The following is a 57671-nucleotide window of genomic DNA, read 5'->3' as shown; positions in this document are numbered from 1 at the left end:
CGATCCACTATTCTCGATAGTTACAGTTGTTCTCAACAATAAAGAAGGCCTGATCCGCACTGCGCAAAGCATCGAGAGACAGAACAGCTCCTTGTACGAGTGGGTAGTTATCGACGGTGGATCGACCGATGGAACTCTCGAAGTATTGGAAGCATATTCCAAAATCACAAGCGTTAAAGTTTCCGAGCCAGACAAAGGCATTTATGACGCTATGAACAAAGGTTTAAACTTATGTACTGGTAGCTTCGTAGTGTTTTTAAATGCTGACGACCAACTTGTTTCAGACGCGCTCCAATCAATCTTTGAAATGGTTCCAGACATTTCAGATCTCGACGTTGCGATGCTATTTTGCGAAGTAAATCTTCTCTTACCAGATGGGAAAGTACGTCACCGCTCTGTCCTCGATCCCGAAAGACACCTGTGGCATCGCATGCCCACGTCTCATCAAGCGATTTTTTTTGAGCGACAGACCCATTTGAGATTTCAATATTCGGCAAGATTTCCAGTCAGTGCGGACTATGCCACGGTAGCTGAAATTTACGCTGCTTCAGTAAAGGAAAGGGCTGCCCTCTCATTGCCCATTGTGGTTTCGGAAACGCCCATAGGTGGTAACTCTTTCTCAAGCTCAAACTGGCGGAAGTTACTGACTGACCATTGGCGGATACAGACAGAAATCTTGCAGGTGGGCCTCTCTTGGAGGCTTCTAAGCATAGCGCGAAAGCTAGCAATAACTGGTTATTTGCGAGCATTATCCTATGTTCGCTAATGGCTACAAATCACAACAAAACAAACTTGACGGGAATAAGAACACTGCCGGTCTTCTAGCAACATGGACGGCGGCAACAGGTTGTATTTTCTCCAATTTTACCATAGGTGAAATTGCGGGCTTTGATGTTAATGCGGCATTTATAGCTCTGCTTGGCATACTTATTATTTCGCTATGGAGAGGTTTGGCTGTATCCAGAGCATCGATCTATCTCTTTACGTTAATTTTTGTCTTTGCTTGTATAAAGAGCATCGGGACAAACAACACACCTGAAACAACTAAGTCACTTCTACAAATTCTTCTAATGAGCGTTGTGCTAATAGTAAGTGCTCCCTGGAAGAGACGTCTATTCGTTCACGAGCGCTTTGCGCAAATATTTATTGCTGGCATGACAGCGCATGCACTCCTTCTGATTGTTCAGTTCATAGCGATGAATCACTTTGGAACCTTCGCATGGCAGAATCCATTTGGCGAGTTCTCACCAGTCGGACCACAAGGAGAACTCTTCTCCCAAATCGGTGCGTACATGCCAGATCCAAGCGCAACGATTAAGCGACCGAACGGCTTTTATTCAGAACCATCAGTTGCAGCGATGTACAGTTTGTTTGCGCTTGCAATCTGCCTTTCCAGTCAAAAAACTGCTCCACTTTGGAAAGTCAGTGCAGTCGTTATACTATCGCTGAGCATAATCTGTACCTTCTCACTCTCGGGCTGGCTGTCACTTTCTTTTGTAACACTTACAGTCACCATGGTTTCGATCAGACGCCATAAAGTACTTTTTGTAATCGGGCTTGCAGCGCTCATTGTTATCATAGGTTTTCTTCTACTCCAAGCTAGCACCACCTATCTTTTCTCACGACTGCAAAACTTTGGTGCAAATGATCCTGCAATCTATATTCGCCTCTACGGCCCCATCCAGTTAGTGGCTGATGTGGTCTCAGAAAGCATTATTGGCCTTCCCGTTAACGATCCTACCGAGCTAATTGGTCGATATTACCTAGTTGACTGGCAAGGCCGAAATTTTACTACCATAGATAATTTTTATATTTGGATCTTGGTGTATTTTGGAATCCCAGGTGCAGCCCTTATCTTAGCATCCATTGTGAAGGTTGGACGTCTTCTTAGAAAAGAAGGCCTACCCGTAATACCTTTGGTCGTCGTAATGCTTTTTGCGTTTGCTACTGGGGGCGGATACAGTTCCGCGTTCGTTCTGCCGCTTGTCATTGCACTTGGATGGTGCGCGCCGTTTCAGTTGAATGAAAAGAAGAGTATCAATCGAACCTAAATGGGGGATCCGACCTTGCCGAGAAACGCAATTGTAATTGGTGGGACAAAGGGACTTGGACTAGCGATCGCTGAGAAGTTAGCTGTTGACGGAAACTATAAAAGAGTTGTGGCCTGCGGAAGATCGAAGATTGATCCGTCTTTTTCCAAAAGAGCCTCGCTGCACGAAGTGGAATTAAGGCACGTCGATGTTACTGATCGAACATGGATTCATGACTTTGATGTCTCAGGATTCGACACAGTCATATATTGTGCTGGATTTGGGAAGCTCAAGCCCTTTAGCGAAGTACCGGAAGACGAGCTTTACAATCTTGCTCAAGTGAATGCTCTCAGCCTTACGCAACTCATTAGAAAGTGTAGTTTGCACTTAGCTGGGCCCAATGATTTTAAATTCGTCGCCATAACAAGCATCTCGTCATTAGTAGTTTCACCGCTATTTGCAGCTTATGCTGCGGCAAAAGCATTTGCTCACAGCTACATAGAAAGCGTCAATGTCGAATTAGAAATGAGCGGGAGTAAAAATTTAATCTTAGAGGTTATCCCTGGCTACATTGAAGCCACCTCGTTCTATGGGGGGCCAACGAAGATTGAGGCGCTTGGAGACTATGCCATTCAGATTATTTCCGCGATGAAGCGTGGGGATCGTCGTATCATTTTGGATTACGAAAAAACCTACCGGGGTGTTTTAGATCGTTATGCTAAAGACCCGAAATCGTTTGGGCAGGAAAGCTACAACTACAAGATGGAGCGCATGAAATCATGACCGTTATAGGGTATCTGAGCGGAACATTTGACCTTTTTCATGTTGGTCATCTCAATATAATTAAGCAGGCACGGACAAATTGCGATCATTTGGTTGTCGGTGTCCATGAAAGCGGAGCGTGGAAAGGTAAGCCAACCTTCATTCCCTTTGATGAGCGGATTGAGATTGTACGATCAGTGAAATTTGTAGATCGTGCTGTAAAGTCAACTCCCCACGACACTGAAATATGGCACGAAATCAGGTATAACAAACTGTTTGTCGGAAGCGACTACTTCGGCTCTGAGCGCTTCAAGAGGTATGAAGAGTTTTTTATGGATAAGGGTGTTAGCGTTGTATATTTTCCTTACACACAAACAACGAGCAGTTCTCAGATCCGTGCATTGGTCAATGGGACGATCGAGCACGGATTTGACTGATCAAGTGGCCAGTGAGAAAAATGTACAGCAGATGCAGATAAAAATGCTTAAATTATAGCCTTGGTTATAATCGCAGAAGACAGCAGTGGGCGGAACAACCGTTCGCAAGGGAAGATAGTGCATTGACAATCGGCTTATGATGTTGCTTTTTTCATCAACCTGCCAGACAAGCGTCTTGGAACAGAAGTAAAGCTAGATGCGTTGTTTATCTTTATTTGCAATCCGCTCCAGGCTGAGAGAAAAAATGAGTACACAATTTGTCGAAACTGATAACGGTAGGTACTCCTTCGAAAAGGTGGCTCTCTACCATGGGCGAGGGAAAATTGACCGTGAGATTTCGTTCGAGAATTTGTGCCTGGCTAAGCGCGTCCTCGACCGGCATGAATTAAAGTTCGGACTGATCTTTGGAACGCTTTTGGGAGTTGTTCGCGAGGGAAACTTCATTGAGTGGGACGAAGACGTTGATATATATATGATGTATGAGGATCGAAAAAGACTATTTAATGCACTGTGGGATTTGCGCAGCGCTGGTCTAGAACTCGTGCGCTATGAGAATGGACTCTGCTCACTGATGCGCCGCAATGACTACATAGACATTTACTTATTTAAGCGCGTTGGATTTTTTCGAAAATGTGGCCCGGATTCTATCAAAGAAAAATATCTAAAATTCAAGCACACGGTTAATTTCAACGGCGTAAGTTTTTTTGTGCCTGACGACGCGGAGACTTTGCTTTGCGAACTGTATGGACTCGATTGGCGGACTCCGAAGCGAAACTCACCAGCTAAAGCGCACGGCCCTATCCGTTCAGCCGTGCACTTTTTGAAGCGAAATTTTCCGATTTTAGCAATCCCTCTAATATACATAAAGAAGATCTTGAAATTGTGAGTAATTGCTATGCCCCCTGCGACAGACTTGCTAATGCGGAATTTGTATTTGAGAAATCCATCCAGCGGCTTGGAAATATTCTCCCCCGTGAACCCTCAATTCGATTAGGGTGGGTGGTTTGACATTGCGTGGACGTCACCTTAGTGTGTTTTCTCTTAATCTGGTTGCGCGGTCACTTGGGTTTGCGCGTGATGGCCTTGCGGCTTTGACATTAGGGACACCACAGTTACTCGATACATTTTTTGGATTAGTGCGCTTATTTACAAGTCATTGGTCGTCACTGGCAGACTTTGCATGCTTAAATTGGGTTTTTGCAAATCGTAACGGCGAGAGAGAGATTGCACGCATTGGCGACGTCGCGATCATTATTTCTTTATTTGGGATCATTGCCTCCATTGCTGCAGGTCCACTCGTATCTTTCGTCGTGGGGCCTGATGGCAATAGAATACTCCCTGGTTTTCTATATGTATTTTGGAGCTTAACTGTTGTTTTCGCAGGGTTCATGGTTGCCTATTCTTCGATCTTCCTGAGAGAGGCGAATTCGCTTGCAGTGGTGATTGTGAACGTAGTTTTTTGCTTCTATTTGCTACTTATTTTTCTAATAAGTGTAGATGACTATCATAAGCTATTTATTCCTTTAATGTTTTTGCCTCCAGTCACCGTTGCAGCAGGTTCACTGCTTTTAATTGGCCTTTACGGCCGTCGCTTGTGTTTGGATTGGGAACCGTCAGCGCGCAGGATTCGCAGTTTTTTTGCGATTCTCATGCAGGCTTTGGCGCAGCAGGTGGCTCCCCTCCTTGCGCACGCGGCGGCACTGTCAATTCCAGGCTTAGCCGCCTTGATTTACCTGTTTGAGCGCTTTGTTTTGTTCGTACCTCTGTTACTGCTTTCCATTACGTTGTCACATTTTTTATATGATTTCTCGGAAGCAAAGAAAAGTGGCGATTTGTCAATAGCCCAGGGCGTGGTCCGGAGGCAGCTACGCTTTAACTTGATTTTCGGAACCAGTGGTGGGCTTGTGTCGCTATTTTTGATATGGATCGGGATATTTTTCTTGCCAGATAGCTTCATTTCCTCTGATAGCGGACTAACTCGATTTTATTGTTATTTTGTTTCTGGCTTGATGGCCTTTACGGCAGTCCTTTGGTCAATTGAGATGATCGCACTAAGAGCTTTATCGATACTTGATAGACAATTTATAACAGTTTTCGGGTCCGTGTTTGTTGCGCTGGTATTTTTGATGGTAAGCTGGGTTTTTGACTTCTACGCAATTTCAGCACTTATTTCAGTTCCAATTCTATGGTGCGGACCGTTAGTGATGCGAACATTTCTGTTTTCAGGGCTACTACTTTTTAACTTCAGGATTGAGCGCTCGATTTAACGTAGAAGATTATTGAATTCTCCGAAGGGCTCTGTTGCACAAATCCTGTCAGGGATTCATCTCGTGAATCCAGCGTGATAGCTGGAGGCCATGAGCAGACCGAACACACCGACCTACAAGACGCTGAACTGGCCCGCGTATAACAAGGCGCTCAAGCGTCGCGGATCGTTGGCGATCTGGTTCGATCCTGAGATGGTTTGGGCGGCGAAGCCCACCGGCAAGCGCGGGCGACAGCCCGTCTACAGCGACGCCGCCGTCCAGACCTGCCTGACGATAAAGGTGCTGTTCGGCTTGGCGCTGCGGCAAACGACCGGGTTCATGGAGAGCCTGCTTTGCCTTATCGGTCTGGACTGGGATGTGCCCGACTTCAGCACCCTGAGCCGTCGCCAGACGACCCTTGCCGTCAACATTCCGCATCGGGGGTCGCAGGGTCCGCTGCATCTTTTGATCGACAGCACCGGGATCAAGGTGGAGGGTGAAGGCGAGTGGAACGCGCGCAAGCATGGCGGTCCCAAGCGCCGCGTCTGGCGCAAGATTCACATCGGGATCGATGAGCAAACGTTGGAGATCAGGGCGGTTGAGGTCACCAGCAGCGACACAGGCGACGCGCCCATGTTGCCGGAGTTGCTCTGCCAGATCCCTCCCGATCAGCAGATCGCAAGCGTCACAGCCGACGGGGCCTACGACACGCGCAAGTGCCACGACGCCATCGCCGAACGCGGGGCCCATGCCGTGATCACGCCCCGCAAGAACGCCAAGCCGTGGAAGGCGATCACGGCAGGCGCGGTCGCGCGCAACGAAGCACTGCGGGCATCGAAATACCTGGGCCGTGCGCTCTGGCGACGATGGAGCGGATATCACCGCCGAAGCCGCGCAGAAACGAAAATGCACTGCGTCAAACTCCTGGGTCAACGCCTCATGGCGCGGGACTTCGACCGCCAGGTCGCGGAGTTCCAGATTCGTGTTGCCGTGCTGAACGACTACACCGCGCTCGGCATCCCCGTCACGAAAGTCGCAGGATAGCTCTGTCCGGGGACAGGGAAAGTCCGGACGCCAGCCAATTTGTGCAACAGAGCCTCTCCGAAGAACCGTAAGCGCTGTGCCGACCCCACCTTCCTGCTGAATCCGTAAGCTGCGATGCGCCCTCGTGTGGAGATTTGCACGGGAGGTGTCAGTGGGAGTCCATCGGGAGCGCAGTATGGAGGCCGTCGGCTTTGTGGAGCTGCTGGCAGCACCGGCAGCCAAGCGGCGGTGGTCTGACGAGGCGAAGGGCCGGATGGTGGCGGAGACGCTGGTGCCTGGTGTCACGGTGAATGAGGTGGCGGGTCGGCATGGGGTGAAGGCCAACCACCTGTCTTCGTGGCGGACGCTTGCGCGGCAGGGCAAGCTGGTCGTGCCAGAGGTAACGGGAGCCGAGTTCGCCGCGCCGGTGGCGACGGCGCAGGCAGTGGACACGCCTGTTTCAACTGCGTCGATTGATCTGTTGATCGGCCCTGTGACGATACGGCTGGATGTTGCCACACCTGCGGCACGGCTCGCGGAACTGATCATGGCATTGCGGGCTTTCCCGTGATCTTCCCGTCGAACCGGGTGCGGATCATGGTGGCGACGAAGCCCATCGACTTCCGCAAGGGCCACGACAGCCTGGCCGCGATGGTGAAGAATGAGCTGCGCAAGGACCCGTTCACCGGGACAGTCTTCGTGTTCCGCGCGAAGAAGGCGGACCGGTTGAAGCTCTTGTATTGGGACGGCACCGGTCTGGTGATGGCCTACAAGCGGCTGGAAGAACACAGCTTCACCTGGCCCGCCGTTAAGGACGGGGTCATGATGCTGAACCATGCGCAGTTCGAGGCGCTGTTTGCGGGGCTCGATTGGCGGCGCGTTCGGGCCGTCGCGGCGAAGGCTCCCAAAGCCGTGGAATGACCGGTTCTGCCCTGCGGCAGGATGACTCATCGTGCTCTTTCCGGAGGCATAGCCCATGGTGGTTTGGTAAACATCAGCCATGCCAGAGACCGCTGATCTGCTTGAAGAAATTGCTGCGCTGAAGGCGATGCTGATTGCCGCGGACGCACGTGACAAGCGCAAGGACGAGCGCATCGCACGGCTAGAAAAGCTGGTCGCGGCCTTCAAGCAGGCGGTCTTCGGCCGTAAATCGGAAAAGGGCGATCCGGACCAGTTCGAACTGGCGCTGGAAGATCTGGAAACGGCCATGGCCGTGATCCATGCCGAAGAGGATGCCGCGGATCGGGCCGCCAAGCGCCCCGCCAAACCGCGTGCCGCCAATCGTGGATTGCTGCCAAAGCACCTGCCGCGCATCGAGGAGATCATCGAGCCGGACAGCCTGACCTGCGCTTGCGGTGGCTGCCTGCATTGCATCGGCGAGGATGTGTCGGAACGGCTCGACATCGTGCCCGCCCAGTTCCGTGTCATCGTCACCCGCCGACCCAAATATGCCTGCCGGTCCTGCACCGATGGCGTGGTTCAGGCGGCTGCCCCCGCGCGGCTGATCCCGGGCGGCATGCCGACCGAAGCCACGGTCGCCCATGTGCTGGTCAGCAAGTATGCCGACCACCTGCCGCTTTACCGGCAGGCCCAGATCTACAGCCGCCAAGGCGTCGATCTCGACCGCTCCACCCTTGCCGATTGGGTGGGTCGCGCCGCCTTCGAACTCCGCCCCGTCCATGACGCGCTGATGGCGGACCTGAAGCGGTCAACCAAGCTCTTCATGGACGAGACCCGCGCCCCGGTTCTCGATCCGGGGGCCAGAAAGACCAAGACCGGATACTTCTGGGCCTTGGCCCGCGATGACAGGCCGTGGGGCGGCACGTCACCACCGGGCGTGGTCTTCACCTTTGCCCCAGGTCGGGGCGGGCAACATGCTGAGCGGATATTGAAGGGTTTTGGGGGTATTCTCCAAGTCGACGGCTATGCCGGATACAACCGCTTGATCGCAGCGGACCGGATCGGTCCGGGCATTCAGCTCGCATATTGCTGGGCGCACGCACGCCGCAAGTTGATCGAGATCACCCGCAGCGGACCCGCGCCGATTGCCGAGGACGGCGTGGCTCTCATCCGCGAGCTTTATGCCATAGAGGCCGAGATCCGCGGCACTGCCCCCGCGACCCGGCTGGCCATCCGGCAGGACCGCTCCGCCCCGATCCTCGCCCGCCTCGACGACTGGCTGGCCTACCACCGCGCCCGCGCCTCCGCAAAGTCGCCCTTGGGCGAAGCACTTGCCTACATCGCCAAATACCGCGACGGCCTTGGCCGCTTCCTGACTGATGGCCGCGTCGAGATCGACAACAACACCGTCGAACGCACCATTCGCCCCATCGCCCTGAACCGAAAGAACGCCCTCTTTGCTGGCCACGACGCCGGGGCTGAGAACTGGGCCGTCATCGCCTCGCTCATCGAAACCTGCAAGATGAACGCGATCGACCCACACGTCTGGCTCGCAAACACGCTTACCGCCATCGTCAAAGGCCACAAACAAAGCCAGATCGGCGACCTGCTCCCATGGAATTACGCCGTCATGGTGTGATCGGCACAGCGCTTACGAAGAACCAGACATCGGCTGAGTTACGATCTAGGCTTAGGACTTGGGTAACTGAGCTGCTGCCGGTTTCGTGTACACCCGGGTTAAGCTAGCATAGCGCGGGCCTCGAACTCCATGGGGCTCAGGTAGCCCAGTTTCGATTGCTGTCTGCGCGGGTTGTAGAACCGTTCGATGTAGTCGAAGACGTCGGCGCGTGCCTCGTCTCGGGTGCAGTAGACCTTCCGTGCGGTCCGTTCGGTCGTAAGCAGTCGCTGTGGACCACGGACTGCTTTTCTTGACGGCGTGAAGTTCCACGGCAGCAGATCGTCGAGGCGGCTTTGCGGATGGCCGTTGGCGAAGGCGGTCAGGGTGGCCTTGAGATAGGCGATGGGCTCGATCCATTGATCTTGCAGGTTTCGATCAGCGAGGCGATGCGGCCCCAGGCGACGACACCTTCATCGTGACCGGCGAAGAAGGCGTTTTTGCGATTAAGGGCGATGGGGCGGATCAGGTTTTCCACCCTGTTGGAGTCGATCTCGACACGTCCGTCTGTCAGGAAGGTTTGCAACCCTTCCCAGTGGTTATGGATGTATGTGAGCTTTTCACCCAGCCGGGATTTCGGCGATATCTTGCGGCGTTGCGCCTACATCCAATCACCGAAGTCGGCCACCAGTGGCAAAGTGCGGGCCTGTCGGGCCGAGAGGCGCTGACCGGGCGCGATGCCGCGGATGTCGGCCTCGACGGCATAGAACTCGGCGATGCGACGCAGCCCTTCTGCCGCGATCTCGGAACCGTCGCGGTCGAAGACTTCCTTGAGTTTGCGCCGGGCATGCGCCCAGCAATGCGCCACCCGAACGGGCGCGCCACCCTTGCGGGAAGGCTTGGTCAGTCGGTTATAGCCAGTATAGCCATCCACCTGCAGGATGCCATCGAAGCCGGTGAGGAAGGTTTCGGCATTCTCGCCCGCGCGGCCGGGGGCGTAGAAGTAGACCACGCCGGGCGGATCCTCGCCGCCCCATGACCGGTCATCGCGCGCCAACGCCCAGAGGTATCCGGTCTTTGTCCTCCCGCGCCCCGGGTCCAGCACCGGGGCTGTCGTTTCGTCCATGAACAGCTTACCTGATCGCTTCAGGTGGTCAGCGAGCCGGTCTACCACCGGCTTCAAATGGAACGCGGCCTTGCCGACCCAGTCGGCCAGCACGGCGCGGTGCAGATCAAGACCCGCCCGCGACAGGATCTGGCTCTGGTGATACAAAGGCAGATGGTCCGCATACTTGCTGACCAGCACATGGTTGAGCGTCGCATCGGTCGGCAGGCCGCCATGATCAGGTGAGAGAGCGCTGGCGCTTGGGTCACCCCGTCGGTGCAGATCCGGCAGGAATACTTCGGACGGACGGTCACGACCACGCGCAACTGGGCGGGAACGATGTCCAGCCGCTCGCTGCGGTCTTCGCCGATCTTGCGCATGACACCACAACCTCAAGGACAAATCAGGCTGGCAGGTTCGATGATCTCTTCGATCCGCGGCAGCGCGGCCGGCAGATTGCCGACCGCCAGCTAGCCAGAAAAGATTGCTCATCGCCACCCCGTAATTTCGGGACCTTGAATCACTCAACCACGGAAGCTTCAAGCAGATCAATGGGTCCTGACCCTTCTGTATCTGCGTTCTGCTAAACTGGCCCCGTCACCGGCCCCGGCCAGGGCCGATGGCGGGGTGGTGCGCGACGTCTGACCCTTGTGGCGAGACCACGATTTCTAGCCTGTCGAGCGGTCCTGAAACGTGCGGCCGCCTGCCAGGAAAGTCAGCGTTTCACCTTTTCACTTCATCCCTCCCAGACGTTGTGCTCAGAATGCTCCAGATACCTTGCTAGGACGTTTACCGACTTCCACCCCCCTGCTCGCATGATCGCAATCGCGTCATGCCCCATCACCAGCAGGTCCTGCGCTGCACCTACCCGCATCGAATGACCACTGAAGGCATCAACAGTGGCCGGCTCATGTCCAGCATCTCGTGCAGCTTCCTTGATCAGTCGTTTGACGAAGGTCGCTTCCAGCGAACGATCGATCGCCTTGCCTTGATAAATGGCGCAGAAGAGCGGACCGATATCGGGACCACGCCATTCCAACCAGCGGGCGACTTCGTCGGCGGTCCGGCGTGAGGTGAAAGAAATGCGACCCATCCCAAAGGGGTCAGCCTTACTCCTGCGGATCGTAACTCGCAGGGTGCTATCGGCGCGAAATTGCACATCTGCCGTTTGCAACGCTACGAGTTCGGAACGACGGGTTAGCAGATCGTAGCCGAGCGACAACATGGCACGGTTTCGCCAGCCCCAAGGCGTGTCTGGCTGCACCGCTAGAAACTGTGCGAGGTATTCCGATGTCAAACCTTTGGCTTGTTTCGGTCGGCACAGCGTTCTGCGCTTGATCCGCCGGATCGTGATGTTTACCGCCTCGTCCAAGGTCGGATCTGGAAGGCGCAGAAGACGATGGACTTTTCGGATGGCATAGAGTCTGCGTCGCACAGTAGCGGGCGAGGAGGAAAGGCCATTGCCTTCCAGATAGTTGCAAAGATCATCGGTCGAGATCGGAAAAGCGGAAACCCCTGTCCCATTGCACCACGTTTCAAAATGCTGGACGTCGGCAAAGTAGGCGCGCAATGTGGATGGTGCAAACGCCCCTTCGAGCCTTTCGAAATGCGTGCGCCAACTCGAGGTGATATCATGTTTCATACGCACTAAATTGATCTAATTGGTATCATAATGCAAGATGTCATCGCAGCTCTTCAGCTTCGCGCTGCTCGAGCAGTACTCGGATATTCTGTAGCCCACGTTGCGGAAATGACGTCCATAGGTACCGCCACTCTCAAACGTTACGAAGCAACCGAGGGCGTTCCGAAGGCAAGAAAAGGCCACCTCCTTACACTCAAAAGCTTCTATGAGCGGTCAGGCATCGAGTTCATAGGCTCCCCTGAGGATGGACCTGGCATTAGAGTTCGCGCTCCGGACTAGGCCACGACTTTCAGTTTCTTCTTTCCTGCAAGTGGTCGGAGTTCACCAAAGAAAGTTTCAGGGAGTGCTAGCATCGCTTTCAGGAGGCTAGCCAAAACGCGCAAAGCCGTTCAGAGCTTCACCGCAGGCGCTTGTGTTTTACAAGCGACCGCCTTTGAGCTATATATTGTGCTGTTTGGCGACTTGGTATCAGGATTTTGATATGTCCGGCAATCTATCTTACCCAACTCCTGCCGCCTTTGGGCTTGCGTCCTTTCGTGATCTCCTGCCGAAGCGTGCCGCTCTCCCTGGTGAGCCGGCCGCGTTGTTCGCTCCATTTCGGGAACAACTTCTTGCGTCGCTCGAGCCCGCCTCGCCCTACGAATGCGTGCTTGCAGACGGTATTGTCGAGCTGGAGTGGGAGCTTCAACAGCACCGCAGGATGCGCGACGAGGCCATCAGGAAATCATTGGTCGGCCTTATTCGAGATGCATGGAGAAAGGTGCTGGGCCAACGTCACGAAGCTGTCCTGGACGCGGAATGGGAGGAATGGATCGAGGCCGGCAAGAAAGAAGCAGATTTTGTGCAAAGGCCGATCGATCGGGAACAAGCCGATTTCGAGGCCTTGCAAATGTCGCAGCGCGCAGTTGCAGATGATGTCGAAGTTGCCGCTGCGGCACACGCTGAATGCACTGCGGCGGGGATTTCTTTGATCAGCCTGCTTTCTGACGCGCACACGGGCCACAAGCCTGAATATCGGTTCCACGAGGATAAACTCGTCGACCTTGAGAACCGTCGCAGGCGGTTGATGACCGATTACCGCGGCCTTCAGGACAATCGCGCCATGAGCGCACGCGTGGTGTCGAAGTGACGACGCTGAGGCAGATCGAAGCCAATCGCCGGAACGCTCGAAAGAGCACCGGACCTCGAACGGGCGACGGTGTGATTAACTCTTCCCGCAACGCGCTGCGCCACGGCCTTACGAAGCCACCAAATGCGACCGATGTCGCGATGTGGCTGTCCGTCATTCTTGGTGAATCCGAGTTACCAAGTCCCTCCGAGATCGACAACGATCCGCGCCTTCGACTTGCACTTCGATTGGCCGTCGCTGAAGCGCGCATGGCCCAACGGCGCGAAGTCCTGAACATGCAGGAAGCAGATGCCCAAGCTGCGCGCCTTGCCGATGCAGCGGATACTCGCGAAGTCTGGGGAAGGGTGGCAGATCCATCTGCATCACTCTCCGAAGTGGCGGCCGCGCTCGATGCCTTCTTAGGGGCGGCACAAGATAATGGCCTGTCGAAGCGCTATGTTAAGGAAGCCGAGGGATCCCTGCGCCTTGCCCGAAAGGCATGGATTTTCGCAGAGCGGGAGCGATTGGTAGGCTCGGCGATAAGGCAGACAGAACGGCAGAGAAGCAGTACGAAGGAACTCAGGACGAATAGGGAAGCCTAGGAAGGCAGCAAAAGACCATTTTTACGAAACGAACCCATTTGCAACCATAAGTTGCACTCAGTACCGCAAACCCCCGATAACGCCGCTCGCTACGCCAAACCCTTGGCCTGCTCCGTGAGGCGCAGCGTTCTCCGCTTGATTCATTTTCATGCGCCTATGGTGATGTTGACCGCTTCGTCCGATGTCGGATCCGGCAAGCGCAACAGACGATGAACGCTGCGGATGGCACGAACGGTGACGGGCTGGTGACGCCCCCGCATACAAAGTTTAAGATATGAGCGCATGCACAGCGAAAGCGGACTGATGGACCAAGCCGGCACGGACACCCGTATTCTTCAATTGTCCCGAAACCCCTACTCGTTGGGGATAGCGGCGAAGTACCTTTCCGAGATCGATCTTTTCACCCGTTTCGAATTCGGCCCCACGCTTTCATCGCTGATGCACCAGATCAATGACGGCACGCATCTTATCGTCGAAAGAAACGACCGTATCTGCGGCTATGTCGGCTGGGTGCGAACCACGAAAGACGTGGCCGAGGACTGGTTGCGCAATCAGGGCCCGCTCCGCAAGGTGGCAGACGGGGATGCCATCGTGGTGACGATTTTTCATGCACAGGACAGTGGCGACATCCTGCGAATGATCAAGGCCGCAAAGAAGATGGCCCCGGGTCTGCCGGTCTATTGGAAGCGGTTTTACGAAAACGAGCGCGCGCCGTCGCCGCGGGCCGTCAAGATCAGGCGATCTGCTCCAGACACCCCGTGACAAAGGCGCAGATGGCTTCGAGGTGTTCGGGTCTCGAAAGCGACGGGGGATGCGCTTCGAAGTCGCAATACAGCCGCTTCATGGCAGGCACGGCATCGCGGGCAATGACTTCCTTGGCCGATGTCACCAGATGGCTGTATTGGCCAAGCACCGACAGGATCGGAAAGGGTGCCTGCTGCAAGCTGGCTGCCAGGTTGAACGGGCTGCGGCGTCCGATAGTCGACATAAGCGCCGGATCGAAGCGCATGCGAAATCCGCCATCGATGGGCATCAGGGCGGCTGTCAGCAACTCGTCGAGGTCGTCTTTTGCGACATGCTGCAAATTGCGGGTGGCGGCATAATAGATCCGTGCGCTTTGCGCCGTGCTGAACTGGCGCAAGGCCTCGTCACGGATGAAATCTTCGTGGGGATGGTCCGTGTCCTCGCTTGAGACCATCGGGGTGTCCACCAGAATGAGGCCGAAGATACCTTGTCGGGCGTTCAGCGCGATGTTTGCGGCGATGACACCGCCCCATGAGGTGCCCGCAAGAATGACCGGCCCCCGTGCGAGTTTGATTGCCTCGTTCAAAGCTGTTTGGCTCAGACGCAGGCTGTAGCGGCTGGGGTCGCCCAGAAAGGTGCTGGCACCACGGCCGGGCATGTCGATGGCAATGGTTTCGATCTGGGCCTTTCGCAGCATCCGGCCGAGGAAGGCGAAATCCTGCCCCGTGCCCGCAAATCCGTGCAGGCAGAAGAGCGTTCCCCTTGGCTTCGCGACCGACCATATCCTGACGGCCACATCCAGCACGATTTCGCCGTTCAGTATTTTCAGCCGCTCTATCCGGTCGGGGCGTAGCGAGGACATCAGACGATCCCTTTTCTGGCAAGTGCAGCGACACCCGGTTCGCAGGCGGCCCCGAGGTAGGCCAATTCATCGGGCGGCAGGCTTTCCGGCTTGCACTGTGGCGGGCTGACCAATGGGGCGGCGGCGGCGAGCCAGTGCGGATCGGGCGCTGCACCGATGTGTTCCGCAACGGCGCGAAGCGTGGCGTGAGGACCGGCGCAAAGGCTTTCGTAAGACAGGTGGTGGAAACGGGCGGGCAGGGCCGCGAGACCGCGTTCGGTGTGATGCGCCCAGATCGCGCCGAAAAGATCGAGTGGCAGGTCCAGCGCTTCGAAACCGGCTTTTGTAAAATGCTCGGGCAATTGGCGGGCAAGATCGGGGGGCAAGGCCGAAACGCCGCCGCGCTGTGGCGAAGTATAGGGGTCATAGCCCAGTTCGGCGGTCAGAACCGAACGCAGGGCGATGTGCCGGAAATAGGCGTGCCGGCTCATCGACAGGGCTGTTTCGGTGCCGCTGCGTGTGAGCAGGATAAAGGACGCTTGCGGCAGAAGCGCCCTGATCTGCGCGGTGAAAAGAAGGCTGCCACCGCTGCGCTCGACGACGATGGACCCGCCGAACATCTCGGCCAAGGTCTGGAAGGTGCAGGTCAGATGGTCGCGCACGCAGGTTCCGTTCGTGGCCAGAACGCGGCGCAACAGCACATCGAAGGCGCCGTCGGGATCATCGGTCAGATGCGAGAGTGCGCAATTCACCGGAAAGGGCAAGCCGCTGTCCCTCCGGTGACGCGCGCCCTGACGTTGGAAGGGGTAGCGGAATTCGGACACCGTGATACCGGCCTTCAGTAGCGCGCTGGTGGTCGGCATATGTGTCTGCAAAGCCGCGCAGAATTGCTGCGCCGTCAGGGGCTGTTCGGCATGGCGAACGCCCGACAGCACGAGCGGCACGAGAAATTCCGACAGGCTCAGAACCTGCGGATGTCGTTCAAGCATTTCGCTCAGCAGCGTAGAACCGCAGCGGCCGGAACAGGCGACAACGAAAACCGGCATCTGAGTCATCGGGGCAAGGCTTCCAGCCGCACGCTTGTCAGGCTTTGCGGACGCAGGGCAAGCGCGTAGTCATAGCTGATGTCGGGCGATGTCGAGACGATGCGCCACCGGCGCAAGATTTCGGGCAGGGCGACCAGCATCTCAAGCTCGGCAAGGCGTTTGCCGCCGCAAACGCGCGGGCCGGAAAGGAACGGGCGGAAGGCAATTGGTGTTGGCTGGCCATCGGCGAATTCGTCGCGCGCGGCATGAAATTCGTTTGGATTGACCCAGTAACCCGCGTGACGGTGCAGACCGAGGACAGAAACGATGACCTGTTCACCCTTGGCAAAGCTGCGTCCGTGACCGCAGTAATCGTCTGATAGTTCGCGCACCACAAAGGGGATTGGCGGGAAGCAGCGCATGGTCTCCCACAGGAAACCGCGTGTCAGGGTCCGGTTCTGCAAGGGCGCGTCAGCCTCGCGCCGCAGTGCGTCTTGCAGGTCGGAATTCTGGCCCAAAAGCTGCACGGCCCAAGACAGGGTGGCAACCGTGGTTTCGATCCCCGCGAACAGATTTTGCATCAGATCGGTGATGGCAGGCGACCATTCCGACAGGGATTTACCCGTGACGGCCTGCTGCACGAAATCGCGGGTATGGGGATCGGCCAGAATGAGTTCGTTGAAGCACTGGTCCAGCCATTCGGCCCGTTGCAACAGGACGTCGGATTGCTGCGCGCCATACCACGAGAAGAATTGCAGCATCTTGGCATGGGTGCGGATGTGGGGGAACAGCTGCGCCACCGCATCCGGATCAAGCACGATATTCAAAGCCTTGCAAAACACCGCAAGGGCTGCTCGCATCAATGCAGGCTCAAGGGCCGCGCCATCGTGCGGGGAAACCCCGCTTAGGGCGTCGCGATAGATCGCGTCGATCTTCGGAATTTCTGCGGGTTTGCTGGCCTTGTTGTAGGCCGGTTGCGTGCGGTCGCGAAATTCTGCCCAGCGGTCGCCGTTAAGATTGAACCTGCTTTGGCCAAGTGCCGCGACCAAGGCGAAATTCTTCTGGAACAGCGTCGGGGTCTTGAACACCTCGTCGGCAAGTTCGGGGTCTTCGATCACGTGCAACACGCCGATACGGTCTGGCCGGTCGACCGCGGGCTGAGCCACGCGCTGCAACAGGGTCAGCACCAGACGGTTCAAGCCCTGCTGCGCTTTGACCTCGACAGAGGGATCGGCAAAGGGGGGCGGGCTTCGGTCAGGGCTCGAAGGCATTCCAGAACCCTTCTGCAAATTGCGCCACCCGTGCGGGGTCAGTCAGGTGGGGATAATGGCTATCCCCCGACAGTCCAAGCGTCGCCCCGCTGCACGCAAAGCGCGCTGCACTGTCTTGCATCAGTCCCGCAGGAAGGTAGCGGTCGTCCTTGGCGTGGATCATCGCGACCGGACAGTCCAGACGGCAAGCGCCCTTTTGCGGCTCGTGCGGTCTGGCCTGCCGGATCTGGGCGTAAAGCGCACGAAGGGCGGCGAAGTCGGTGGCGCGAAGTGCCGCGCCAATGTCGCCGGTCACGGCGGTATCGCTGCCAGTGATCCCGGCAAGCAAACAATCGGCCAACACGGCGTCATCGCGGCTTTGCAGGATGCTGTCGATATATCCCGACTTTGACGCGCCCTCGTCCGACGCCATGAAACGCTGATAGGAAAACGGATGCGGGGCCGCGATGAACGTCAGGCTTTTCATATGTTCGCGAAAGTCTGTCCGCGCCAGCCAATACAGGGCCACCCCGCCAAGATCATGCCCGACGAAATGGGCAGGTCCGGTCAAGGCCGCCTTGGCTACCGAGGCGATGTAATTGAGGACTGACGCGAAACCGGTCTTGGCAACGCCGCTGCGCTGCAACCACGGCATCGGCAGGGAATAGACCTCGCGGTCGTCGGGCAGTTCGGTTGCGAAATGGTCCCAATGGGACGGAAGCCCCGGAAATCCGTGTAAACAGATAACCGGGGCTTTCGTTGACCTGGCCTGTGCCAAACCCTGCGCCTTAGAAGCCGACGTTCATACCCACGAAGAACGAGGTGCGGCCATCTTCGACCGACACGGGGGCAATCGACGCCGGGCCGGTGACTTGCACCTGATCCATGCGGGTCACGTCATGGCGGACGCCGGCGCGGAACGACGTGTTTTCGTTGGCGTCATATTGCAGGCCGATCTTGATGCCGGCGGTCATCATGTCGCCTTTGGCGGACTCGGCCAAGTCGAATTGGCGCGGGCTCTCGTCGACATAGGCCTCGAACCCTTTGGAGTGTTCGTATTGGCCGGCAAGCAGGTTGACCTCGACGCCGCCGATGACCGACAGCTTGCCATTGGCCGAAACCGGAGCCGATTGCACATCAAAGCTGACCCGCGGGCCGATGCCCTGAAAGTCGCTGTTGGTGTTGTTTCGGAAGAAGTCGCCACTTTCCAGATCTGCAACATCGAGACCCTTTTCAGCCGAGGCCTTCGCATAAGCCAGCCCAAGGCCAAGCCGTGCCTTTGCCGAACCCAGCGCAATGTCCCGACCGAAGCTAAAGGCGACATCGCTGCGGCTGACGTCGCTTGTCCATGACGCACTGGTCGAGCCACCTCCGCCTGACACGGTGTTGTCAGCGTAGCCGAGTTGCGAGACCGACAAGCTCCAATCCCAGTCTTGGTTGATCGACCGGCTCAGGCCGACGGAACCGACAAAGGCTACATCGTCCTGAAAAGCGTCAAAACCGCTCCCGAGCTTTGCTTCGCCATAGGCGTTTGCATGGTCTCCCGTGCCGACCGCGCCTTCGAATGACAAGACAAGCGGGCTGTCCGTGCTTTGGGCCAAGGCCATTCCAGGAAAAACAGCAGCGCCGATGGCACCTGCTGCCGCTGCGGTGGGGGCGAGAACTCTGTTGAACGACATCGCAGCAACTCCGCTATGAATCTTGTGTAAAAAATCAGTTGGCGAGAGCGCCTGCGCCACCAACGCGCGTTAACGAGTATTAACAAAGATCAACGGGGGCAAGAACGATCGGATTGGCTGCATCAACCTAACCCGCCGATGTTGCAAAACTGCTTTCGGAGACAAAGATGGCGATTGATGAAGCCAGGCTGTCCGATTTTCACAGTTCAGGGCGCTCGCCCTGCCACCACGGACGCAGCCTCGTAAACGGCACCTCGTGCCCTTCTGCCTGATCAGGCGGCCGACCAGATATGGTGCGATACCGCGACAGCTTTCGTGCCGGGGCAGGCGACAGCCGACAAGGCGAAGCGCCGCCTGTTTTGATAAATCAGGCAGGCGAACGTTGCACATCGTCCTTTCGCCCCACAGTATAATAAAAAACACCAAAAGGATGGGTAGAACATGCAGATTGATCGACGCACCTTCGGATTGGGCATCGCCTGTCTTGCGCTTGCGAACTGCTCCTCCTCGGGTTCCGGCGGGGCAGGCGGGGTAACCGCCTCCGGCTTGCCTGCCGACCTGCGGCCCGTTCCGAACCGCGCTTACGAGGCCTGGGTTGCCGCGTTCCGCGACCGCGCAGCGGGGCAGGGCATCGCGCCTGCAACGCTCGCTCTGGCGTTCCGCAGCGCGGGCTACGTGCCGGGCGTCATCACGCGCGACCGCAACCAGACCGAATTCACCCGCACGCTTGAAGACTACCTGTCGATCTCTGTCTCCGAAGAAAGGGTCGCGAAAGGGCGTGCCGCCTTTGCCCGCCATCGCGGAACGCTTGCCGCGTTGGAAGACCGCTACGGCGTCGATGCCGAAATCATCGCCGCGATCTGGGGGGTCGAAAGCTTCTATGGTGAACGCAGGGGCGACGTCCCCGTGATCTCGGCCACCTCGACGCTTGCCTTCGACGGGCGGCGCGGGGCGTTCTTTGAACAGCAACTGATAGCCGCGCTGAAGATAATCCAGAACGGAGACATTCTGCCCGCCCGGATGACCGGAAGCTGGGCCGGCGCGATGGGCCATACCCAGTTCATTCCCACCTCTTACCTGCAATTCGCCGTCGATTTCAGCGGTGACGGTCGACGCGATGTCTGGTCCGAAGACCCGACCGATGCGCTTGCCTCGACGGCCGCCTATCTGCAGCGAAGCGGCTGGATCCGGGGTGTTCGCTGGGGCCGCGAGGTGACCGGATCGGCATCCGGTCCGGCAATCCAGCCGCAACCCGGCGGTCCCCGCTTTGAAACAACCGGCAATTTCCGTGCGATCAAGCGCTACAACAACTCGGACGCCTATGCGATCGGCGTGGGCCATCTGGCAGACCGTATCGGCGGCGCAGGCCCGCTGCAAAGCGCATTTCCGCCCGATGTCCATGGCCTGACCAAGGCCGACCGGATCGCACTACAAGACCGGCTGACCGCGCTCGGGTTTGACACAGAGGGCACGGACGGCGTTCTTGGCGCCAAGACCGAAGCCGCCATCCGCTCTTATCAGTCCAGCCGGGGGCTGCCCGTGACTGGCACGCCCTCGCGGGCGCTGTTGCAAAGCCTGCGATAGAAGCAGGGTCAGACGGGACCGCTGCGCTTGGCGTCGGGCATCTCCCCGCCCGCTCTGGCGAGGAGGAGATCGCGTCAGAACGCGATCTTCAGCGCCAGCGCGCCGGAAGCCCCGAAGCTGTCGTCAGTGAACATACCCTCTCCGCGCAAGGAAATCGATGCCGAGGGAGACATCGCGAAGGTCAGGCCCGAGCCGATGGCAACGCCCGTGTAAGTGGCGCCAAGGCCGGTGCCCGTGGCAAAGGATTGGCCGATGACCGAGCCGCTGACATCGCTGTTCGAAAGGTTGCTGGTGACGAGCGCGAACGACATCGCCGTATCGAGTGTGCCACCGGCCAGTTCAAAGCTTTCGCTGCGTTCCAGCCCGAGCCGGAGCGAGAGTGCCGTGGTGTCGCGGGCACCAACGGTCAGGTCTTGCCCGGTGCCGGTCTCGGTGTAGCGGTCAAAATTTCCGGTTGCGGCATCAACCGACAGTGAGGGGGTCCAGACCACATCGCCCGCACGGAAGTCGCGCCCGGCCCCGAAGTGAAGCGCGGCAAAATCGCCAGCGTAGCTGGCGGTGCCGGTGGCAAGCCCGCCTGCGACGGTGTTGTCAGCAACGATACGGCTGCTGTCGCTGTCGGTCATGCCGCCGATCAGGCGCGCGTCGAACCAGGTGGCGCCTCCGCCTTGCATCGAAATCCCTGCGAAACGGTAGTCGGTTTCCGCGCTTGACGAGCCTTCGACGGTCGAATCGCCATTGCCCAGACCTGCGAAGACGTCAAAGGTCAGGCCGCTTTGGGCGCCCAAGGTAAAGCCACCGACGATCCCGCCGCTGCGGTCGGTGCTGGCGAGCGTCTGGCCGGTGGCGTCGTTCCGCGAAGACGCGCCGAAGACCCCAGCCCAACCCAAGGGTCCTGCCGTTCCTTTGGTCGAAAGGGTGCCGCTGGTGGTGGTTTGCGGGCTGCGCTTGGGCGCTGCCGCAGCGACACCCTTGGTAAGGGCCACAAGCCCCTGACCTTGCTGCGCAAAGCTTGTGGTGTCGAGCGTGGCAAAGGTATCGCCGTTCTGGACCAAGACGCCCGCGCCGAGCCCGGTCACGTCAACGGCTTCGTCTTCCCATCCGTCGAATGTGACCAGTCGCGAGAGGCCACCTTCGGTCTCGATTTGGACAGAGTCGCCATCGCCAAGCAGGATCGCGCCGTCGATTCTGGACTGGCCGCGCAGGATCAGGCTATTGTCCGACGAAGCCGTGGTCGCGGCCGAGACGCTGAGGCCGGTCATGTCGATGGCGACACCCCCGGTGCCGATGATCCAACCGTCGTTATCGATGACGGTTCCGGCGGTCGAATTGTTCACCGAGACGCCGTATTCCCCTTGGATCGTGCCAGAGTTGGCAAGCTGGAGGTCACCGCGTGCCATGATGCCGAAGCTGAAATAGTCGGGGCCCTCGGCCGTGCCGACGATGCGGCCGGAGTTGATGATGCGACCCGAAGTGTTGAAGCCGATGCCGTTGAAGCCACCCGAGATGAGGCCCTCGTTTTCGATATCGACGGTGTTGCCAAGGATGCCGAATGAATCGCCCGACGCTTGGCTGCCTACGATCGAGCCGGAGTTGACGGCCGTGATGCTTCCGGTGCTGTATATTCCGAAAATCCCCGACAGATCGCCCGAGTTGGTGACGTTCGCCCCCTCCGAGCCGAACACAGCGATAGCGTCGCCATGGATCGAACCGCTGTTGATGACATTGAGCGTTCCAGTCAGGCCGAGCACACCGAACGTATCGCTATCGATGCTGCCGCGGTTGTCCACCTTGCCGTCGAGCCAAGTTTGCACTGCCGCAAAGCCGCCTTCGATGGTTCCGGTTGCCGTATTGGTCAGGTCGATCGATCCGTCATCGTTAATCCCGTTCGCCAGATTGCCCGCGTTGACGCAGGTCTGATCGACCGCAAAATCCAGACAATCTTGCGCTTCGGCTGCGGTGATCGTGACCAGAGCTGTGGAGCAGCAGAGAAGGCCGCGCAGAAGTGGGGCGATGGGCATGGTCATCCTTTCAATTCGGTAGAGGGGGCGAAGATGTCGGTTTGGCCGCCAGCTTTCGGGCCGCGCTCGCTGCGACGCGTCTGTCACTCTGTCACCTGCCCCGAAGGTGTCGTCAATCTTTGTTAACGACTGGAGTCGGATTTTCCCTACTCCGCCAGACGGAGTTAAGGACCAAGGCGACCTGGCCAGAATCGTCAAAGCACAGCGCCGTCAGGCGCAGCGGCTTGAGCCGCGTTCAGCACAGCGACTGCCGTGCAGGCAGTCCGCCTTGCGGCACGCAGTGTCTCACGCAATCCGTCTGGCCTGCCCCTTATCGCCAGTTGGCACATTTCCGGCTTGATCAAACGCAGGAACAGCCGCAGGTAACGTAATGATACATGCGGAGCGGGGATGGTATTCCCTGCCGAAATGTCAGAGGCACGATGAAGAAGATCATTTGGCACATCGGGTTTCGCAAGACCGGCTCCACGTCTGTGCAGTATCTCTTGGCGCATCTGCCGGCCGACAGGCTGCCCGACCTGTTCATCTCGTCACGCGACCAGCTGACCCGGCCATGGCGCGAGCGGATCATCAGGGCAACCCGCACCAAGACGCGGCCCGATCTCAAGCAGGTCAGGGCCGAGATTGCCAAGGTTGCCGCCGCCCTGCGTGCCGTGCCGCAAGAGACCATTCTCGTTTCGGACGAGAACCTGTTCGCCTTTTCGCTGTTCGATCGTAACGGAGGTCATTTCTTCGAGCGTGCAGCCGATATCCTGCCCCTGATCGAGCAAGAGTGTTCCGATTTCGAGAATATCTTCGTGGCCTACACGCGACCTTGGGAAAACTGGCTGAAAAGCAGCTACTCGCAAGAGGTGAAGCGGGGCCGCACATCGCGCAGCTTCGAGGCATGGCGCAGGAAACTGCCCGTAACCTGCAACTGGACCGATGGCCTTGACACGATACGGGCGGCGATCCGCTCTCCGCTCGTGCTGCTGCCGCAAGAGGAAGATACCGGCATTGGAGTGGCCTTGGGCACGCGGCTGCTGGAACTTGCCGGCGTGCCACGGTCCTTGGTCGCCGACATCGGCCCTGTCCCGCGGCTGAACGAAAGCCTGTCCGCCGACATGCTGCGCCTGTTCAGGCTGTTCAACCTGTTCGGGCTGAACAAGCTGATCCGCAGTGTCATCCATCCCCGTTTGCGGGCGCGGGAACTGGCCCGCCAGCCTGTGCCCTCCGAACGCCGGCCCCCCGCCAAGACCTAGCCGACACGATCCCCACGATTTCTGGCGCAGTCGCCGCCCCAACAAAGAACGGCAACCCGGTTGCCCCAAAGGTCGCCCATGCAACGGATGAAGTTTTCGCCCTTTTTCGAACAGCTTGATGCGCGGATCAGGGCGCTTGGCGGCGCTTTCAATGCCCATCTGCACATAGACCGCGCGGGCACCTACGACGAGACTGTTCGTCTCCTGGCTGAACGCGGCGTGCGCGATGGCGCGAATTCGACGCTCGCGGGCAAGCACTCGATGATCCCGATGATCCATGCAAGCCCGCTTTATGACCGTGACAGCCTGATTGCGCGCGTGTCGTTTTATCTCGATGCGATGATCGAGGTTGGCACCCGCCGCGCCGACTCGGTCGTTGATGTCACGCTTGATCGCGTCGGCACCGGTGCTTTGGCCACGCTGGGCGAATTGCGCGACAGCTATGCCGGGCGCATCGACTTCCGTCTGGGTGCCTATTCTCCGCTTGGATTTCGCGATGACGAACCCGCCCGCTGGGCATTGTTGGAACAAGCGGCCCAAAGCGCGGATTTCATCGGCATCCTGCCCGAACGTGATGACCGCATCGATTATCCCGATCACATCGGGTTCGAGGAATGCTGTCGCCGCAGCATCGCCCTGGCCGCAGGCTTGGGCAAAGACCTGCATATCCATGTGGATCAGGCCAACCACCCGCGTGAAGACGGCGGCGAAATGGTGGCGCGCCTCGTGGCCGAGATGGGCTTGGGGCAAAGCGCGGGGCAGACTCCCTTTGTCTGGCTCGTGCATCTGATCTCGCCCTCGACCTATGGCGAGGATCGCTTCCGCGCCTTGGCCACGCGCCTTGCCGCACTGGGCATCGGCATCATTTGCTGCCCGTCCGCGGCAATCAGCATGCGCCAGCTTCGCCCCCTTGTCTCGCCAACCTACAATTCGATCGCCCGTGTGCTCGATTTGCTGGACAGCGGCGTGCAGGTGCGGATCGGGTCTGACAACATTTGCGACATCACTTCGCCGATGGGCACACCCGACCTGATGGCCGAGGTTTTTGTCCTCGCCAATGCGCTTCGCATTTACGATGTCGAAATTCTCGCCAAGATCTCTGCCGGTCTGCCACTTGATCCGGCTGACCGGTCACGTCTGCGCCACCATCTTGACGAAGATGCTGCCGCTGTCGCGCAACAACTGCGCCGGTACCAGACCCTGCAACCGCTCGAGGGGTAAGCCATGTCCGACAGTGCTCCCGTCGCAAACCAAGGCTTTGGTCTGGCAGATGCGTTCCCCGACATCCTGACGATGCTGCGTGCCCGTGCCGTGCGTGACCCTGACGCGATTGCCATCGAGGACGTGACGACCGGACCGCGCAGCTATTCTGCCCTGCTTGCGCGGGTCGAAGGTCTGGCAGCCCATCTCAAATCGCGCGACGGTCAGGGGCGGCCGCGTATCGGCATCGTCATGCCCAACGGGGCCGAACTTTCCGAAGTCTTGCTGGCGGCTACGGTTGTTGGCACCGCCTTGCCGTTCAATCCCGCCTACACCGCGCCCGAATGGGAGAGCTATTTCGCCGAAACCGGAATCGGGCTTCTTGTCACTGTATCCGGCTTTGCAGCGTTGGCCCGCAAGACGGCGCAGCGGTCGGGCATCACCGTTCTCGATGTCGACATGCTGCCTGCCGACACGCCGCAGATCGACCTGCAACCGCCGTCCCCTGACGACACCGCCATGGTGCTTTTGACATCGGGGTCGACCGGACGGGCAAAGCGCGTGCCCCTGTCACACCGCAATGTCTGCACCGGCGCGCGCGATGTCAGCCTGTCGCTGAACCTGTCGCCACAAGACCGCTGTCTGAGCATGTGGGAGTTGTTCCACGTGGGCGGTCTGGTCGATCTCTTGTTGGCGCCATTACACTCTGGCGGCACCGTGATCGCCACCACAGGCTTTGACGCCACCCGCTTTTTCGACCTTTTGGCAAAGCGCAAGCCGACATGGTTCCAAGCCGTTCCCACCGCGCTGGGGGAATTGCGCCTGCTGGCCGGGCGCGATGCAACCGTGGTCGAAAGCCATAGCCTGCGGTTTCTGCGCTCTGTCGCGGCCGCACTTTCCCCGGCGCTGATGGCGGAAATCGAGACGCTGTTCCGCGTGCCGGTCCTTCAGACCTTTGGCATGACCGAGGCGTCGCCCCTGATCTGCTCGACCGGTTTTGCGGCGGCGGACCGTATCCCCGGATCGGTCGGGCGGTCCTGTGGCACCGAAATCGGCGTCTTTGACGACGATTGGCAGCACCAACCGCGCGGCTCCGAAGGCGAGCTTGCAATCCGTGGCCCGAACGTCTTTTCAGGATACGAGGCTGACCCGGCCGCAAACGAGGCCGCGTTTCGGGGCGGCTGGTTTCGCACCGGCGACCTCGGGCGCATCGATGCCGAAGGCCGCTTGTTCCTGACCGGACGGATAAAGGAGCTGGTCAACCGTGGCGGTGAAAAAATCAATCTGCGCGAGGTCGATGACGCCCTGCTGGCCCATCCGGCGGTAGACGAAGCGGCGGCCTTTCCCGTGCCGCACCGGACGCTGGGCGAGGATGTCACCGCAGCGGTGGTCTTGCGGCCCGGTGCTACGGCAACGGCGGAAGACCTTCGCCAAGCCCTGTCCGGCCGCTTGGCCGCGTTCAAGATACCCCGCCAGATAATCTTTCTGTCTTCCCTTCCCAGAAATGCGGTCGGCAAGATCGACAGGCGCCAACTTGCCGCAGACGCGCTGACGCAGATCGAGAAATCGGCTGCGGCTGGCGTTGCGGATGCCACAGACGCGGAAGCGCGCATCGCAGCGGTCTGGGCGCGGGAACTCGGCTTACCCCGCGTCGGGCCAGAGGAAGATTTTGTCCGGCTTGGCGGCGACTCGCTCTCGGCCTTGCGCGTTTTGCTTGCTGTCGAAGCCGAAAGCGGACTCGCCTTGCCGAACGACATCCTGTCGCGGATAGGCACGGTGCGCGGCATGGCAAAGCTTCTTTCGACCGAAGGAAAAGCGCGTCCGGCAAGCCATGCCCCGGTCGCTGACAGCGTGACCGTAGAAGAAGCACGTCAGATACAAGCCATCGTGTCGATGGGAAAAATACCGGTCCTGCGCGAAGGTTCGGCGTTCAAGGTGATCAACCGGAATGGGCCGAAGCAACCACTGATCTGGTTTTTCAACCGCCCCGCAACCGAGATGCTGGTTCTGGGCGACCTCTTCCCCTCAGACCGGCCACTTTATGGCGGTTTCTCGGGCGGAAAGATCATCGACATGGACGACGCCTCGATGGCGCGGCTTGCGCGACACTACGTTGCAGAACTTTTGCGCGAATTTCCCAAGGGCGATTTCATTCTTGGCGGTAACTGCAAAGGCGCCCGTCTGGCGTGGGACGTGGCCCGCCAGATCGAACAGAAGGGCCGCACCGTTTCGCGGCTTTGCCTTCTGGAATACTCCAGCGCCGAGCTTCACGCTTTCCCCAAACCCCTGCTGTTGATGTTCGGCAAGCAAAGCCGGCAAAAGGCTTACGAAGCCATTAACTGGGGGGATGCCGGGTGGGAAACGGCATTCATTACCCCGCCGGTCGTCTCGTGGGTCGACGGGGCGCATGGTGGGTTCTTTCGCAGCGATACGACAAAGCGGTTTCTGGCCGTCCTTTGCGATTTCCTTGACGAAACGCCAAGGACCGAAGGCACGCTTCAATCGACCTCAGGTCGGCGTGTGCTGAAAATCCACCGCAACTGGCTGCTCTTCAACCTGTACCGTCTGGTTTACAAGCTTGGCGTACGGGTAAGGCACGGCCGTCCTGTCCGCTACGACCCGTTCACCGGCGAGGCGCAGAGCTAGGGCCTGTTGACGTTTGAGGATTCCCAAATTGTTCTTGGAGTGATCCAAGGTTGCCAAATGGGAGGTAGCCTTGATCCGTATGACATTGACCGACACGCAATGGGCATTAGCCTCGGCTGAACGTCAACAGGCCCTGGTTGAGAGCGGAGCAAGCTTAAAATGAATGGTGCGGCGAGGAAACTCCTCGCCGCACCATATTTTTTCAGTCCGCGTCGACGCGGGTGTTTTCGCCTGCCTGAACCACACCTTCGGTCGAGCTTGCGAAGACGAAGCTGTCACCCAACGGAGCGATGAGCAGGTTGTAGGTGCCGCCCGAAGCATAGGTGGCTGTGCCAGTGCAATCTGCGTTCACCGTGTAGGTGCCCGAATCAGACGCCAGCGCAGCAGTGCCGGCGACGGCGATCACGCTGGTGAAGTTGCCCGCACCGTCATAGATTTCCTTGCCGACTTCGGCCGAGGCCTTGCCCGCTGCATCGGTGCCCTGGGCCCAATAGTTATAGTGGCCCTTGATCGATGCCATCGTGCAATCGCCCGCGAAGGCCTGACCGGAAATGGCGCAAGCAGTGGCGACGACAACGAGGGAAAGCGTGGTATTCTTCACTTTGTTTTCCTTGGAAGTTCATAGATAGAAGGCAATCCGCCTCGCGGATTACTGGTGTTCACCGATTTCGATCATTTCGATCGTCTGGGTCATGTCATGGGCATCGAGGATCGCGTCGAAGGCCAGTTCGGCCGAGTTGTCGATGTCATGCACGGTGTGTTCCGCAGCCCAAGCGGCAGCGTCCAGAACTTCGGCAGCGGCAAGGGCTGCGTCGATGGCGGTGTGGGCAGCTTCGCCGTCGGCTGCGGCTACGGCTTCGGCTGCTGCCAGCGCTGCTTCTGCGGCTGCATGCGCAGCTTCGGTTGCCTTTTGTGCAACTTCCGCTTCGGCGTCAGCGTGGCCAGCTTCTTTGTCCGCATGGGCCAGTTCGGAGGCGGCTGCCATGAGGTGGGGATCGGCTGCATCTGCTGCCAGGCCGGTCGCGTTGATCGCGACGGCGCTTTCGACAAGCTTATGCGCTTCTTCTGCAAAGGCATGGGTCGAGGTCGCCGTGACCATGATCGCTTCGCTCATCTCCTGGATGGATTTCATCGCGAGGACGGCGTCGATCATCTCTTCTTTGCCACCATCGAAATCACCTGCTTCGGCAGCCTCATTCGCTTCTTCGATCATGTTGATCGCTTCGTCGATCAGGTGATTGTAGGCATCGAACTGCACGTCGGTAGCCTCGGCAAACAGATGAGCATGCTCGCTTGCGCCATGGGCATGCTGGATCGCTTCATGGGCGGTTTCGGCAAGTGCAGCGCCTGCCGAAAAAGAAGCGGCAAAGCCGGCGACGACGATGATTTTTGCGTTTTTCAAGATCTTATCCTTTTAAGTGGTTTCGATTGACAAGCTCGCGACCTATTGAATTGGATGCGTCTGCAATCAGTGAAACGATTACCAGAGCCGAATCCATTAAACCCAACACATCCCAACAAATGGCGCCCCGTGTCCTTTAAATCTTCATTAAACAACTGTTTTATAACGGTATTTTTTTTATTTGCGAATGTTGGTGTTGCCTCGGCCGAATTATCTTTAGATGGATACTGGGAGGACAAATCCGGTTACGAAGGTATACAAAAGGCTATAAATCAAACCTATCTCCCATTCGACGGATCGATGACAAAGGGATATTCAGATTCTGCTCTTTGGTTAAAGATTAATATCCCGGGAACCGGGAGTACCTCCGAAATCGCGATAGTCGTCAGACCGGCCTTCCTACGGGGTCTGGAACTTTACGATCCGGTACTCGAGGAGAACGGTCCCGACCCTGCCCCCCTCGTGTCGGGCCGCGACGCACCGATCGTCGACAAGACCTACATCGGGCTGGACAACGGGTTCATCATCAAGCCAAGCCAGCACAGCCGCGACGTGTTCATCCGCGTTAAATCAACAACTTCCCTGACCGTCGATCTTGCAGTGATGCCCTTGGCAAAGGCTAACCGCTACAGCCACTATGTGGCTGGCTTCGTCGCGATCTTCGTGGCTTTCCTTATGAGCTTTTGGCTCTGGTCGGTGGTGACCTGGTCCATCCGACGGGAATCGCTGTTTGGCTTTTTCGCGCTGCGCCAGTTCTACGCCACGCTTCATGTTTTCGTGTATTTCGGTGGCCTTCGTTTTTTCGGATCGGAGGTGTTGGATTCCGGCGGAAAGAACGTGGTCCACACACTGACCATCAGTACCATTATTGTTGCTTCGGGCTATTTCGATATGCGTCTGATCTCGGAATTCAAGCCGTCGCACCGGCTGCGAAAGGTCATTACCGCCCTATTGTGCCTTCCACTGCTGTCCGTAGCCCTGCTGGCGGCGGACCAGACGCTGCTTGCGCTGCAGTTCGCTACGATGCTGGTGCTGGTGGTGATGGCACTGCTCGTTCTGTTCGCCTTTACCACCTCGAACCCCGACAGGCTGCCGCTGGGCGGGATGGCAATGGTCGTGATCCGGGTCGGATATGCTGCGATGGGCATCGTCGTCATAGTGCCGATTCTGATGCTTCAAAACCTGATCCCGGTCAACGTGTCGGCTGTGCAGTTGACTTTCCTGCAGTCGATCATGTCAACTATCGTCCTGTTCTCGCTCCTTTCGATCCGCAACCGTCAACGGGATTTCGAGGCCCGTGATGCGATCATAAAAGGTGAGATCGCCGAGGCTGACTGGCGACGCGAGACCGCGCTGAGGGAAGAGAAGGAAAGCTTCCTGTCGATGCTGACGCACGAACTGCGCAATCCGCTGTCGGTGATCCGTCTGATGACCTCTGGCACTTCGGCCGGTGCCGTCGCGGTGCAAAAGGCGGCGACGGAAATGGCGCGGCTGATCGAGCGTGTCGAACAGAGCGAGAGGATGGACGAAGAGTCTTTGCACGGGGAAAAAGCGCGGATCGATGTTGGTGACGAAATCCGTAAGTTGGCGCAAGAACTCGGTATTCAGGACCAAATCGACATCGACGTGACCGGTGCGGGCACAGCCTTGCTGAACGGGGAAATGTTCCGCTCGATCCTCCGGAACCTGCTTGAAAACGCAGCAAAGTACAGTGCTGTGCCCTCGCGTATTGGAGTCAGTGTCGAACCGGCCGTTGCCGACGGTCCTGTTGACGGGCTGCAGGTCGAGGTGACCAACGAAATCGGCAATTCGGGTGCGCCGGATGTGCAGCTTCTGTTCACCAAATACTACCGCACCAAGGGGGCGCATCGTCACCCCGGTTCGGGATTGGGCCTTTATCTGGTTTCCCGTTGGACGAAAACACTCGGCTGGCAGATCGCCTATCGACCCGATGGCGGGGCGGACCGGCCCCGTGCGGTTTTCAGCCTGTGGGTGCCGCTGTGACGCGAAGCCTCCGGATCATGGTCGTCGAGGATTATGAAGAATTGCGGACCGCCATCTGCGCCGTTCTGCATGCGTGTTTCGCGTGATGGCGGGCACTGATTTCAGATGATGGCGGGCACCCGTTTCGCGCGATGACGGGCAGCTATTTCACGCGATCGCGGGCAGCGATTTCGCGTCATCGCGGGCAGGCCTGGTCGGCAAAGAGAGGATAGAGCTGCGCTCCTTGAAGAGAGGGGGCAGGATGCCGACGGGACGACTGAACATGCGGCGGATACGCGATGTTTTACGATTGAAGTTTGGCCAGGGCCTGAGCGAGCGGCAGGTTGCCGCCTCTCTGGGGCTGAGCAAGACAAGCGTTGGAACTTACCTGCACCGGGCGCGGCAGGCGGGTCTGACCTGGCCTTTGCCACAGGGTCTCGACGATGACGGGCTGGAGCTTTTGCTGTTTCCCGCAGCGCCAACCGTGCCCGCCCCCGAGCGGCCGTTTCCGGATTGGATCAGCATCGACCGAGAGCTGCGCCGTCCCGGGGTGACCCGGATGCTGCTGTGGGAAGAATACCGTGCGGCCCATCCGGCAGGCTTTGGCTACACATGGTTCTGCACCCATTTCGACGCCTGGAAAGGGCGGGTTCGCCCGACGATGCGGCAGACCCATGTTGGCGGCGAGAAGGTCTTCGTCGACTTTGCCGGCGACACGATCGACGTCATAGACCCGGCAAGCGGTGAAGTGCAGCCCATGAAGCTGTTCGTCGCCGCGATGGGCGCATCGAACTACACCTATGCCGAAGCGGTCGCCTCGGAGGGCCTTGAAGACTGGATCGGTGCCCATGTGAGGCTGTTCACCTTCTTGGGTGGCGTGCCCAAGGTGGTCGTGCCCGACAACCTGAAGTCGGCCGTGCTGAAGCCGGACCGCTACGATCCCGGACTGAACCGGACCTATGCCGAGATGGCGGAGCATTATGGCACGGCGATCCTGCCAGCCCGGCCTCGCAAGCCCCGCGACAAGGCAAAAGTCGAGGTTGCGGTGCAGGTGGCGCAACGCTGGATCCTGGCGCGGCTGCGCAACCGGCGCTTCTTCTCTCTGGCGGAGCTGAATGCCGCGATCCGGCAGTTGTTGGATGAGTTGAACATGCGGGTCATGCGCGGCTACGGCGCCAGCCGGGCCGATCTCTTCGCGACGCTCGATCGGCCGCATCTCCAGCCGTTGCCGCAGGCCGCTTATACCTTCGCGCGATGGAAACGCGCCCGAGTGGCGTTGGACTATCATGTCGAGGTGGACAGTTCCTGGTATTCCGTGCCCTTCGGCCTGATCCGGGAAGAGGTGGATGTTCGCATCAGTGGCGACATCGTGGAGATCTTCCATAAAGGTCAGAGGGTTGCCAGCCACCTCCGCTGCCCCGGACGCCGCAGCCATGTGACGCTGCCCGATCATATGCCCTCGGCCCATCGGCGGCACGCCGAATGGACCCCGGCCCGGATGCTGGCGCAGGCCGCCAAGCTGGGACCGTCGGTCACCGCCTTTTGCGAGGCGGTCATGACCGCCAGGCCACATCCCGAGCAGGGCTTTCGAACCTGTCTCGGGGTTCTGGCCCTGGCCAAAAGCTACGACGCCACGCGCCTGGATGCCGCCTGTCGGCGCGGCCTGACCATCCAGACCCGATCTGTCGCCTCGATCAGGTCGATCCTGAAGAACGGGCTCGACCGGGCCTTCCTTGAGGACCGACCCGAAGACCGCCCCCTGCACCACGCCAATATCCGTGGGCAGGGTTATTACCACTGAGAAGGAGAAGACTGATGTTGACCCACCCCACTTCCGAGCGCCTCACCGCGCTCGGCCTGGCCGGAATGGCACGCGCGCTGGATGAGCAGCGCCGTGCCGGCCCCACCTATGAAGCACTCGGCTTCGAGGAGCGTCTCGGCCTTCTGGTCGATCGCGAGGCCGCCGAGCGCGACACCAAACGCCTGACCGCCCGCCTGAAGTTCGCGGCCCTCCGGCAGACCGCCAGCGTCGAGGATCTCGACCTGCGCACACCGCGTGGCCTCGACCGCGCCGTCATGGCGCATCTGATCGACGGGGGGTGGACCCTTCGGCATGAGAACCTGCTGATCACCGGCCAGACCGGCCTCGGCAAAAGTTGGATCGCCTGTGCCCTCGGTCACAAAGCCTGCCGTGACGGACGCAGCGTCGTCTACCACCGCGTCCCGCGCCTCTTCGAGGCCCTCGCCCTGGCCAGAGGAGACGGGCGTCACGCCCGCATGCTCAAAGCCATCGCCAAACTGGACGTGCTGATCCTCGATGACTGGGGTCTGGCCATCCTCGCCCCATCGGAGCGACGCGATCTGCTGGAAATCCTCGAAGATCGCCACGGCCGTGGTTCTACCATCGTCACGAGCCAACTCCCGGTTGAGCACTGGCATGAAGCCATTGGAGATCCCACCCTGGCTGACGCCATCCTGGACCGCCTCGTCCACAACGCTCATCGCCTTCAGCTCTCAGGCGAAAGCATGCGCCGAAAAGTCACGAAACCCCTTGACCTCGGCCATCAGGCCTGACTCCATGAAGCCGTCGATCAGCCTGCCCGCGACCGCGAAATGGCTGCCCGCGATGCCGTGAAACAAGCGCCCGCGATCGCGCGAAATCACTGCCCCAATCGCGCGAAATCCGCATTCTGCAAGCGGACGGACACGAGGTTGTGGGCCTGCCGCTGGCCGAGGACGTCGACGACGAGCCCTTCGGTTTCATCATTGATCTCTACATCCTCGACATCAACCTGCCCGGAGAGGACGGCATCAGCCTTGCCCGCCGCATCCGGCGGTCACAACCCGAAGTCGGGATCGTCGTCGTTTCGGCCCGCGCGGCCATCGCCGACCGTGTGTCCTGCTACGAGATCGGCGCAAACCTCTATCTGGTGAAACCGCTGTCGCTCGACGAATTGCGGGCCGTAGTGTCCGGATTTGGCAGGCGCATCACGTTGGGATCGGCGGGTGCTGGTGCGGACTTTACTTTGTCGCCGCTCCGGATGCTCGTCTCCGGGCCGAAAGGCGAGGCACGATTGACTCAGTCCGAGCTCGTCGTCCTTGCAAGTTTTTCACGTTCGGCACAGCAAAGCTTGGAGCATTGGCAGATTGCATCACTGTTCGGGAGTGGTGGAGACATCAGTAAAGAGAATGTCGAAGTGAAGGTCGGTCGCCTCCGCAAGAAGCTGATTGCTTGTGGTGCGCCCGCGCCCGGCATCCAATCGATGAGGGGAGTAGGTTACCGCCTTTGTGTCCACATCGAAGTGATGTCGATTTAAGCAACTGAAGGGCGTGTCGGATAAGATCAAACTTGTGGAAATGGCCCGCAAGGCCAAGCCGAACGCGGCTCGGCAACAGAGAGCCAAGCTGATCGAACAGCTGCAAGAGCAGTTGAAGATGGCAAAGACCATGCTGAACGACGCTGTCTACGAGCGTACCAAGAGCACTTGGGCGAGGCCGAGGGCAGGCCGGAACGCAAAAATTTTCCTTCAGCGATCAGATCCTTGGCACAGGCATCAGTTCTAGCGCTCTGCCGGTGTTCGCCTCCCCGAACGCTGCGCATCAAAGATTTTTTTGATGCATACTTGCCAAGATGTGCAGCAAAAAATACGCTGCTGCACATAACAGGGAGCGTAGCCAATGCGGATCACGTCCTTTTCCCGGACAGCGCAAGTCGCCTATCAGGATTTGTTGCGCCTGCATCAGGACGAAGCCGCCTCCGATCTGATCGGCAGCGTCGAGGAGCGGCATCGCAACGGGCGGGTCTATCTTTATGACAAGTTCCGCATCGGGACCGAAATGAAGTCACGCTACCTCGGCGAAGGATCTGATGCGCTGCGTGCGCGTCTGGCAAAAGCCGCTTCCCTTAAGGCGGCAGGCGAAGAGAGGCGCGAGACGATGGCACGCCTCGCCCGCATCCTGCGCGCAGAAGGATTGATCGCGACAGACCGCGACACGGGTTCGCTGCTGCTGGCGTTTGCCCGCGCAGGCGTTTTCCGTCTGGGCGGCACATTGGTGGGCACCGCCGCTTACGCGCTTTATCAGGGCGAATTGGGTGTGCGCTTTGAGTCCGAAGAACTTGCCCAGACCGGCGACATCGATTTTGCCAGTTTCGAACGGCTGTCTGTCGCTCTGGGCGATCGGGTCGAACAAGAGCCGGGCGATATCCTGCAAGCGTTTAAATTCGATCCCGTTCCCGCACTTGAAGGGCGGCAGGTCTGGAAATGGCGGCAGAACCGTGGAACGGCGATGGTGGAATTCCTGACTCCCGCCTTCGGAGACGAGACGGTCAAGCCGCTGCCCTCGCTCGGGGTCAGCGCACAGGCACTCCATTACCTGAATTTTCTGATTGCCGAACCGATCCCCGCCTTGGCGCTGTACCGGTCCGGCGTGTTGGTCCATATCCCGCGCCCCGAACGCTTTGCCATCCACAAGCTGATCGTGGCCGATCGCCGCAAGTCCGGCCCCGATCAGGCCAAATCCCGCAAGGACAGGGGGCAGTCGGCCTTCCTCATCCGCGTGCTGGCCGAAGACCGGCCCGATGACCTGCGCGCAGCCTATAGCGACGCTCTGTCGCGCGGCCCGCGCTGGCGCGAGCGGATCGGGTCCAGCTTGAAGCGGATGCCTGACACCGAGGCGGTCTTGAACGGGCTTTAAGGGGATTAGATTTGCGTCATGAGGCATTCCAGCAGGCCCACGACCGCAATGGCCACCGAGCAGGGCAGAATGATCGCCAGTGTATCGAACGTCAGCGCAACATCGGGGATAAGGAATAAGGGCAGCCTACAGCCAAACCGTCCCCGGTGCGTACAACCCAGCCGAAGGTCATGCTTAGCGCGGTCAACTGATAGGTCAGCGGGGTTACGACCCACGCAACTCCCTCACAGCGGGCCAAAGCCAACCCTCGTGCCGGCTCGCCTGCCGGAACCGATTGCTGCGCCTGCTGTTGGGTTCGGTTGACGCAATTGGGGCAGCGGAAGGACGGCTTGGACATGTTCGGTATAAAGTCGAAGGTGGTGGCCAGCATCGAAGCCGCGTTCCCGCGCACAAACTGGTTTCACGGTCCGGATGGCGATGTCTGAGGTGCCCCTAGTTTCCTAGACACCTGCCTCGTTCAGTTTCTGCTGCCTGATTTCGAAGTCAACTGGCGACAGCATGCCATTGTTCGTGTGTTTGCGCCGCCAGACGGCTGCAAGCAGGGCCTGCAGCGGCAGGTCGGTTGTCATGCGGGGCTGGGCGGACCAGCCCACCTCGAGCCATGGTGCCGCCACTGGTCCGAGGCCCATGGCGAGGGGCGCGAGAAGAGGTCGATGACGACAGACAGGTATAGCCAGCCCTCGTGGGTCTCGATGTAGGTGATGTCGGTCACCCGGACCTTGTCGGACGCATCGACCTCGAACTGGCGGCCCAAGGTGTTGGACGCGACCACAGCAGGCTTCCCGCCATATCGTCCCGGGCGGCGCTTGTAGCCGATCTGGGCGGCGATGCCCGCAAGGCCAGCCAGCCGGGCGACCCGGTTCCCGGAGACCTGCTCCCCCTGATCGCGCAGATCGTCAGCCAGCTTGCGATAGCCGTAGACCTTGCCGCTCTCGGACCAGGCCTGCACGCCGACGACCTTCGCCGAAGGCTCGGCAAACAGTCGAAGCCACTTGTAAAGCGAGTGCGAACTCACCCCGAGGCGCTGCGAAACCTCACGAACCGGATACCCACGCACTCGGATCTGCTGCACCGCGTCACGCTTGAACTCGTCGCTGTAATTGCTCGTCCCCATGTCGGCCTCCTAGCCTCAAAGTTAGGCGGCAAAGCGTCTACAAATCCAGGGGCACCTCAGTCTGGCTTGCTGGCGCGATAGAGCGCGGCCCCAGTATCGCCGCGTTCTTCTGCGGCGAAAGCGCCTGCGTCGTGACCAAGGGGCGATGCAGCCGGTCGACCCTCGTTGCCCGCGCAGCCGAGCTTGGAGCAAAGGGCACACTTTCCATCCTGTTCTCGCAAGGTGACCGTCCCGGTCTTGTCGATCCCGACGCGCGTTCCATCACCGCGCCCCTGCGGATCGCTTTGCACAAAGCGCTGCCGCCACCGGTCGACGCGCTGATGGCCGATATCAGGAATGCGACCACGCAAGAGGATTTGCGCCGCATCCGCGATGTGGATGGGACGCTGCGGCAACAGCGAATCGTGTTTGCCTTGCTTGTCGGCAGCTTGCAGCGCGCCGTAACGCTGGGCCTTCCCACGGCAAAGCTAGGCTATTCGATGCCCTTTCTTGGCAAAGGACCGATCTGGTTCAAAGCCAAATGGGGCTGTGTGCTCGACGCCCAGCCCGGCAGCCCGACGATGGCGTTGTTTCTCGACCTGCGCCATTCACAGGTGCGACGGGTTCTTGGCGAAAGCCCGATCCTGTTCACCGACTGTGGCGGCTTGGCTGCCGTCTCATGGTTAATGCCAGGACCCGAGCCGCAATCCGCGTTACTGCGCGAAGCCGAGCGGTTTTCAAGCCTTTCGCGCTGGTATGTCCTGACCGATCCGGACACACTGAAAAGCGCCGAAATCGGGCTGAAGGCCAATGATTGCATCATTCCTGTCTGCCTCGATACAAATCCAGCAGGACCGCAATGGTTGGGCCATATTCTGCAAGGTTCCGCGCGCCGCTAGGCTGTATCGTCCACCTCACATTGGGGGATCAGATCGCACCAAACAGGGCAATCATGACATTGCTCCAAGGAATGCGGCACGCTCTTCTTGCGGTAGCAATTTGCTGAACTCGACGATCTCGTCCTGCCCCATCGACTTCGCCAGAGCGATCTGTCGTATGGCCGCGACGCGCAGGTCGCTCATCCCCGATTGAAAACTGGCTTTGTTGCGGTTCTGCCCGTCGGAAAAGATTTCATCGGCAAAGGCCACGTTGCCCCCATGCCGCCCGCGCGCTGCCAGCGGGGTGTCAAGAAACAGGGTGCCCCCCTGAACATGACAGCCAAAGGACAGATAGGTGTCTAGATCGAACCGGAACTTGACCCCGCCATCCGGGACGATGTTCTCGATACACGACCGCCTGCACATCAGGCTTGATGTCGTCCCCCAGACCCAAGCTTTTTCCGCGGGCGGGTAGTATTTGCCATAGCCGAACCGGCCATGAAAATCTGCGTCCTCCGCCTTAGTCGCCTCCAGTCGTTGCCTTTGCCGCGTGCGTGAGAAAAACCGCGTCAGATCGCCTGACCCGTGCTGGAACGTCACCATCTCGCAAGTGGCAATCCCGGTGGGTAAGACCGGATTAAGATGCGCCGACAGCATCAGCTTCAGAAAATCCGGCATATAGACATCATCCGGATCGATCAGCGCCACGAATTCCGACGTGCACCTGCCGAATGCATGAAAGAAAGCGCCGATCTGTCCGCGGTTCTCCTCGCCGAGTATCAGATTTATCCTCGGATCGGCGAACTGCTCTACAATCCGTATCAGGGCGCTGCGTTCGACCTCGCTCGAGCGGTCATCGATGATGGTCAGCCGGAAATCGCCGTAGCTTTGTCCAAGCACACTCGCAATCGCCGTGCTTACATAGCCGGTATAGTTGTAATGCGTCATGATGACGTCGACGCATGGCAGGGCCGGTCGGGCAGGGACACGAGGCAGGCGGTCCGGCAGCGACACAAACTCTACGACCCGTCGGGCCGCGCTTTGCGAGCGTGCAACGTGATAGGCGGCATTTTCGGCAGCGCCCTCAAGCAAGGTGCTGCGTTGGCTGCCATCGTGTAACATTTCTTCAAGCGCCGCTGCCCAGACCCCGGGCTCCGCTTGCGGATCGATCAGCCACCCGCCTTGACCCACGGCTTCCGGCAAGCCGCCGATGTCGGAAGCCAGCACCGGCACGCCATAGGCATTCGCCTCGACCGCCACACGACCAAAGCCTTCTTCCCACTGGCTGGGCACCAGCAGCGCGCGCGCTCCGAGGTAGTGGGTTTCCACATCCTGCCGCCACGGCACGAATTCCACATTCGGCAGGTCGACCAGCATCCCCGCAAGCATGCGGCGCTGGCTCTCGACTTGCTTCCAGCCTTCTACGAAACGGAACTGGCGGTGGGGCAGCAGTCGGGCAATCGCGCAGGCCAGTTCCAGCCCCTTCTGGCGCACCGGATTGATAAATGTGACATAGTCACCAACGGCAACGGGCCGGTCAGGGTGAAAGGTAAACTGCGGCTCGACGATCTCGGCACGTTTCTCTGTCTTTTCCCAAATCCGCGATGCGACAAAGTGCGAATTGGCCAACAGCCGAACATCATCCGGTATCGATCCAGGCTCCCAGCGTTTGACTTCCTCGACGTCCCGGACAAACAGAACCTGCTTGCGGCGCAGTTTGGGGTTGGTCGAAACGAAGGACCGCAGATCTTCGGCATTGTAGATCGCAATGTCCACAAACCCCTGTTCCAGCAGCCGTTCAGCGGTCAGCTTGACCGTGGTGGTCGAAAGATACGGCGCATCCGGTTCACGTCTCGCATCGCTTGCACCCGGCGGAGCGATGATGGTCACATCCTCTCCGATCAACCTCAGGGAACGGCAAAGCTCGATGATGCTCCGCTCACGTCCTCCTCCATGTGCCAGCGGATGGTCAGTGACCAGCGCCAGCCTAAGCGACATCGCCCGAACCGTCCTTCGCCCAGTCGAGGTTAGCCCCGAAACGCATCATCATGTCTGCAATAGCCCGGCTATCCGCGCACAGACTGCCCAGACGGTCGCGGGTGAAATGCGTTGTCACGACCTCGCCCAGTTGCTGGACTGTCAGATAGTCGGAAATCCCATTTGCAAGCAATGCATGAAGAACCGCCGCCTTCACCGCGTCCGCCTCTGACGTGAAAGACGGCTTCAAAGCGGATTGCCGACCCGACAGGAAAGCGGAAGGGTGCGCGGTATTGGCATCATGAACCCCGCGCCAGCTAAGCACCCGGTCAACAAAGACGGTCCCGCCGATCATATGCGCCCCATAGGCGCAATAGACGTCTCCGGAATGGCGGAAGCTGTCCGCTAGCCCGTTCGGTCTGATGATCCGCAACGCATCCTTGCGGATCATCAGCCCCGAGGTATTCGACCAGAGCCAGCCGGTTTCCCATGGGTTGTGGTATTTCGAATAGCCATATTTGCGAAAATGCTGTTCGATCACGTCCAGCTTGTTTTCGGCCAGCGCCTTTTGCCTGAAGCCCGTATAGGTCCGCGAAAGAACCCCGCCCCCGACCCGGTAGCGCCCCATCTCGCAGGTCGCAACCGCTGCGACGCGGAGTGGGTTCAAGTGTGCCGCAAGCATCACCTCGACAAAATCCGGCTCGTAAATGTCGTCTGGATCCAGAAAGCTGATGAAATCGCCGCTGCACGCTTCGACTCCGTCAAACATGGCATTGATCTGGCCACCGTTCGACGCGCGCCGGATCAACCTGATCCTGTCATCGCCAATGGTCGCCACACAATCCCGCGCCGCGGCCCATTCTGCATCGTCCGAATGGTCATCGACGACCACGACGTCTACAGGCGAAACCGTCTGGTCAAGTGCTGACCGCAGGGACGCCTCTAGAAACCGCGACGAGTTGTAATGCGTGATGATGACAGAGCACGCGCCGCCATTGTTCATGCGCTAATAATCCTAAAACACATGAACGCCGATTGGCGAACATGTTCTCCCGAAGGGTGAATTTCAGAACGTGCCGAGGCCAGCGTCAGCCGGCGTAAGGCGTCGGCACCGAGATTTGCAGCAGGGCTGGACCGCAGATCCCGCCATCGGAGTCTGATCCGGAATTCTGTCCGGCACCCGATCCGTCCACACAGCAAACGATGTCACCCACGCTCACGCACTGATTGATTTGAGCTTGGGCCAGTTGGATATTGCCGCCCGTAAGGGTGCGCGCAAGTTCGATGGTCTGGGCGGTCACAGGACCCGTAAGCGACGCGCCGGCTGTGGCAAGGATTGCAACGATCTGTGCACGGTTCAAATTCCATCTCCAAACTGAGTTCGTTCATCTACATGAATCTTAACGACATGGGATTCTCGACAGCTGAAAGTCAATACAAGACCGGAGTGACGGCCATTAAAATTGGATAAGAACCTAAACTTTAGTCGGTCGGACAGAAGACGAATGCTGCGAATGGCGTGCCTCTCTCACGTCATTTCGCCCGCCACTGCCTTGGCAAGCGCGCGAATTTCCGGAAAGGGCTTGCCCTCGAAAAGGTCGTCCAGCAACCGCGCCTCGGCCGCGAGATAAAGATCGCCGAGCGCGCGGTCGAAATTCGGTTGCTCTGCCGCAGACCCCGGCTGCGGCGAGACCTCGTTGAAATAGTGCTGACCTTGCCAGAACAGGAAATCCACCCGCAGGAACGGGGCGGGCAATGCAAGGCTCATGCGGACACCATCCGCAACCAGTTCGGGCGTAAAGCCGCGTCCCTTCATGCGGTTGATGGGGCGGCCCGAGTCGATTTCGCGCCCGTCGGGTGACCATTCGCAAAGCGCGATTTCAGGATAGGTCGTCACCTCGTTGATGACACCCACCTCGCCGTAGAACATGTAAGACTTGATCTCGGTCACCGGTTGTTCGCCAAACTCGAGCGGCCCGATATAGCGCTGCACCAGCCATTTTGACTGCCCCGTCTGCGCCATGCGCGCCAAGGCGGCTGTCTCGTTCATGGTTTGGCGGGTCTGGTGTTCGACCACGCGGCCCGGTTCGAAGATCATGAAGACATTGGCCGCATTCGCGTCACCCAGCGGCTTGACCACCGCCGGATAACCCATTCTGGCAAGGGTAGCAGGTACATCGGCCACCGCATCGCAAAAAAGGTAAGGCACTACCGGAATACCCAAAGACTCGGCGAACCTCAGGCCAATCAGCTTATCATCGATCAGCCAGCGATATTTGGGCCTATCGTCCAGATAGTCCCTGCGGCGGGCCTGGAACATAAGCCGTGCGAACGAGGCGACCCCCTCGAGGTGGTACTGGGCAAAAGGCGCGTTCTTGGCACGATGCACAAAGCTGTCGTCAAAGTGGCCAACCTGCACCGCGACATCGGCCAAGGCATGGCGTTCTGCTTTGTATGTAACGCCCGTCTTCAACGTCGCCGCGATATCGGCCTTTAGCGTTGCGGCACGGTCCTTTGCCTGCGCGGCGGTAACGATGGTTGCAGAACCCGCGGCAGGTATTGCGCCGCGGCCCGCATCGTCTGCCGTCCCGTCGACGCGTGGCAAATCCGGTGCAGTTTCTGGCCAGAATTGCGCATAGCCCTGCTGCAGCAAAGCGTTTCGCACTTCATCGGCATTGACGATCAGGGCGTGATGATCGGCTATCAGCTTGACCGTGTCGGTCTTGACCCCGCGTCGCAGTGGCCGCGCGAAAGCGGCGGAAAAGATCTCGCGTACGGGGTCGGGAAGAAACGGGAACGGTCCGAAATCCTCGTAATGTATAAGGGCCGTTGATGGGTAGCCCGAAATCCAGCGGTCCACATCTGCGGTTACCCGTTCCTGCTGGGCAAGAAAGCGCAAAAGCTGGGCGGGGTCGATGTGCAGCGCGGCGCCTTCTGTATCATCCGCCGCTTTCCCTTCCCGCCGGACCCAGACGCCGCTTTGTTCTGCCCGCTTCTGGCTGACATAGGCGGCCAATTGGTCGCGGCGTCGGCACAGGACGATGGGCCATCCCCGTGCCATGACGCGGTCCAGAATGACCGGCACCGTTCCTTGCAAGAACGGCGGCCAATCCATCGCGCCGATCTGCCCTACCTTCAGGTCGACCAAGCCGCTCGACGCGCCCAGCGAGTGCTCCAAATGGTCAAAGTAGGCGTCAACCACCTGCTTGGCCGCAACGACGTTCATCGCGCCCGTTCCCGCCAGATGCTGGCGAAGGTGCGGAAAAAACGAGTGTTTGTTCCAGTGTTCTATCGCAGGGTTGAACGGCTCGTCATGATTGCGGATCCAGGTTTCCTGCGACAGGATTGATCGCAGCATATGTGTCCCCGTGCGGCTATGAGCGAACAGGACGACTATTTTGCTCATGCTGCACTCCTTAGGCGCCGCTGCAGTTTCGCAGGGGCTTTTGGATCAAAACGCTTATAGGGGTGAATAGCTGTCGTCCAACTCTGTGGCCAAAAGCCGATAATCATCGCGCTGCATGATGTCCGCGATCCGCTTGATGCGGGCGTCGACCGCAGCCTCATGCAGGCTTCGCGCTGCCCCCTTGGTCAGGCCGTCGATCACATCGATCTCTCGCCGCACAGCCAGACTGCGCGACGACAATTCGTCAGTCGGCACCGTCGGAAAAGAGTTTGCCTTCCGCCAGTACTGCGAATCCAGAATTTCGGTTGGATAGAAATCGGGGGTTCCACGGATAGACTTGAGAATGAAGCTTTCCAGATCCCTGCTGCGGTAATGTGCAAGATAGGCCAGTCGGCACAGGTTCGGATCGACCTGCATGAAGGGCTTGTAGCGTGGCGTATAAGGCTGGCCCGAACCGTCGATTGCCTTGAATGCGCCGCTGACGGTCTCCTTGGGCGAATGCGCGTCGAGCGTGACGGCCGCATCCACCCGAAACAGCGTCTTTACGCAGCCAGCCTTGGTGGCAAGCCCCTCCAGCTGCTGGGCGTGTTGAAACCGCTCGATTGTCAGCGCGTCTTCGAACCTTGTATGTCCTGACGCGGTAAAATGCCGCCAGTTCAACCGGATCTGATCGTATTCGTCGCCTGCACAGGCAATCAGTTGACCAAGAGTCAGACCGCCGCGAAGCAGCAGAAATTCGTCGATATCAATCGCGATGGCCCAATCGCACTGTCCTTTGACATAAACGTTAAAGGCCTTTTCATAGGCGCGACGCTGATAGGAGATCGGCGGTTTGCCATTCACAAGCGCGCTGTTCTCGACAAAGTCGATCACGCCGGCGCCGTCCAGCGCGTGCAGAATCTCGACCGTTCCGTCGGTCGATGAGTTCTGGGCGATTACGATCCGGTCGAACCCGACAAGCCGATGCCAGGCGACCCATTCCAGAATATAGGGGGCTTCATCCTTGACCGTACAAATGGCTGCTGTCTTCATCCAACTCGTCCTGATCAGGTGGTCGTCCACCCTGCAATGGTTCCCTTGTATCGATCGCTGCACAGACCGCAACTCTGCCGACAAGGCGCGGTTTCGTTCGCGCTCGTTTGTCAGGGTTTCAGCGTATCGGCCTGCAGGTGTGTCGACTCTTGCAGCACCGCCGAGAGCGGGGCTGTCAAAACCCAGCGCAAACCTGCAGGGTCTAAATCAAGCTGGACATCACCACCAAGGCTCATCTCGGTCATCTCGGCGATCAGTCGCGATCCGAAACCCTTGCGCTCGGGCGCTTTGACGACCGGTCCGCCGGCTTCGGTCCAGCGGATGTGCAAACGCCCGGCCCCGGTCACTTCCCATTCGACCTGCACATGTCCGTGTCCGGACAGCGCGCCATATTTCACCGCGTTGGTCCCGAGTTCGTGCAGCGCAAGGCCGATGGCCTGCGCCGCTGCCGGCGACAGGTGCAAGGCCGGTCCGGACACTGAAATCTTTTCGAACGTCTCACCCCCCAGCGGTTTGAGCTGCGACACCACAAGGTCGCGCAGATCGATGCTTTGCCATTCGTTCCGCACAAGCAGATCGTGATTGGCGGCAAGACTGCGAAGGCGGTCGCTGAAGGTTTTGACAAACTCGCGGGGCGTACTGCTTGATGCCGTATGGGTTGCGATCGCCTGCACGACGGCCAGCATGTTGCGCGAGCGGTGATTGACCTCTCGCATCAGCAAAAGCAGGTTGTGCTCGGTCTTTTTGCGTTCCGTGATGTTCTCTACCTCGATCACCGTTCCGACAGGCATGCCGGACTGGTCGCGGATCGGGCTTGCGGTAAACCTGACATCGTAAAAATGACCGTCCTTGTGAACGAAAACTTCTTCGCCCGTCTCGCGGTCGTTCTTTGGCAGCGCCTGGTCGATGGGGCATTCGCCAAGCGGATAATGCGTGCCATCGGGCCGCGTATGGTGGATGTGATCGTGAAGCGGGCGACCTTTCAGTTCTTCAAGCGTGAAGCCGGTCAACGCCTCGGCCGCAGGGTTCATGAACACGCATTGCTGTTTTTCGTCCATGATGAAAAGCGCAAGGCTCGCATTGTCGGTTATGGTTTTGTGAAGCCGTTGCTGATCCCTCAGCGCGGTCTCGGTGCGCTTTTGCTGGGTGATGTCACGCACCGTGCCGACAAAGCGCGCGGGCTTTCCCGGGTCTTCGATGACGCCGCCTTCGGCGCGTATCCATCGCTCGATCCCGTCGACGCGGTTTCGCACCCTGTAGGTCGCGCTGAACGAATTAGGACCACGCTTTTCCCTGGCGGTTTGCAGCGCGAGCGCGACGCTTTCGCGATCTTCGGGGTGGACAGCTTCCATGAACGCCGAAGGGGTGACCGTTTCCCCTGTCTTGAATCCCCACAGGTCCATGGTCCTTTGGTCCCATGTCAGCACCTGCGCGCCCAGCACCGAGTCGAACACGCCAAGCCCTCCGGCTTCCAGCGCCGCGGCCAGCCGCTCTTCGCTCCGCTTCAGGCGCCGCTCGGCTTCCGTGCGTTCCGAGACGTCCATGATCATCGTCCATCGGGCGGGCTTGCCGTCGTAATCGACTCCATGGCTGACCACCTCGACCTCGATTGCCGAACCATCCTTGCGCCGATGGCGCCAGACGCCGTCGGCTGCCGGCCGATCCGCAGGCTTTGAGGCCACAGTTGTCTGAAGCGGTCCAACATCCTCGGGCGGATGCAGATCTGCGATTGTCAGGCTCAGAAACTCGGCCTCGCAATAGCCGTAATGGTGGACCGCTGCCGCATTCACCTTTCTGATCCGAAGGCTTTCGGTTTCAAAGATCCACATCGGCTGCGGGCTGGTCTCGAACAGTTTGCTCAGGCGGAGTTCGCTTCTTTCACGCTCCTCTTCGGCCTGCTTTGCGTCGGAAACATCTTGCGCGATATAGGAAAACAGTCCGCGGCCGTCTGCCCCGTCCTCGATCTTGGTGACCGAGACACGCAGCCATGACTGCTTATCGGCGGCCAGATGACGATAGTCGAAGGCCACAGGTTTCCCGGATCGTTCGCTTTCCCGGTAATTCTGCACCCAGACATCGATCACGCCTTGCGGCACACCCAAGGCGCGGGCCGACTTTCCGGCGGTGCTGCCCGGAGCGTTTCCGAAAAAGCGGTCGGTCGCGGGATTATCGTAGACATGCAGGATGTCGGCTTCGCCGGGCACAAGTTCGACGACTCCCATCAAAAAACCCGAGCGGTCATAAAAGCTGCGCAAGATCGCGGTGTTGCGGCGCAGCACTTCGTCGGCCTGTCGCATCTGTTCGGTGGAAGAGCCCGACATGACAGCACCTTTTTCTATCGGTTAAGTGCAGCCGCGACCGCAAGACGCCAGCGTTGATTGTCATCACGCCCGAGTCAATAACAGCTTGGGCACCCGCTTTCAGGACTTGGCACGAAACGGGTCTTTCAGGCGCCGCGCAATTCCTTGAAACGGTCATGTCAGCCTCGGGTCAGGGCACCTTGCACAGATGGCGCGGAATTGCTTTGCTGGGGTCGGCAGCGGCTGGGCCTGAAGCATTTCCGGAAGGCAGGCATGGGAAAAGCGACCATCTCTGACATTGCCACCATGGCAAAGGTGTCGACCGCGACGGTTGACCGCGTGCTGAACGGGCGCGCAGGCGTTTCGGCCGCCAACCGCCAGCGGGTGAATTCGGCGGCGCAGGCGCTTGGCTATCCGCCCTATCAGGACAAGGTGGCGTTGCCGTCGCGCCCGGCACACCTCGACTTTTTCCTGCCCTTGGGCCGCAGCGAATTCCTGCATGATCTGGCGGCGGCAATCCGCGATTTTGCTGCGAAATTGCCCCTCGTCGCGTCGTGTCGCGTGCATGACATAGGTGGGCTGTCGCCCCACGACCTTGTAGCCGCGCTCGGGCAGACATCTCTGCGGAACAACGGCGTGGGGATCATCGCGGTTGATCATCCGGTCTGCCGCGCCGGATCGCTGCGCTGCCGCCAAAGCGCATGCAGCATCGAGCCATAGGCCGCAGCAATGGACCGATCGGGCACCGGCAGATCACCCTTGATCAACTCATGCAAGCGGGGCAGGGCGTGATAGGGGATCATGGGAAACATGTGATGCTCGACATGGTAGTTCATGTTCCAGTAGATCCAGCGGCTGACAGGGTTCATCAGCACGGTGCGGCTGTTCAGGCGGTGGTCAAGCACATCCTCGGCCAGCCCCCCATGCTGCAACAGACCGGTCATGACCATGTGCCAAGCGCCATAGATCCGCGGCCCGCCCACAAGAATAAGCGGAAGGACCGACCACGCGGCAAGCGCCCAGACCACCGCCCCAAGATGGATCGCCACGAAAACCCTTGCCCAAAAGATCGCCTTGGGGCGTTCTGCGTCGGGAAGGTAGTCCGCCTCGTCCGCAGTGATGATGCCGGCAGCGTTACGTAAAAGCACACGAAAGTGCAGCCAGATGTCTGGAATACCGATGAAATGCAGTGCCGCCAACAGCAGTTGCGGCGGGCGGAAATGGCCGATCTCGGGGTCGCGCCCGACGATGATGGTGTCGGTGTGGTGGCGCGCATGGCTCCAGCGCCAGCTTGTCGGGTTGCGCATCACCATGAAGCTGGCGATCAGATAGACGGCATCGTTCATCCATCCCGTGCGGAAGGCGGTGCCGTGCCCGCATTCATGCCAGCGCGAATCGCAGGCCGATCCGTAAAGCACGCCATAGACGAGGAAGAACGGAACCGCCCAAAGCGTGCCCCATGTCATGACCCCACCCGCGCCGGTGACAAGCAGCAGCCCAAGCCAAAGCGCCGTATCGCGCAGCGCAGGCCCGTCGCTGCGCTGCATCAAGTCTTTCATCGCCTTGCGCGGCACGTCCGAGTGATACCATTCCGCCGAGGCAAGACCCGCCGCCACCGCACGGGCATTTTCCGGCCCTGTCAGGCTATAGTCTCGCGGGGCGAAAGGTGCTGCGCTGTGTGTCATCCGGCGGACCCGATCTGGTGGTCAAGTGGGGCAAAGTTGCCAGACGGGGCTGGAAACGCGCTCTCGGGCTGACGGGCGATTGCCGAAATCCGCGCCTCTGCCACAGCGATTTCCTTTGCGCCATCGAGCACCGAAAAGCGCAGGTCGTAACGCCGCGATTGGCCATGTTCGAGCCAGATCATCTCGTCCCGGTCCCGCGCAAAGCGGTTGCCCAGCACATGATGCGTGGCAGGTTCGATCCCGAGAGCATAAAGCCCCGACCGGAAGTTTTGCCATTCAAGCGCGCAGGGAAGCTGATCGCGGCGGCTTTCGACGACGATCCCCAGACCCAGCCTATCGTTGACCAGAGCAACGGGCACGATACCCCCTGTGTCCGCCACCATGGCATGTTCCCAGACCTGTTCGCGGAACGTGGCCGAGGGCGCGGTGCAAATGCGATACCCCGTGTCCTGCACAGCAAGGTCTGGCGCATGCGACGTCCAGACGACATCGCCGACCGGCGCAAGGTAGCGCGACCCTTCGTCGAGCAGCGGCCAGCCGATATTGACGTGATACATCATCATATGGGGGGTCCGCGAAAAGCCCGCATTCACCACGCGGTCGGTCAGGCGGATGTCATTGCCACCCAGATCGGCCTCGATCTGGCGGTGCAATTCCAAAACCTCGCCAAAGACGGCGGCTTGTGTCACCACGCCTTCGGCCCAAAGGATGCAACGGTCGCCCTCCCACCGCTCGCCATATCCTGTCAAACGGGCGGGGATGGCGCCGACGCGCCCGTGCAGTCCGTGGCGCACGGTGTTGCGGCGCGGGTAGTCGTAACTGCTTGCGTCCACTTCTTCGGGGCCAAGGATGTGATCCAGTCCGCAGGTGGCCAGAAAACCCGAAAACGACCGCACCCACCCAAGCCCGTCTTCGCCTTCGGGTTCGTGCAGGGCAGGGTGGCGAAAGCCGGTCGGGGAATGCCAGCCGATAGCGCGGCCCTTGTGGGCAACATCGGCGATGTCCATGGCGCGGTCGACCAGAACCGAAAACGACAGCCCCGATCCGGTGCGGAATTCCAGCATGCGGATGCCGCGTTCCAGGCCATCGCCACAGGTGACCAGCCGCACCCCGCCGATCTGGGACAGGTTTCCCGTTCGGGCCGCAAGCCCTGCCGCGTCATGGGTCTGGCCGAAAAGTTCCGTCATGTCTGGGCTGTCCGGTTTCGTCTGTAACGACGAGTAGAGCGCAGAAAACCGCCCTGCATCCACCCGAAATCACATCAGATCACATCAGCCAAGGCCTTCGCGGACAATGTCTTTTACCGATCTTCCGTCTGTCACACCGTCGCAGCGCGGGCGGCTTTGCGGCGGTCGATGCGGGCGCGGATCGCCTCGACGTTGGTCACCGGCGTCGCCGCGAACAGCGACTTGGTATAGGGGTGCTGCGGGTTGGCAAAAAGCGCCTCGCGCGTGCCCTGTTCCACCGCTTCGCCCTTCGAGATCACCATCACCTCGTCCGCGATATAGCGCACCACGGAAAGATCGTGGCTCACAAAGACATAGGTCAGCCCGAATTCATCCTGCAAATCGGCCAGCAGGTTCAAGACCTGCGCCTGAACTGACAGGTCAAGCGCCGAAACGGGTTCATCCAGCACCAGAAGCGAGGGGTTCAGCATCAGCGCCCGCGCAATCGCGATGCGCTGGCGCTGTCCCCCGGAAAACATATGCGGGTAGCGGTTGAAATGCTCGGCCTGCAGCCCGACCTTGCGAAGCATCGCCTCGGCCCTGTCGCGCCGTTCGGTCGCGGGCAGGGTAGTGTTGATCACCAGAGGCTCCATCAGCACATCGCCCACCTTCTGGCGCGGGTTCAGGCTGCCATAGGGGTTCTGGAACACCATCTGCACCTTTGATCGCAGCGCCGGCGACGGGCGGCGGCGGCTGATGTCGACCGCCTCGCCGTCGATCAGCAACGCGCCGGACGTGGGCGCGTCGATCAGCGCGATGATCCGCGCCAAGGTCGATTTGCCCGACCCGCTTTCGCCCACGATGGCCAGCGTCTTGCCTTTCGACACCTTGAAATCGATGCCCTTGAGCGCCCGCATGACCGACCCGCGGGCAAACAGGCTGCCGGGCATGGCATAGTCGCGCACAATGGCACGGCCTTCGACGACGGTCGTTTCGTTGGTCATCATGCGTCCGCGTGTTGCAAGTAATCGGAAACGGTGGGCAAGCGGTCGCCCGTGGCATGTTCGGGCAGCGCCGACAAAAGCGCCCGCGTATAGGGGTGCTGCGGTGATGAAAAAAGGCTCAGCACATCTGCCTCCTCGATCTTTTTGCCCTTCCATTGCACCACCACCCGGTCGGCGGTTTCGGCAACCACGCCCATGTCATGCGTGATCAGGATCAGCGCCATGCCGTAATCTTCCTGCAATTTCATCAACAGATCGAGGATCTGCTTCTGGATCGTTACATCCAGCGCGGTCGTCGGTTCATCCGCAATCAGCAGGCGCGGGTTCGACGCAATCGCCATTGCGATCATCACCCGCTGGCATTGCCCGCCCGACATCTGGTGCGGATATGCATTTATCTTCGCCTCGGGCTGCGGAATTCCCACAGCCTGAAACAGCTCGATAGCCCGCGCACGTGCCTTGGCGCGATCAAGCCCCAGGTTCAGCCGCAACACCTCCTCAATCTGGAAGCCCACGGTGAACGACGGGTTCAACGAGGCGACGGGTTCCTGAAAGATCATGGTGATCTCGCGCCCGATCAGGCGGCGGCGTTCGGGTCCGGTCAGGTCTGAAATGTCGCGCCCGTCATAGGTCATCTCGTCGGCGGTGACGGTCGCGGTGTCGGGCAGAAGCCCCATCACCGCCAGCATCGACACCGATTTGCCCGACCCGCTTTCGCCGACAATCGCCAGAACCTCGCCCTTTTCCACCTGCACATCGACCCCGTCGACCGCGGTAAAGCTGCCGGTGGCGGTGGCAAAGGTGACGGTCAGGTTGCGGATGTTCAACAGGGGCATGGTCAGCTCCGCTTCAGCTTGGGGTCGAGCGCATCGCGCAACCCGTCGCCCATAAGGTTGATCGCCAGCACGGAAATCAGGATCGCCAGACCCGGCAGCGTCACCACCCACCACGCCCGCAAGATGAACTCGCGCGCCTCGGCCAGCATGGTCCCCCATTCCGGCGTGGGGGGCTGCGCCCCCATGCCCAGAAATCCCAAGGCGGCCGAGTCGAGCACGGCGGAAGAAAACGACAGCGTCGCCTGCACGATCAGCGGCCCAAGGCAATTGGGCAGGATGGTGCGGAACATCAGACGCATATTTCCGGCCCCGGCCACGCGGGCGGCAGTCACATATTCGCGCCGCATCTCCGACATGACGGCGGCGCGTGTCAGGCGGGCGAAATGCGGCTGATAGACGATTGCGATTGCGATCATCGCATTGGTCAGGCCCGGCCCCAGAACGGCGACAAGCACCAGCGCCAGCAAAAGCGACGGAAAGGCGAGGATCACATCCATCACCCGCATGATCACGCTGTCGACCCAGCCGCCGAAGTAACCCGCCAAAAGGCCGATGACGACACCGCCGACCAGCGCGATGGCGACGACGACGACACCTATGAACAGCGAATACTGCGCGCCAAAGATCAGCCGCGAAAGGATGTCGCGCCCCACCGCATCGGTGCCAAGCAGGTAATCCATGCTACCCCCCTCTTGCCAGAACGGCGGCACAAGCAGCGCCTCGCGGTTCTGCGCGGTCGGGTCATAGGGCGCGATCAACGCCGCGAAAACGGCGATGAAGACCAGCAAAAGAAAAACGGCCAGCCCGACGACCGCGCCGCGATTCTGGCGGAAGTAGAACCAGAACTCGGCCAGCATCCGGCGGCGGATGGCGGCATCAGACAGACGGACAGGCGTGTCGGGTTGGGACAGGTCGGTCATTTGACACGGATCCTCGGGTTGATAAGGCCATAGGTCAGATCGACCAGCAGGTTCACAAGCATCACCAGCCCCGCAATCAGCAAAAGCCCCGATTGCACCACCGGATAATCGCGGCGCGAGATGGAATCGATCATCCACTTGCCGATGCCGGGCCAAGAAAAGATCGTCTCGGTCAGGATAGCGCCCGCGATCAGCACGCCGATTTGCAGGCCGATGGTGGTCACCACCGGCACCATGGCGTTGCGCAGCGCATGGATGCCGATCACACGGAACGGCGGCATGCCCTTGGCCCGCGCGGTGCGGACGTAATCCTCGCCCATCACCTCGAGCATGGCGGACCGCGTCTGCCGCGCGATCACCGCAAGCGGAATCGTGGCAAGTACCACCGAAGGCAATATCAGGTGGCTCAGCGCCGAGGCAAAGGCGCCGTCCTGACCGGAAATCAGGCTGTCGATCAGCATGAAGCCGGTCACGTCGGGAAAGAAGAACATCAGGCTGATACGGCCCGAAACCGGCGTCCAGCCAAGGATGCCGGAAAAGAAGATGATGAGCAGCAACCCCCACCAGAAGATCGGCATGGAAAATCCGACCAGCGCCGCCGTCATTGAAACCTGATCAAACCAGCTTCCCCGCCGCATCGCAGCCAGAACACCCACCGGCACGCCGATCAGCGTGGCGATGATGATGGCGCAAAGACCCAGTTCGACCGTGGCAGGGAACAGCGTCAAAAACTCGGTCAGCACCGGCTTCTTGGTGACCAGCGAATTGCCGAAATCGCCGTGGAACAGCCGGCCGAGGAAATCGAAATATTGCAGGACGATGTTCTTGTCATAGCCAAGCTGCGCGGTCAGTTGCGCGTGACGTTCCGGCGTGACCCCCCGTTCGCCCGCCATCAACAGCACCGGGTCGCCCGGCAGGATCCGCACGAAGCTGAAGGCGATGACCGTGATCCCGAGAAAGGTCGGGACCAGATAGAGAAGCTTGGAGAATATGAAACGGATCATGCGCGCCCGGATTTGAAACAACGCGCGGGGACATGCGCCCCCGCGCGTCAGGTTACCTTGGGTTGAACCGATTACTCGGCGATATCTACCGTATCAAAGGTGAAATCGCCAAGCGGGCTCATCTTGAAGCCCGACACCTTGTTCGACATCGGCACATACTGGGTCGAGTGTGCGATGGTGAACCACGGGGCCTGCTCTTTGAAGATCACCTGCGCCTGTTCGTACAGCTTGGTGCGTTCGGCCTGATCGGCAGTCACCTTGGCGTCTTGCAACAGCTTCGAGAAGTCCTCGTTGCACCAGAAGGCGCGGTTTGCCCCGCCTTCGCCAGCCGAGGTGCAGGAGAGCAGAACCGACAGGAAGTTGTCCGGATCGCCGTTGTCGCCGGTCCAGCCAAGGATCACGGCACCGTCACGGCCCGCTTCCATCGACTTTTGCAGATACTCGCCCCATTCATAGGAGATGATCTCGACCGACACGCCGACCTTGGACAGGTCTTCCTGCATCAGTTCTGCCGTGCGGCGGGCGTTGGGCATATAGGGGCGCTGCACCGGCATCGCCCAGATCTTCATCGACAGATCCTTGACGCCGGCTTCTTCCAGCATCTTCTTGGCGGCTTCCGGATCGTAGGCATCGTCCTGCACGGCATCGTTATACGACCACATGGTCGGCGGGATCGGGTTTTTCGCAGGCACAGCCGCGCCCTGGAACACCGCGTCGACGATGGCCTGCTTGTTGATCGCCATGTTCAACGCCTTGCGGACGTTCGGATTGTCGAACGGCGCCATGGTCGTGTTATAGGCCAGATAGCCCACATTCAGACCGGCCTGTTCGTCCATCTTCAGGTTCGGATCGGCTTTGATCGCCTCGATGTCGGCAGGTGCCGGATAGGGCATCAGCTGGCATTCGTTGGCTTTCAGCTTTTGCAGACGCACTGCGGCATCGGGCGTGATCGCAAAGACCAGATCGTCGATCAGCGGAGCCGTGCCCCAGTAATCGGCGTTCTTCTGGTAACGGATCACTGCGTCCTTCTGGTAGGCCACGAACTTGAACGGGCCAGTGCCGATCGGCAGGTTGTTCAGGTCTTCGGGCGTTCCCGCCGCCATCAGCGCATCGGCGTATTCCTTTGACACGATCGACGCGAAGGGCATCGCGATATTGGCAAGGAACGGCGCTTCGGGCTGGTTCAGCGTAAATTTGACCGTGTAGTCATCGACCTTTTCGATCGATTTGATCAGCTCGGGCATCGCCATCGAGGTATAGTATTCATAGGTTATGCCAGCGATATACTGGTGCCACGGGTTTTCGGCATTGCCCTGACGGTCATAGGAAAAGATCACGTCATCGGCGTTGAAATCGCGCGTCGGGGTGAACGTGTCGCTCGACTGCCACTTGACGCCCTGACGCAGTTTGAACGTGTATTCCATGCCGTCAGCCGACACTTCCCAGCTTTCCGCAAGACCCGGCTCGACCTCGGTCGTGCCCTGCTTGAATTCGGTCAGGCGGTTGTAGATCGGGTGTGCCGAGGCATCGAAGGTGCCGCCAGCGGTGTAGGGCGCAGGGTCAAAGCCTTCAGGCGAGGCTTCCGAGCAATAGACGAACGTCTTTGCTTCGGCCATCGCCGCACTCAGCGCCAGCGCCGATGCAAAAATGAGGAAATTCTTCACGAGTGTTCTCCCTTCGGGTTGAGAAGTCTTTTGTTTTCTTGCAGGCCGCAAGGACGTGCTCTGCTGGCCAGTGAAAACTTGCTCTGTATTCAAGTCGATACGCGGGTCACTGACAACATATTTTTTCTTTTTGGTAAAATTTCGCGCTGCGATCACCCGTTCAGGGTGCATCGGGCCGGTTTGCCGGAGGGCAGAACCAACGTGCGCCGGTATCTGTCATATAGGCGATATCCTCGAGCCTTACGCCGCATTCGCCGTAAACGCACAGCATCGGCTCGATGGAAAAGCACATGCCCGCCTCGAGTGGCGTTTTGTTGCCTTTGACGATCCACGGCTCTTCGTGAATGTCGAGCCCCAGACCATGCCCCGTGCGGTGCGGCAGGCCCGGAACCGAATATCCCGGTCCAAAGCCCGCATGAACAAGCGTGTCACGGGCGGCTTTGTCCACCACCTCGCACAGCGCGCCCGGTTGCGCGGCGGCAAATCCGGCCTGCTGCGCCTTGTGTTCGCATGACCACAAATAGGCTTGCCGTTCCGTCGGGGTGCCAAAGACGTATGTGCGGGTAATGTCGGAATGATAGCCATGCAGCCGCGCGCCAAGATCGACAAGGACCATGTCACCCTGCGCCAGCGTCTGGTCATGGGCCACGCCATGCGGATAGGCGGTCGCTTCGCCGAATTGCACGGCGGCAAAGGTATGCGCCAGCCCAAGCGCGGCATGGGCCGCTGCGATGAAATCTGCCACCTCGCTCGCCTTCATGCCGGCACGCAGACCGGCATGGACGGCCTTTTGCACACCATAGCTCGCATCCATCGCAGCCTGAATGATCGCGATCTCGCTGGCCGACTTGATGCGCCGCTGAGCGCCGGTCATCGCACCCGCGTCCATCACCGTCAGCCCCGGCTGTGCGCTGATTTGCGCGACGAAGCGGTAAGGCGTGTCGGGGTCGAGCGCGAGCCGGCCACGGGCCAGATCGGCAAATAGGGCAAAGGGAGTCTCGTCCTCCTCCCAGACCGCAACACGTCCGGCCAGACGGATCATGCTTTCCAGCTTGGGCCGTTCGAACTCGGGGGTGATATAGGTCAACGAACCGTCCCGATGAACCAGCGCACCGTGGATGCGTTCGGAAAGGCGAAGCGAAAGCCCCGTGTAATAGGTCAAGGACGAAGACGCATCCAACCAGAGCGCATCCACGCCCTGATCGCGCATCACACCCGCCAGCTTTTGCACGCGCTGTGCATGTTCGGTCACGGTCACGGGGGGGGCCGACACCACAGAAAGGGTTTTCAGGGCTTTGTCGAAATCAACCATTGTCAGATACTTTCAGCTTTTCGCACACTTATGAACAGCACAAGCGCAAAGCGCCAGTTGCAAGTCAGGCAGACCCGACCCGTCACGCCAAGGCCGGAATGCGATAGGTTGCGCCAGACTTCGCCACTTCGTCGGCCAATCTCTGGATGATACAATCCGGCCTGAGCGGTTTTTCCAGTCGAAGCACATCTTGCAAGGCCTCTGGCACGTCGACCGGCGCGGCATAACCCGTGACAAAGACAAAGGGCACGCCTTTCGCCCTCAGCAAAAGGGCGACAGGCCAGACAAGATCGCTGCCGAGGTTGATGTCGAGGACTGCGGCATCGGGTGCCGCCGCCCCTGCCGAAGCGAGCGCGGTGTTCAGATTGGGCATCGGCCCGATCACCTCGCACCCTGCCTTAGCCAGCGCGCAGACCGTTTCATGCGCGACCAGATGTTCGTCCTCGACGACCAGAACGCGCTTGCCCTTCAATATGGCAATATCGCTTCCCGAAGACGCAGGCGCGCTGTCGGCAGGCGCGGCCACAGGGTGTGCCGTGTCCTGCGGAACAAGGTTCCGCAACGGCAATTCCACCTGCACCTTCAACCCGTCCGGCGCGAAATCGAGCTTTGCACTTCCTTCAAGCTCGAAAGCCAGCGTGTGTTCGATAAGAAGCGAGCCGAAACCCCGGCGGGCAGGCGCCCCGGCAAGCTGCGGCCCCAGTGTTTCAGACCAGCACAGGGTCATGTTGCGGGCATCTTCAACCCCGCTCACCGCCCAGATCACCGACAACATCCCCTCGGGCCGCGAAAGCGCACCGTATTTTGCCGCGTTCGTCACCAACTCGTGCAGGGCAAGCACCAGCGTCTGTGCAGCCCGCGGATTGATTTGCAGATCGGGGCCATCGACCGTGATCCTGTCCGCATTGCCCCAGCGATGCGGCGCGACCGCCCCGTCGACCAATTCGCGAAAGCTCGCCCCTTGCCAACTGCTGCGCGCCAAAAGCCTGTGCGACTCGGCCAAGGCCGAAATCCGGCCCAAAAGCCGCCGCGCTTCGTCCGGCAACGGACCGTCGGCAGGCCGGAAGGTCTGGTGTGCGATGGATTGCACCACGGCAAGGATATTCTTGACCCTGTGGTCCAGTTCCGAAAGCAGCACCCTCTGGCTATGCGCCAGCCGCTTGCTTTCGGTAATGTCGGTCGAGGCCCCGAACCATTCGTAGATCGTGCCCGACGGATCATAAAGCGGCACCGCCCGCATCCGGATCCAGGCTATCGTGTTGTCCGGCTTTCTCCACCTGTGCTCCAGATCGACCGGCGCTTTCGCCCTGATCGCCTGATCCAGCGTCGCGCGCACATGGGGCTGGTCCTCGGGCGTGACATAAAGGCTGATCCATTCGCTGCCCGCATTGTGCAAGGGCCGGCCCAAGGCATCTACATGTTCCAACTCTGTCCAGTCGGCACTGACACGGAAGGCGATGTCCGAGGTCGAATGGACAAGCGCGCGGAACCGTGCCTCGCTTTCGATCAGCGCCGCCTCGGCGCGGGCGCGATGCAACGCCGAAAAAGTACGTTCGGCCGTCTCGCGCACAAGATCGACCTCGGATTTCGTCCAGAAACGGGGCGTGTCGCTT

General features: G+C 59.5%; 48 protein-coding genes and 4 pseudogenes (2 of these 52 cut by a window edge). 24 read left to right on the top strand and 28 right to left on the bottom strand.

Going from position 1 to position 57671, the window contains the following annotated elements; translation table 11 throughout:
* The 10 genes from HYN69_RS18350 to tnpC (HYN69_RS18310) all read left to right on the top strand — a co-directional run.
* On the top strand, positions 1-766 hold the 3' portion of the coding sequence (locus HYN69_RS18350) for a glycosyltransferase family 2 protein (RefSeq protein WP_159082546.1). The gene continues 98 nt to the left of window position 1, outside the view; the window shows 766 of its 864 coding nt (coding positions 99-864); its start codon lies beyond the left edge, outside the window; the stop codon is at positions 764-766.
* Entirely contained in the window at positions 756-2051 is a 1296-nt protein-coding gene (locus tag HYN69_RS20705) for an O-antigen ligase family protein (protein WP_159082545.1), read from the top strand. Before HYN69_RS18350 ends, HYN69_RS20705 begins: the two co-directional genes overlap by 11 nt.
* Positions 2052-2813, top strand: coding sequence for an SDR family NAD(P)-dependent oxidoreductase (locus HYN69_RS18345; RefSeq protein ID WP_108437371.1), 762 nt, complete (start codon positions 2052-2054; stop codon positions 2811-2813).
* Complete coding sequence (locus tag HYN69_RS18340) at positions 2810-3229, top strand: adenylyltransferase/cytidyltransferase family protein (RefSeq protein ID WP_108437370.1); 420 nt, start codon at positions 2810-2812, stop codon at positions 3227-3229. The genes HYN69_RS18345 and HYN69_RS18340 overlap by 4 nt, the downstream gene beginning before the upstream one ends.
* 244 nt (positions 3230-3473) lie before the next feature.
* The gene (locus HYN69_RS18335) at positions 3474-4115 is read left to right on the top strand and encodes a LicD family protein (protein ID WP_159082544.1); all 642 of its coding nucleotides are present in this window, start codon (positions 3474-3476) and stop codon (positions 4113-4115) included.
* Positions 4116-4260: 145 nt separating this feature from the next.
* Positions 4261-5496: a hypothetical protein gene (locus HYN69_RS20700; RefSeq protein ID WP_216824707.1), complete on the top strand. Its 1236-nt coding sequence runs from the start codon at positions 4261-4263 to the stop codon at positions 5494-5496.
* Between the two features lie 90 nt (positions 5497-5586).
* On the top strand, positions 5587-6519 hold the full coding sequence (locus HYN69_RS18325) for an IS5 family transposase (protein WP_108437367.1): 933 nt from the start codon (positions 5587-5589) through the stop codon (positions 6517-6519).
* A gap of 175 nt (positions 6520-6694) precedes the next feature.
* Positions 6695-7069, top strand: coding sequence for a transposase (locus HYN69_RS18320; RefSeq protein ID WP_108434425.1), 375 nt, complete (start codon positions 6695-6697; stop codon positions 7067-7069).
* A gap of 26 nt (positions 7070-7095) precedes the next feature.
* Positions 7096-7419, top strand: a complete 324-nt coding sequence (gene tnpB, locus HYN69_RS18315; protein WP_108437002.1) for an IS66 family insertion sequence element accessory protein TnpB — start codon at positions 7096-7098, stop codon at positions 7417-7419.
* 79 nt (positions 7420-7498) lie between these two features.
* Positions 7499-9037 carry an IS66 family transposase gene (gene tnpC / locus HYN69_RS18310; RefSeq protein WP_108434424.1) on the top strand — a complete coding sequence of 513 codons (1539 nt, stop codon included), beginning with the start codon at positions 7499-7501 and terminating at the stop codon, positions 9035-9037.
* Between the two features lie 98 nt (positions 9038-9135).
* Here tnpC (HYN69_RS18310) and HYN69_RS18305 read toward each other — a convergent pair.
* From HYN69_RS18305 to HYN69_RS18295, 3 genes and pseudogenes are all read right to left on the bottom strand, one after another.
* Positions 9136-9297 (bottom strand): annotated as a pseudogene (locus HYN69_RS18305) (IS3 family transposase); the annotation flags it as partial.
* Positions 9298-9336: 39 nt separating this feature from the next.
* Positions 9337-10579: pseudogene (gene tnpC, locus HYN69_RS18300) on the bottom strand (IS66 family transposase); the annotation flags it as partial.
* 275 nt (positions 10580-10854) lie between these two features.
* Positions 10855-11760, bottom strand: coding sequence for a tyrosine-type recombinase/integrase (locus tag HYN69_RS18295; RefSeq protein ID WP_108437366.1), 906 nt, complete (start codon positions 11758-11760; stop codon positions 10855-10857).
* A gap of 433 nt (positions 11761-12193) precedes the next feature.
* Here HYN69_RS18295 and HYN69_RS20695 point away from each other — a divergent pair, with 433 nt between their 5' ends.
* The 3 genes from HYN69_RS20695 (at position 12194) to HYN69_RS18285 (ending at position 14232) form a co-directional block, all read left to right on the top strand.
* Positions 12194-12889 (top strand): hypothetical protein, encoded by a 696-nt coding sequence (locus HYN69_RS20695; RefSeq protein ID WP_159082542.1) that lies wholly within the window; start codon positions 12194-12196, stop codon positions 12887-12889.
* Complete coding sequence (locus HYN69_RS20690) at positions 12886-13470, top strand: hypothetical protein (RefSeq protein ID WP_159082541.1); 585 nt, start codon at positions 12886-12888, stop codon at positions 13468-13470. The genes HYN69_RS20695 and HYN69_RS20690 overlap by 4 nt, the downstream gene beginning before the upstream one ends.
* 339 nt (positions 13471-13809) lie before the next feature.
* The gene (locus tag HYN69_RS18285) at positions 13810-14232 is read left to right on the top strand and encodes a hypothetical protein (protein ID WP_216824706.1); all 423 of its coding nucleotides are present in this window, start codon (positions 13810-13812) and stop codon (positions 14230-14232) included.
* Here the strand turns inward: HYN69_RS18285 and HYN69_RS18280 are convergent.
* The 5 genes from HYN69_RS18280 to HYN69_RS18260 are packed head-to-tail and all read right to left on the bottom strand — an operon-like array spanning position 14204 to position 19009.
* On the bottom strand, positions 14204-15076 hold the full coding sequence (locus HYN69_RS18280) for an alpha/beta hydrolase (protein WP_108437363.1): 873 nt from the start codon (positions 15074-15076) through the stop codon (positions 14204-14206). The genes HYN69_RS18285 and HYN69_RS18280 overlap by 29 nt on opposite strands.
* Complete coding sequence (locus tag HYN69_RS18275) at positions 15076-16101, bottom strand: sulfotransferase (RefSeq protein ID WP_159082540.1); 1026 nt, start codon at positions 16099-16101, stop codon at positions 15076-15078. The genes HYN69_RS18280 and HYN69_RS18275 overlap by 1 nt, the downstream gene beginning before the upstream one ends.
* Before the next feature lie 5 nt (positions 16102-16106).
* Complete coding sequence (locus HYN69_RS18270) at positions 16107-17351, bottom strand: cytochrome P450 (RefSeq protein WP_108437361.1); 1245 nt, start codon at positions 17349-17351, stop codon at positions 16107-16109.
* Positions 17335-18108, bottom strand: a complete 774-nt coding sequence (locus tag HYN69_RS18265; protein WP_108437360.1) for an alpha/beta fold hydrolase — start codon at positions 18106-18108, stop codon at positions 17335-17337. Before HYN69_RS18265 ends, HYN69_RS18270 begins: the two co-directional genes overlap by 17 nt.
* Positions 18109-18118: 10 nt before the next feature.
* The gene (locus HYN69_RS18260) at positions 18119-19009 is read right to left on the bottom strand and encodes an Lpg1974 family pore-forming outer membrane protein (protein WP_159082539.1); all 891 of its coding nucleotides are present in this window, start codon (positions 19007-19009) and stop codon (positions 18119-18121) included.
* A gap of 441 nt (positions 19010-19450) precedes the next feature.
* On the opposite strand from HYN69_RS18260, the gene HYN69_RS18255 reads away from it, so the two are divergent.
* A complete protein-coding gene (locus HYN69_RS18255) occupies positions 19451-20593 on the top strand; it encodes a lytic murein transglycosylase (protein ID WP_108437358.1) in 1143 nt (380 codons plus the stop codon).
* A 74-nt stretch (positions 20594-20667) separates the two neighbouring features.
* On the opposite strand, the gene HYN69_RS18250 is transcribed toward HYN69_RS18255, so the two are convergent.
* Entirely contained in the window at positions 20668-22614 is a 1947-nt protein-coding gene (locus tag HYN69_RS18250; protein WP_159082538.1) for an autotransporter outer membrane beta-barrel domain-containing protein, read from the bottom strand.
* Between the two features lie 422 nt (positions 22615-23036).
* On the opposite strand from HYN69_RS18250, the gene HYN69_RS18245 reads away from it, so the two are divergent.
* The 3 genes from HYN69_RS18245 (at position 23037) to HYN69_RS18235 (ending at position 27701) form a co-directional block, all read left to right on the top strand.
* Positions 23037-23855, top strand: coding sequence for a hypothetical protein (locus HYN69_RS18245; protein ID WP_108437356.1), 819 nt, complete (start codon positions 23037-23039; stop codon positions 23853-23855).
* A gap of 78 nt (positions 23856-23933) precedes the next feature.
* Positions 23934-25076 (top strand): amidohydrolase family protein, encoded by a 1143-nt coding sequence (locus HYN69_RS18240; protein ID WP_230426592.1) that lies wholly within the window; start codon positions 23934-23936, stop codon positions 25074-25076.
* 3 nt (positions 25077-25079) lie between these two features.
* Positions 25080-27701: an AMP-binding protein gene (locus HYN69_RS18235; RefSeq protein ID WP_108437355.1), complete on the top strand. Its 2622-nt coding sequence runs from the start codon at positions 25080-25082 to the stop codon at positions 27699-27701.
* A 202-nt stretch (positions 27702-27903) separates the two neighbouring features.
* Here the strand turns inward: HYN69_RS18235 and HYN69_RS18230 are convergent, their stop codons facing one another.
* Positions 27904-28302, bottom strand: a complete 399-nt coding sequence (locus HYN69_RS18230; protein ID WP_108437354.1) for a hypothetical protein — start codon at positions 28300-28302, stop codon at positions 27904-27906.
* A 48-nt stretch (positions 28303-28350) separates the two neighbouring features.
* Positions 28351-29103: a hypothetical protein gene (locus HYN69_RS18225; protein ID WP_108437353.1), complete on the bottom strand. Its 753-nt coding sequence runs from the start codon at positions 29101-29103 to the stop codon at positions 28351-28353.
* Between the two features lie 54 nt (positions 29104-29157).
* On the opposite strand from HYN69_RS18225, the gene HYN69_RS18220 reads away from it, so the two are divergent.
* The 5 genes from HYN69_RS18220 (at position 29158) to HYN69_RS18195 (ending at position 35781) form a co-directional block, all read left to right on the top strand.
* Positions 29158-31107 carry a sensor histidine kinase gene (locus HYN69_RS18220; protein WP_108437352.1) on the top strand — a complete coding sequence of 650 codons (1950 nt, stop codon included), beginning with the start codon at positions 29158-29160 and terminating at the stop codon, positions 31105-31107.
* A 241-nt stretch (positions 31108-31348) separates the two neighbouring features.
* Complete coding sequence (istA, locus tag HYN69_RS18215; protein ID WP_108434414.1) at positions 31349-32887, top strand: IS21 family transposase; 1539 nt, start codon at positions 31349-31351, stop codon at positions 32885-32887.
* A gap of 14 nt (positions 32888-32901) precedes the next feature.
* Positions 32902-33660 carry an IS21-like element helper ATPase IstB gene (istB, locus tag HYN69_RS18210; RefSeq protein WP_108434714.1) on the top strand — a complete coding sequence of 253 codons (759 nt, stop codon included), beginning with the start codon at positions 32902-32904 and terminating at the stop codon, positions 33658-33660.
* 140 nt (positions 33661-33800) lie between these two features.
* A complete protein-coding gene (locus HYN69_RS18205) occupies positions 33801-34403 on the top strand; it encodes a response regulator transcription factor (protein WP_108437351.1) in 603 nt (200 codons plus the stop codon).
* Between the two features lie 361 nt (positions 34404-34764).
* A complete protein-coding gene (locus HYN69_RS18195; protein WP_108437349.1) occupies positions 34765-35781 on the top strand; it encodes a nucleotidyltransferase family protein in 1017 nt (338 codons plus the stop codon).
* An 11-nt stretch (positions 35782-35792) separates the two neighbouring features.
* On the opposite strand, the pseudogene HYN69_RS21540 reads toward HYN69_RS18195, so the two are convergent.
* Together HYN69_RS21540 and HYN69_RS18185 are read right to left on the bottom strand one after the other, a co-directional pair.
* Positions 35793-35968, bottom strand: a pseudogene (locus HYN69_RS21540) (sodium-independent anion transporter); the annotation flags it as partial.
* 328 nt (positions 35969-36296) lie between these two features.
* Positions 36297-36895 (bottom strand): annotated as a pseudogene (locus HYN69_RS18185) (transposase); the annotation flags it as partial.
* Between the two features lie 320 nt (positions 36896-37215).
* On the opposite strand from HYN69_RS18185, the gene HYN69_RS18180 reads away from it, so the two are divergent.
* Positions 37216-37773 carry a hypothetical protein gene (locus HYN69_RS18180; protein ID WP_216824705.1) on the top strand — a complete coding sequence of 186 codons (558 nt, stop codon included), beginning with the start codon at positions 37216-37218 and terminating at the stop codon, positions 37771-37773.
* A 51-nt stretch (positions 37774-37824) separates the two neighbouring features.
* On the opposite strand, the gene HYN69_RS18175 is transcribed toward HYN69_RS18180, so the two are convergent.
* The 6 genes from HYN69_RS18175 to HYN69_RS18150 all read right to left on the bottom strand — a co-directional run bounded on the left by HYN69_RS18175 (position 37825) and on the right by HYN69_RS18150 (position 46488).
* Positions 37825-39642 (bottom strand): glycosyltransferase, encoded by a 1818-nt coding sequence (locus tag HYN69_RS18175; protein WP_159082536.1) that lies wholly within the window; start codon positions 39640-39642, stop codon positions 37825-37827.
* Positions 39643-39739: 97 nt separating this feature from the next.
* Positions 39740-40732, bottom strand: coding sequence for a glycosyltransferase family 2 protein (locus tag HYN69_RS18170; RefSeq protein WP_108437345.1), 993 nt, complete (start codon positions 40730-40732; stop codon positions 39740-39742).
* 85 nt (positions 40733-40817) lie between these two features.
* Positions 40818-41030, bottom strand: coding sequence for a hypothetical protein (locus HYN69_RS21255; protein ID WP_216824704.1), 213 nt, complete (start codon positions 41028-41030; stop codon positions 40818-40820).
* Positions 41031-41257: 227 nt separating this feature from the next.
* Positions 41258-43087, bottom strand: a complete 1830-nt coding sequence (locus tag HYN69_RS18160) for an ATP-grasp fold amidoligase family protein (RefSeq protein ID WP_159082535.1) — start codon at positions 43085-43087, stop codon at positions 41258-41260.
* A gap of 102 nt (positions 43088-43189) precedes the next feature.
* A complete protein-coding gene (locus HYN69_RS18155; RefSeq protein ID WP_159082534.1) occupies positions 43190-44197 on the bottom strand; it encodes a glycosyltransferase family 2 protein in 1008 nt (335 codons plus the stop codon).
* A gap of 80 nt (positions 44198-44277) precedes the next feature.
* Positions 44278-46488 carry a PAS domain-containing sensor histidine kinase gene (locus HYN69_RS18150; RefSeq protein WP_108437341.1) on the bottom strand — a complete coding sequence of 737 codons (2211 nt, stop codon included), beginning with the start codon at positions 46486-46488 and terminating at the stop codon, positions 44278-44280.
* 252 nt (positions 46489-46740) lie between these two features.
* On the opposite strand from HYN69_RS18150, the gene HYN69_RS18145 reads away from it, so the two are divergent.
* Positions 46741-47187 carry a LacI family DNA-binding transcriptional regulator gene (locus HYN69_RS18145; protein WP_108437519.1) on the top strand — a complete coding sequence of 149 codons (447 nt, stop codon included), beginning with the start codon at positions 46741-46743 and terminating at the stop codon, positions 47185-47187.
* On the opposite strand, the gene HYN69_RS18140 is transcribed toward HYN69_RS18145, so the two are convergent.
* The 9 genes from HYN69_RS18140 to HYN69_RS18100 form a co-directional block, all read right to left on the bottom strand.
* A complete protein-coding gene (locus HYN69_RS18140; protein ID WP_108437340.1) occupies positions 47124-48152 on the bottom strand; it encodes a fatty acid desaturase family protein in 1029 nt (342 codons plus the stop codon). The genes HYN69_RS18145 and HYN69_RS18140 overlap by 64 nt on opposite strands.
* Entirely contained in the window at positions 48149-49339 is a 1191-nt protein-coding gene (locus HYN69_RS18135; protein WP_108437339.1) for an aldose 1-epimerase family protein, read from the bottom strand. Before HYN69_RS18135 ends, HYN69_RS18140 begins: the two co-directional genes overlap by 4 nt.
* Positions 49340-49470: 131 nt before the next feature.
* Positions 49471-50322: an ATP-binding cassette domain-containing protein gene (locus HYN69_RS18130; RefSeq protein WP_108437518.1), complete on the bottom strand. Its 852-nt coding sequence runs from the start codon at positions 50320-50322 to the stop codon at positions 49471-49473.
* Entirely contained in the window at positions 50322-51158 is an 837-nt protein-coding gene (locus HYN69_RS18125) for an ABC transporter ATP-binding protein (RefSeq protein WP_108437338.1), read from the bottom strand. Before HYN69_RS18125 ends, HYN69_RS18130 begins: the two co-directional genes overlap by 1 nt.
* Positions 51159-51160: 2 nt before the next feature.
* Complete coding sequence (locus tag HYN69_RS18120) at positions 51161-52078, bottom strand: ABC transporter permease subunit (protein WP_108437337.1); 918 nt, start codon at positions 52076-52078, stop codon at positions 51161-51163.
* Positions 52075-53082, bottom strand: a complete 1008-nt coding sequence (locus tag HYN69_RS18115; RefSeq protein ID WP_108437517.1) for an ABC transporter permease subunit — start codon at positions 53080-53082, stop codon at positions 52075-52077. Before HYN69_RS18115 ends, HYN69_RS18120 begins: the two co-directional genes overlap by 4 nt.
* 71 nt (positions 53083-53153) lie before the next feature.
* Positions 53154-54698, bottom strand: coding sequence for an ABC transporter substrate-binding protein (locus tag HYN69_RS18110; protein ID WP_108437516.1), 1545 nt, complete (start codon positions 54696-54698; stop codon positions 53154-53156).
* A gap of 208 nt (positions 54699-54906) precedes the next feature.
* The gene (locus HYN69_RS18105; protein ID WP_108437336.1) at positions 54907-56058 is read right to left on the bottom strand and encodes a M24 family metallopeptidase; all 1152 of its coding nucleotides are present in this window, start codon (positions 56056-56058) and stop codon (positions 54907-54909) included.
* 82 nt (positions 56059-56140) lie between these two features.
* Positions 56141-57671, bottom strand: partial view of an HWE histidine kinase domain-containing protein gene (locus tag HYN69_RS18100; protein WP_159082533.1) — the 3' portion only. The gene runs 1361 nt beyond the window's last position; only the last 1531 of its 2892 coding nucleotides appear in the window; its start codon lies off the right edge, out of view; its stop codon occupies positions 56141-56143.

The sequence above is a fragment of the Gemmobacter aquarius genome, from assembly GCF_003060865.1.
In the GTDB taxonomy this organism is placed as follows: Bacteria; Pseudomonadota; Alphaproteobacteria; order Rhodobacterales; family Rhodobacteraceae; genus Paragemmobacter; species Paragemmobacter aquarius.
Note: the sequence above shows the minus strand (reverse complement) of the source record. Positions and strands in the feature narration are given on the sequence as shown.

Coding starts and splice junctions, on each gene's coding strand:
- HYN69_RS20705 (WP_159082545.1), top strand. CDS start 756: ATGTTCGCTAATGGCTACAAATCACAACAAAACAAACTTGACGGGAAT.
- HYN69_RS18345 (WP_108437371.1), top strand. CDS start 2,052: ATGGGGGATCCGACCTTGCCGAGAAACGCAATTGTAATTGGTGGGACA.
- HYN69_RS18340 (WP_108437370.1), top strand. CDS start 2,810: ATGACCGTTATAGGGTATCTGAGCGGAACATTTGACCTTTTTCATGTT.
- HYN69_RS18335 (WP_159082544.1), top strand. CDS start 3,474: ATGAGTACACAATTTGTCGAAACTGATAACGGTAGGTACTCCTTCGAA.
- HYN69_RS18325 (WP_108437367.1), top strand. CDS start 5,587: ATGAGCAGACCGAACACACCGACCTACAAGACGCTGAACTGGCCCGCG.
- HYN69_RS18320 (WP_108434425.1), top strand. CDS start 6,695: ATGGAGGCCGTCGGCTTTGTGGAGCTGCTGGCAGCACCGGCAGCCAAG.
- tnpB (WP_108437002.1), top strand. CDS start 7,096: ATGGTGGCGACGAAGCCCATCGACTTCCGCAAGGGCCACGACAGCCTG.
- tnpC (WP_108434424.1), top strand. CDS start 7,499: ATGCCAGAGACCGCTGATCTGCTTGAAGAAATTGCTGCGCTGAAGGCG.
- HYN69_RS18295 (WP_108437366.1), bottom strand. CDS start 11,760: ATGAAACATGATATCACCTCGAGTTGGCGCACGCATTTCGAAAGGCTC.
- HYN69_RS18280 (WP_108437363.1), bottom strand. CDS start 15,076: ATGTCCTCGCTACGCCCCGACCGGATAGAGCGGCTGAAAATACTGAAC.
- HYN69_RS18275 (WP_159082540.1), bottom strand. CDS start 16,101: ATGCCGGTTTTCGTTGTCGCCTGTTCCGGCCGCTGCGGTTCTACGCTG.
- HYN69_RS18270 (WP_108437361.1), bottom strand. CDS start 17,351: ATGCCTTCGAGCCCTGACCGAAGCCCGCCCCCCTTTGCCGATCCCTCT.
- HYN69_RS18260 (WP_159082539.1), bottom strand. CDS start 19,009: ATGTCGTTCAACAGAGTTCTCGCCCCCACCGCAGCGGCAGCAGGTGCC.
- HYN69_RS18255 (WP_108437358.1), top strand. CDS start 19,451: ATGCAGATTGATCGACGCACCTTCGGATTGGGCATCGCCTGTCTTGCG.
- HYN69_RS18250 (WP_159082538.1), bottom strand. CDS start 22,614: ATGCCCATCGCCCCACTTCTGCGCGGCCTTCTCTGCTGCTCCACAGCT.
- HYN69_RS18245 (WP_108437356.1), top strand. CDS start 23,037: ATGAAGAAGATCATTTGGCACATCGGGTTTCGCAAGACCGGCTCCACG.
- HYN69_RS18240 (WP_230426592.1), top strand. CDS start 23,934: ATGCAACGGATGAAGTTTTCGCCCTTTTTCGAACAGCTTGATGCGCGG.
- HYN69_RS18235 (WP_108437355.1), top strand. CDS start 25,080: ATGTCCGACAGTGCTCCCGTCGCAAACCAAGGCTTTGGTCTGGCAGAT.
- HYN69_RS18220 (WP_108437352.1), top strand. CDS start 29,158: ATGCGTCTGCAATCAGTGAAACGATTACCAGAGCCGAATCCATTAAAC.
- istA (WP_108434414.1), top strand. CDS start 31,349: ATGCCGACGGGACGACTGAACATGCGGCGGATACGCGATGTTTTACGA.
- istB (WP_108434714.1), top strand. CDS start 32,902: ATGTTGACCCACCCCACTTCCGAGCGCCTCACCGCGCTCGGCCTGGCC.
- HYN69_RS18195 (WP_108437349.1), top strand. CDS start 34,765: ATGCGGATCACGTCCTTTTCCCGGACAGCGCAAGTCGCCTATCAGGAT.
- HYN69_RS18180 (WP_216824705.1), top strand. CDS start 37,216: ATGGCCGATATCAGGAATGCGACCACGCAAGAGGATTTGCGCCGCATC.
- HYN69_RS18170 (WP_108437345.1), bottom strand. CDS start 40,732: ATGAACAATGGCGGCGCGTGCTCTGTCATCATCACGCATTACAACTCG.
- HYN69_RS18160 (WP_159082535.1), bottom strand. CDS start 43,087: ATGCTGCGATCAATCCTGTCGCAGGAAACCTGGATCCGCAATCATGAC.
- HYN69_RS18150 (WP_108437341.1), bottom strand. CDS start 46,488: ATGTCGGGCTCTTCCACCGAACAGATGCGACAGGCCGACGAAGTGCTG.
- HYN69_RS18145 (WP_108437519.1), top strand. CDS start 46,741: ATGGGAAAAGCGACCATCTCTGACATTGCCACCATGGCAAAGGTGTCG.
- HYN69_RS18140 (WP_108437340.1), bottom strand. CDS start 48,152: ATGACACACAGCGCAGCACCTTTCGCCCCGCGAGACTATAGCCTGACA.
- HYN69_RS18135 (WP_108437339.1), bottom strand. CDS start 49,339: ATGACGGAACTTTTCGGCCAGACCCATGACGCGGCAGGGCTTGCGGCC.
- HYN69_RS18130 (WP_108437518.1), bottom strand. CDS start 50,322: ATGACCAACGAAACGACCGTCGTCGAAGGCCGTGCCATTGTGCGCGAC.
- HYN69_RS18125 (WP_108437338.1), bottom strand. CDS start 51,158: ATGCCCCTGTTGAACATCCGCAACCTGACCGTCACCTTTGCCACCGCC.
- HYN69_RS18120 (WP_108437337.1), bottom strand. CDS start 52,078: ATGACCGACCTGTCCCAACCCGACACGCCTGTCCGTCTGTCTGATGCC.
- HYN69_RS18115 (WP_108437517.1), bottom strand. CDS start 53,082: ATGATCCGTTTCATATTCTCCAAGCTTCTCTATCTGGTCCCGACCTTT.
- HYN69_RS18110 (WP_108437516.1), bottom strand. CDS start 54,698: ATGGCCGAAGCAAAGACGTTCGTCTATTGCTCGGAAGCCTCGCCTGAA.
- HYN69_RS18105 (WP_108437336.1), bottom strand. CDS start 56,058: ATGGTTGATTTCGACAAAGCCCTGAAAACCCTTTCTGTGGTGTCGGCC.